We start from the raw sequence: 55,745 nt of genomic DNA, 5'->3' as shown, positions 1-55,745 counted from the left end.
GGTTGACCGAGGTTTCAGGCTTGAGCTTGCCAACGCCGGCGTTGTACGCGGCCTGGGTTTGCGAGAACGGGCCGTTGACGCCCGGCTGGAAGGCGCGCATGTTTTTCGAGGCCGAGCCGAACACTTCGTCGTCGCTGCTGAGGGCGTAGTTGAAGCCGGCCTGCGGCAGGAATTTCTTCTCGGCGTCGAGGTCGCCGGCAGCGCGGGTGCCGATGATGTTGGTGGCCTTGATGTCCACGTCCATGGCCTTGAAGCCGGCGTTGATCTTCAGCTTGCCGTCCATGGCGCTCAGGGTATCGGCCACGTAGTACTGCGAGGTGGTGGTGACGAAGTTCTGCTTGAAGTCGGTGCGGAACGGATTAGCCAGGAAGAACATGGTGTCGGCAGGACCGGTCACCTTGTAGTAGTTGCGGGTGGCGTTGTGGTTGCTGCGCTCGCCCCACAGGCCGGCGGTGATGGTGTGGTTGCCCACTTCCCAGGTCAGGTCGCTGGTGACGCCGTCGCGGCCGATCGAGTACTCGGTGGTGCGCAGCGAGATCGGGTTGGCGGCATCGGTCGCCACGTACGGCGTGTACCAGTGGCCCTGGCCGTCGTTGTCGTGGTGGTAGATGGTGGTCTTCAGCGCCAGGTTGTTGGTGAAGTTCAGGTTCAGCGTCAGGCCGCCGATGGTGTCCTTGCGCAGGCCGCCGGCCGAGTAGTAGGCATCGTCCAGGCTGTTGACGGCGCCGCTGAATTTGTTCCTGGCGGCGTCCACTGCGCGCTGCCAGTCAGGCTGGTAGTTGTCCCAGCCGTAGCCCAGGCGACGCACCATTTCCAGCGACACGTCCTGGTAGTCGACTTCGCGGCGGTCGGAATAGTTGAGGAAACCGGTCAGGCTGTTTTCGCCGAAGTTGAACACGAACTGCGAGTTCAGCTGATCCTGGTCCTGGCCGCCGCCGCCCTTGGTCTTGTCGGTGCGCTGGCGGGTGCCGCTGATGTAAGCCTTGACGACGTTGTTAATCAGGCCGGTATCGACGCGGGCGAAGGTGCGCGAGGTCGAATCGCTGCCGAAGGTTTGCGCGAAGGTCAGGCCGCGCTGCTCGCTCGGGGCCAGCGTGAAGAATTGCACGGTGCCGCCCAGGTTGCTGGTCGACGCGGTGCCGACGGCGCCGGCGCCTTGCGACACGGTGACGTTGCCGACGTTTTCCGACGAGATGGCGCGGCTGATGTGCAGGCCGTTGTTGTTACCATAGCTCATGTCGCCCAGCGGCACGCCGTCCAGCGTGAAGCCCAGCTGGTTCTGGTTGAAGCCGCGCACGCTGAAGCGGGCCGACCACTCATAGGCGCCGAACGGATCGGCGGACTGGAAGTTCACGCCTGGCAGTTTTTCCAGAACTTTCAGCGGGCTGGTGCCCGGCAGCGCTTCGGCCAGGTCGGCCTTGTTGATGTTCTGCACCTGGCGCGACTGACCGCGACCGGTGATTTCCACCGTTTGTACCGGACCGACGATGGAGCCGGCCACCGAGCTGTCGGCGGCGGCATCGACCGCGTCAGCGGCGGCGTAGGCGTGGCAAGCCAGGGCTTGCAGGACCACCAGGCACAATGGTTTCAAAGGGAAGCGCTGTTGCATAATTGTTCTTCTTTCTTGCGAGTTAGTGGAAACTGGACTGGAATCAAAACTGGCAAGATTGTAGGAACTGCATATGACGCGGCGATGACGGGAATGTGACAACTTAGTGACATAGCAACATTTCTTCACCCAGGATAAGTACGCGAGCGTACGGACTGCGGGACGGCGTCGGCCCTAGCATGGTCATCGACAGGGAGACGCCATGGACATGACTACACCGCCGCAAACCGGCAACAAACCAGGCTGGCTGGGCAAGCTGGGCCCCGGCCTGATCACCGGCGCCGCCGACGACGACCCGAGCGGCATCGCCACCTATTCGCAGGCCGGCGCACAGTTCGGCTACGGCATGCTGTGGACCATGCTGCTGACCTATCCGCTGATGGTGGGCATCCAGGCGATCAGCGCGCGCATCGGCCGCGTCAGCGGACATGGGCTGGCCACCAATATCCGCCGCCATTTCCCGGCGCCGCTGCTGTATCTGCTGGTCGGCCTGCTGCTGGTGGCCAACACCATCAACATCGCCGCCGACATCGCCGCCATGGGCCAGGCCGTGACGCTGCTGGCCGGCGGCCCGGCGCACTGGTATGCGGCCGGGGCCGGCCTGCTGTCGCTGGTGCTGCAGGTGACGCTGCCGTACAGCCGCTACGTCAAGGTGCTGAAGTGGCTGACGCTGGCCTTGCTCGCCTATGTCGCCACGGCGCTGACGCTCAAGCTGCCGTGGCTGAAGCTGCTGCATGAGGCGCTGCTGCCCAAGCTGTCGTGGAACGCCGCCTACATCACGACGGTGGTGGCGATCTTCGGCACCACCATCAGTCCCTACCTGTTCTTCTGGCAAGCCTCGCAGGAGGTGGAAGACTTGCGCGCCGATCCCGAAGCCAGGGCGCTCAAGCACGCGCAGGCGCAGGCGCCGCAGAATCTGCAGCGCATCAAGATCGACACCGTGGTCGGCATGGGATTTTCCAATCTGGTGGCGGTGTTCATCATGCTGACCACGGCCGCCACGCTGGGCGCGCACGGCATCACGCAGATCGCGTCGTCGGCGCAGGCGGCTTCGGCGCTGCGGCCTATCGCCGGCGACTTCGCGTTCGCGCTGTTCAGCATGGGCATCATCGGCACCGGCCTGCTGGCGGTGCCGGTACTGGCCGGCTCGGCCGCCTACGCCATCGCCGGCGCCATGCGCTGGAAGAACAGCCTGGAGCTGCAGTATTCCGGTGCGCCCAGGTTCTACGCCATCATCATCGGTTCGACCGCCATCGGCACCGCGCTGTGCTTTACCAACATCGATCCCATCCGCGCGCTGTACTGGAGCGCGGTAGTCAATGGCGTGATCTCGGTGCCCATCATGGTGGTGGTGATGCTGCTGGCGGCGCGGCCGGCGGTGATGGGCAAGCTGGTGATCTCGCGCCGGCTCGGCGTGCTGGGCTGGCTGTGCACCGGCGTGATGGCCGCCGCCGTGCTGGCGATGTTCGCCACGATGGGAAAATAATCGGGTAAGCTGAAGCCTCGTCACTTGGGGAGCTGCGTATGCTGCGATTCTTTGCACTGCTGATGGCCGGCCTGCTGTCGCTGTCGGCGCTGGCGTTCGAGCGGCCGTTCCCGGCGCATGCGCTGCGCGGCAAGATGACGCCCGGCTACTTCCCCGAGGTCAGTATCGACGGCAAGCCGCGCCAGCTGTCACCGGCCGCGCGCATCTTCAACCAGGACAATATGATCGAAATGCCGGCCGCGCTGCGCGGCAGCGATATCGTGGTCAACTACACGGTGGACATGAACGGCAATATCGACCGCATCTGGATACTGACGCCCGAGGAGGCGGCGCAAAAGCTGCCGACCTCAGCGGCTAAATAGCGAAATTATCTACGTGCGGCCTGTCGAGCAGGCCGTCCGCAAAAACCAGCAGTTCCTCCGCCGGTATCGGCCGCGAAATATGGTAGCCCTGCAGGTAGTGGCAACCCATCTTTTCCAGGATGGCCGCCTGGCCGGCGGTCTCCACGCCCTCCGCCACCAGTTGCAGGCCCAGGCTGTGGCCCATGGCGATGATGGCGTGCACCAGGTTGTTGCTGCGCTCGCTGTGCTCGATATCCATGACGAAGGCGCGGTCTATCTTCAGCGTGTTCAGGTGGAACTGGGTCAGGTAGCTGAGCGAGGAGTAGCCGGTGCCGAAGTCGTCCAGCGAAATGCTGACGCCCAGCGCGCGCAACTGCGCCAGCACCGCCTGCACCTGGCCGCCGTCGTCGATCAGCACCCTTTCGGTCAATTCCAGCTCCAGCTGGCGCGGCGCCAGGCCGTTGGCGGCCAGCGCCTGCCGCACCAGTTCGACGAAGCGCGGATCGGCCAGCTGCCAGGCCGAGACGTTGATGCTGATGGTGATCTCGCCCAGCGCGCCGGCCTTCCACTGCCCCACCTGGCGGCACGCTTCGTTCAGCACCCAGGTGCCAAGTTCGACGATCATGCCGCTATCTTCTGCCACCGGTATGAAACGGTCCGGCTGCACCGCGCCCAGCAAAGCGCTGTTCCAGCGCAGCAGCGCCTCCACCTTGGTCAATTTTCCGGTGTGGGCGTCGGTGATGGCCTGGTAGACCAGATGGAATTCGCCGGCCTCGATGGCGCCGCGCAAGGCGCCGTCGATCACCAGCGCATCCTTGGCGGCGGCGTTCATGGCGTCGTTGAAGAAGCGCATCTCGCCGCGCCCGGCCTTCTTGGCTTCGTACATGGCGATATCGGCGTTGCGGATTAGCGTATCGCTATCGCTGCCGTGCGATGGATAGCAGGCGATGCCTACGCTGGCCGATACGCCGATCGCGTGATGGGACAGGCTGAAACTGTCGGCCATGGTGGCGATGATGCCGGTGGCGCAGTCGCTGGCGGTCTGTTCGCTGGTGCCGATGGGCAAGCCGGGCAGGATGACGATGAACTCGTCGCCGCCGAAGCGGGCCAGCACGTCCTGCGGGCGCAGCACGCCGTGCAGGCGGCGCGCGCACTGGCGCAACAACTCGTCGCCGGCCGCGTGGCCGAAGGAATCGTTGACGCGCTTGAACTTGTCCAGGTCGATGAACAGCACGGCGCATTCGCAGACGCTGGAGGCGGCTTTCGCGACCTCCTCTTCCAGCCGCTTGGACAGCGCGTGGCGGTTGAAATAGCCGGTGACGGGATCGATGCGGGCGGCCTGGTAGAGCTGGTCGTCCTTCTTTTTGCGTTCGCTGATATCCAGCAACTGGACCAGGCAGTACAGGCGGCCGCGCGCTTCGTACGGCGAGCCCAGCATCTCGACGGGCAGTTTATTGCCGTTATGCAAGGTCAGGATGGTGGTGTCGACGATGGGGAACTGGACGCCTTCGGTCAGGAAATGGCTGAAGTACTGGTCGGCCATCTGGCGCGTGAGGCCGGGAAGCAACTCGGAAACGTGGCGGCCGATCAGGTCGGCGGGAGCGTTGAAGCCCAGCAATCTTGCGCAGCGTTCGTTCGCCACCATCACGTAACCGCGACGGTCGCGGATCAGGAAGCCGTTGCTCAGGCTATCGATGGTGCGCGCATAGCGCTGTTGAATCTCGTCCTGCACCGCGTAAATCAAACCAAGCATGCTGAGGGTTTTTAATATCGTGGTGCCGATAAACCAGATCAGATATAACTCCGGCCCCAGCGTGACAGAGGTCAGGACATTAAACCCGCCTCGCAATATCAACGTTATGCCGAGCAAGCGATAACGGTTTTTATTATTAATCAGGCGCTGACCGCACCACAACATCATCAAGCCTAAAATCAGGGCACTGCCTGGCGCCAGCAAATCGGGATATTCCACCCAAACCACACTGCTTATGATGGATATTAATAATCCGGCTGGCAATATCAAACGGATTTGATAACGGTGTAATTCACCCAGGAAGAATTTCGTTCCGCTCCAATATCCGATCATGCCGGCGGAGAGCAAGGTGGCGCAAAGCGGAATACGTACGGCTTCAGACAAGATGCGGTCGCCGATAAACCAGATAACTATTCCGCTCATTACCGACAACTGCCCCAGCCCCCAGAATAAGGCATGCTTTTCCTTGCGCTGCATTAGCCAGAGGAAAATAAGTAAGGTACTCAGAATAGCGTCTGCTGAAAAGGCAGCCGCTACTGCGGAGAGGTGGGCGTAATTGCTGAGGTCCGTGCTCATAGATATCGGCCGGCGTCTGGCCCAAGAACTGTATTGGAGTAACTTCCCTCATTGTATGCTGAACGGCTGCGCCAGCGGTATTCCGGGCCGAGCGGAGTGTTGCCGATTGGCACAATGCGGCTCTCCGACTGAAAAAGAGCGGGCAACCATGCTTTTTATGCCAAAAATTAGCATGTTCCCGCCAGTTTTCAGCTTGACCCAAAGCACCTGCGCGCAACGCCCCCGGCGCAGTTGCCTGGATTGTGTTTAGAGGAATAAGGAGATAGCCAACGCCCACATTACCAGCGCAATCACGCCATCCAATATCTGCCAGGCTCGTGGTTTGGCAAATACCGGCGTTAAGTAGCGAGCCCCCAATCCCAGGCTGCCAAACCATAACAACGACGCGAGCATTGCGCCCAGCGCGAAATACCAGCGGCCATTCCCGGTCTGCTGTCCACCTATTGAACCCAGCAATACAACCGTATCCAGATAAACATGGGGATTTAAAAGGCTGAATGCCAGCATGGCGGCAATAACTGTTCGTCGATCTCCTGCTGCGGAGTTTTCATTGGTTTCCATAACTCCGGGATTGAAGGCCGTACGCGCCGCCCGCAATCCGTACCAGAATAAGAAACCGGCACCGGCGATCTTAATCCAGAATAAAAGCGTGGGCGCTTCCACAATCAATTGGCCCATGCCGGCCACGCCGGCGCCGATCAATACAACGTCGCAGACGACGCAAATGGCGATGCAAGTTAATACAAATTCCTGTTTCAGCGCCTGCCGCAATAAATAAGCGTTTTGCGAGCCGATAGCGACGATGAGGCTGCCGCCGAGACCGATTCCTTTAAAAAAAGCCGTGGCTTCCATATTTTTCTCCTTGAACAATGCCGACAGCTTAGATCTCCCGCAAAGATAAGTATAATTAATAATACTGACCAAATATTAGAGACGCTAATGAAGCAGGTAGACTATCGCGGCCTGGCCGCGCTCGACGCCGTCATCGATTACGGCAGCTTCGACAAGGCCGCCGTGGCCTTGTCGATCACCCAGTCGGCCGTCTCGCAGCGGATACGCATGCTGGAAAACAACGCTGGCGAGTTGCTGATCGTCCGCAGCCAGCCGCCCTCCCCCACCGAAGCGGGACAGCGCCTGATCGCCCACTATCGTCAAGTGAGGCTGTTGGAGGCGGCGCTGCTGCACCGCCCGGATGCCGGCGAGGCGCGGCCGGAGATCGCCATCGCCGTCAACGCCGACAGCGCCGCCACCTGGGTGCCGGAAGCCGTCACCCCGCTGATGAGCAGCGGCGCCTGCCTGCTGCACATCCGCCTGGATGACCAGGATCACACGCTGACGATGTTGCGGGAGGGCCGGGTATTCGGCTGCGTCACCAGCGAAGCGGCGCAAGTGGCGGGCACCACTTCGACTCCGCTGGGCATCATGCGCTACCACTGCGTCGCCAGCCCGGCATTTGCCCGGCAATGGTTCCCGCAAGGCATGACGGCCGAGGCCGTGCAGCAGGCGCCGGCGCTGAATTTCGACCGCAAGGATGCGCTGCAGGAACGCTACATCGCCCGCCGCACCGGCTACACCGGCCACTATCCCCACCATTCCTTCGCCAGTTCGGAGGGTTTTGTACGGTTTATCGAAGCGGGTTTCGGCTACGGCATGGTGCCGGCGCTGCAATGCGCGACTCAGCTGAGCACAGGAACGCTGGTGGAAATAACGCCGGGAGACTACTTGGACGTGCCGCTGATCTGGCATATGTGGGATATCCAGACGGCATTTACGCGCACATTGTCTGACAATATGATCGCTACTGCGCGCAAATACCTGCTTTAAGCCGCGCCATCGAGCGCCGCCAGGTCTTGCCGAACGCGTTCTTCCCAGGCATCCAGATCGGGTTCATAGGCGGCTTGCGCGGCGGCCGGCGCCAGTGACTCCAGCGGGCCGATACGCTGGTACAGCATCACGCTGGTCCAAGCCACGGTGCCGGCAGGGAAATAGTGCAGCAGCCTGAATGCCGGATGCTTGAGCGCATAAGTCGTGGAGCTGACCAGCGCGCCTTCCTGCATCTCGCGCGCCAGCTTGTCGCCCAGCGCATCCATCAGCGGGCCGAAGCAGGTGCTGTACATGAACACCAGGCTGGCGCCACGCACGTCGACCTTGAACATGTCCGCCTCGATGAAGGCGATGCGCGAGGCGAGATCCAGCAGATGGCTGCCGCTTGCCGTGCCGCCGAACGGCAGCTGCAGCGGCGTGTCGGGCGTCAGCGGCGACGGCAGCGACGCCAGCCCCTGCCCGGCCAGCGCCAGCAGCGCATGCAGACGCTGGACCGCCATCGCGTGCCGGTAGCCCATCAGCTCGACGCCGATGCAGCGCTGGAAAGGAAACGCCAGCGCCGCCGACATCACCACCTTGCCCAGCCCGCTGCCCAGGTCGACCATGACGCCGCCGGGAGGAAGGAACGGAGCGAGCGCCTCGAAATAATTGTCCAGCTCGTAGCGCTGGAATTCGCCGTAAATCAGGCTGCAGTCTTCGGCCAGCCAGGCATGCACTTCGGCGTCGCTGATCTGCTCCAGCGGGCGGAAACCGGGAGGCGGCGCGGTGCGCGGCAGCATCCCGTGCGGCAGCAGGCTGGCCGGCAGGGTGCCGATGATGGCGCTCACATGCGGACGCAGGCGCTGGATCAGGTAATCGCGGCGCGAGCGGTCTTCCAGGCAGGCGCGCAGCGCGTAGCCGACTTCGATAAATTGGAGGAAAGGCGTATCCGGCGTCAGCGAAATCGGCGGCCGCACATGCTTTTCGCCGCCCTGGATGCTCAGGAACAGCGCCTCGAACACATCGTCCGGATGCTGGAAGCTGGTGATGGGCCGGGCCGGCCTATCCTCCTTGCGCATATCAGGCCCGCAGCGCGGCCAGCATTTGATCGACGCTGTCGTGCGCGGCTTGCCAGCCGGAGCTGGCCAGTGCCGGCGCGCAGACCGGGCATGCCTCGAAGGGATTGCAGTCGTGCGGCAGCTCCTGGTAGAACTTGCCCACCACCGATTTGCCCACATACGAATCGACCGACAGCGGCTTGGCCTTCGGCGCGACGGCCGCCTTGGCCGGCACGAAATCGGCGCCGCCGGGCGCCAGCCAGCGTTCGAAGGGCTCGGTCGGCTTGCCGTCGGGGACGTACCACGACTTGCGCTCGCCATTCCAGCGCGCGCCCAGGGCCTTGGCTTCGTCCTTTTCCGCAAACGGAACTTTTAAAAACATCATCGTCGCTACTCCGCTAAAGGAAGCCGCCATTTTACATGCACATGGTTGACTGTACCGCACATCGCCGATATAGTTGCCAAAAGCAAGCATCTGGAGGATTCCATGCATCAGGACATGCAACAGCAAGCCGAAATCGTCAGACAGTTCAACCGCTACTACACCGTGCACCTGGGGCTGTTGCGCGGTCGCTACCTGGACACCGACTATTCGCTCAGCGAAGGCCGCGTCATGTACGAACTGTCGATGCAGCCCGGCTGCACCGCCAACCACCTGCGCAACAAGCTGGACCTGGATGGCGGGTATATGAGCCGCCTGGTGCGCTCGCTCGGCGAGCGCGGCCTGGTGCACGGCGTGCGCTCCGAGCAGGACAAGCGCGCCACCCTGCTGAGCCTGACCGAAGCGGGCCAGGCCGTCATCGCCGACATCAACCATCGCGCCTCGGCGGAAACCGTACGCATGCTGGGCCAGCTGGGCGAAGCGCAACGCATGGAATTGCTGGAGGCGATGGGCAAGGTGCAGCACATCCTGTCGACGCCGGCCACGCGCGTGATCCGCGCCACCGCCGCCCAGCTCGACGATGCGCGCCATCTGCTGTACGAATATTTCGACGTCATCAACGTCGTGCTGCGCGATGACGACGAGGCCATCCGCGCCTTCCTCAACGACGCCAGCTCGGCCATGTGGATCGCTTACGTCGATGGCGTCGCGGCCGCCTGCGTGGCCATGCGTCCGCTGGCGGAAGTGGCCGGCGCGACCGAGTGCAAGCGGCTGTATGTCGCCGACCGTTTCCGCCGGCGCGGCCTGGCCGAGGCGCTGATGCAGGCGCTGGAAAGCCACGCGGCCGAGGCCGGCTATGACGCGGTGTATCTCGACACCAAGGATGACCTGCACGCGGCGATCAAGCTGTACGGACAACTCGGCTACGAGCGCTGCGCGCGCTACAACGACAACCCGCAGGCGACCATCTTCATGCGCAAGCGGATAAAGTGATGGCGCCGTGTCGTCTGTGAGAAAATCCGGGATTGGATTTAACTAGCGACAACCATGCCCATCATCGAACCAATCACCCTGACGCTGGCCGAACTGGCCAGCCGTTGGAACCAGCCCACCCGCCAAGTGCTCGACCAAGGCCTGCCGATGTATTTCTACTTCGACGGGCTGGTGTTCGACTTCAGCGACAAATGGCACCGCGCCCACGGCGACGCCGAAGAGGTGCAGGATCTGGAAGCGCATCAAACGCGGCTGGCCACGGTCGACTTGGATTTGCAACGCCAGTCCCTGCACAAGCGCGGCCTGCTGAAATTGACGCAGTGGGAAGACGCGCTCAGCGACGACGACCTGCACCACCTGCAAGCCGAGTCCGACCGTCTGAACAGCGAAATCACGCGCTTGAGCGCGCGGCTCAAAGAGCGCACCGAAGAGCGCCAGCGCCACGTCCGCAACGGCCTGCTGCGCGCAGCGCCACGCACCCTGCGCGACATCGCGCAGCACGGCCAGACCAAGTTTCCGCAATTCGCCTTCATGCCGGCCTCCCCCGCCGGCAACGAACATATCGCCGGCGGCGCGGTGGTCGCGCTGGAAGATGGCTTCCCGGCGAAAGCGCTGCTGACCGCCGACGATCTGGTGGTGGCGATGCTGGACGTGCGCGCGGCCGAGGCGGCAAACTAACCTTCTTACGTCATCACCCGGCCGCCCGCCACATCGAGCGTAACGCCGGTGATCCATGACGCCGACTCCGACAACAGGAACAGCGCGGCCGACGCCACGTCGTCGGGCTGACCAAGCCGACCCAGCGGAAACACCTGCTGCATGGCTTGCTGCTGCGCGGGCGGCATGCGCAGCGCGGTGCGTTCGGTCAGCACCGCCGATGGCGAAATGCAGTTCACGCGCAAGCCATGCCGCCCCACTTCGTTGGCCGCGTGCTTGGTCAACATGATTACGCCGGCCTTGGCTGCCCCGTAGCCCGCCGGCGCTCCCGAAGCAACCCGCCCTGCCGCCGACGCCATCGTGACGATGCTGCCCGCGCCGCGCGCAATCATCGCCGGCAGGAAGCACTTGAGCGTGAAGAAGGTCGAGGTCAGGTTGTGGTCGATGCTTGAGCGCCAATCCTGTTCGGTGATCTCGGCCAGCGGCACGGGACGTCCGCTGCCGCCGCCGGCAAATGCCAGCAACAACTCGGGCGAGCCGAACTCGGCCTCGATGGCGACGCGCATGCGTTCGACGGCGGCCAAGTCGGCGCAGTCGGCCGCCGCCGCGAACGCCTCGCCGCCCTCGGCGCGGATTGCGGCCACGGTCGTGGCGATGGCATCGCGGTCGCGGCCGTTGACGGCGACCCGGACGCCGCAGCGCGCCAGCGCCAGGCAGGTGGCGGCGCCGATACCGCGCGAGCCGCCGGTGACAAGGGCCACTTTGCCGCGCAGGTCGGCGTAGGTGGGAACAAGGCTGTTTGTTTCGGTCATCGCTAGTCTCCTGTGTATGCTTGACGCCAGATTACAAAGTGACTAGGCTAAAATCAAATCATCAATTATTGGTCTAACCATAAAATAAAAGATGTCTTACCTTTTGCATCTGCGCAGCTTCCTCAGCGTCTACCGGCACAACTCGATCTCGCGTGCCGCGCTCGACCTGCAACTGACCCAGCCTGCCGTCTCGCGCCACATCAAGATACTGGAAGCGCGCTTGCAGTCGCAGCTGTTCACCCGCTTGCCACGCGGCCTGGCGCCGACGCCGGCAGCGATCGAACTCGAACGGCAGGCGGGGCCGCACCTGGATGCGCTCGACGCCCTGATAGGCAGCGGCGCGGGGCAGCGCGATGGCCTTGCCGGAGTGATCCACGTGGGCGCGACCAGCGGCTTCTCGCGGCTGCTGCTGTCCGCGCTGAGCACGCTGCCGCGCTATGCGATCCGGCTCGACCTGCGCGCGATGCCGCCGCCCGCGCTGGTGGCGGCGCTGGCCGCGCGTGAGCTCGACATGGTGGTCACGCTGGCGCGCATCCCGCACAAAGGCATCGACTATGAATTGCTGCATGAGGGCCGCCAGCAACTGGTCTGCGCGCCGGCATTGCGCGAGCGCCTGCCCAAGTCGGCCGCGCCGAAAGGCTTGCCGTTGATCGACTTGCAGGGACCGGTCCCGCCGCTGGCGAGTTTTTGGCGCGAGGTGTTTGGCGGCAGTCCGGAGCTGCCTTCGACCATCGTGCCGGACTATCAAACCGCGCTGGAGGCAGCGGCGGCGGGCAGCGGATTGGCGGTCGTGCCTGAATGCCTGTGCCGGCCGCTGCTGCATGCCGGACAGTTGATCGCGCTGCCGCTGCCGAAACGCGCGCCGCAGTTCGCGCTGTATATCGCCAGCGCGAAAGGAAGCAGCGCCTCCGGCCGCGTCAGCGTTTGCCGTCAGCAGCTGATGGACGCCGCCCGCAACTGGTGACGGGAAGTTCGATCAGGACTTTGCGCCGCGTGCCAGTGGCAGCGTACTCAACCGGTCTTCGATCTCGATACGCACCGCATCCGGCATAGCCAGATCCTGCATGGCCTTGGGCCAGAGATCCCTGGCGCGCGCAACCGTTTGAATGACAGCCGCTTTGGCGATGCGTTCCGATATGCCGGCCTGCCGGGCGATCGAGGTGTAGGTGGCCAGTGTCGCTTGTCGTTGCAGTCTGTCGATGGCGACATTGGCGCCGAAACCGCGAAAGCCGGGCAGTGCCGCCACACAGACGATATCGTAGGCCGGCGACAGTTCGGGACGGATGCCATTGTGGTAAAGCACGCTGAAATTTTTCAGGTGTGCATCCGAATTCCCGATGAGCGCGTTGACGGTCTGCCGGACAAAGAACTGGCGCACATCCTCGATGCCACGCACGCCGAGGCGGTCCAGCACCTGGATCAGCTTGACGAATTCTTTGGCGCCGGAATACTTCTGGCCAGGCATCAGCGTCAGCAATTGGCAGGCGTCTTCCATGTGCACCGCGCCGCCGGGGCCGCGGTCGAATCGGTCGGCCGCCAGGAAGCGCGTGCCTGCCCCCAAGGCGTCTACCAATTCGGGATAGCCGATCAGCGTGCTCATCGGCTCCGGCCTGCATTGCGCGACGTTGACCCCGGCCAGGCCCGCCAGCGTCATGCATGCGTACTCATTCATCACTTGCGAGTCGTCGCCGGCCAGGGGCAGCTTGGCGACGAGGTCGGACGGCTTGCCTTTGACCGGGATGCAGTAGCGTTTGCCATCCTTGGCGCGGGACAGCGCCAGCTTGTCCTGCACGCCCGATAGCGATGCCGCGCCTTCGGCGGCCTGCTCGGGCACGCCAATTTCCAGGTTGTCGGCGCCGCCCGTGACGCCATATGCGCGGGCGGCGGCCGTCAGGTTGTCGAGCTTGGCCGGCACCACGGTGGCCGCGCCGGGCAAGTCTTCGCCAGCGGCGGCCAGGATGCCGAAGTCATCCATGTCGAGCTCGCTCTTGCGCGTGGCGGCCAGCCGGCGGCGGAGCGGCCCCTCCGGCAGCAGGCCCGCGAAGAATGGCGGCAACTCGCCGCGCTCGCGGTACAGCGCCGGGTCGAAGTAGTTTTTCAGCGTTTGCTGCGTCACTTGTTCGGCGCCCGGCACCGTCATGGAAAGCGACAGGGTGGCGCGCCGCGTATCGGCCAGGTATTGCTCGGTAGCGATGAAGCGCGTTACCCGTCCTGCTTCGCACAGCCAGCCGACCTGCTGCCCGTGTAGCCACACTTCCAGATATCGCGGTCTCAACGCGTTGCTCAATTAAGCCCCCTGCAGAAGCCGATCGACCGTTGATGGCACATCGTCCGGCCCGATGGTTTTACCGGACAACAGGCGGGCGACCTCGGGGAGCAGATGCTTGGGGACCAGGACCAGACTGACATCCATGGCGTCCGCCAGCGCCTCGACGGTGCTGAGCCGGGAATCTACTTTCCCGCTCAGTACGTTGCTAACCTGCGGCACGCTCATCGCCGTCAGATCCGAGATGGTCTGCAGCGTCTTCCCCAACTCGCGGCGACGCAGCTGTAATTGCTCGGAGACCTTCATTTTATTCTTTCAGATAAATTCGCTCTAAAATTTTACATCAAAATGTAAATTATTGAGAAAGCAATTTTATGGAAAGACGTAATAACATCCAATCATATTACGTGAAAGAATAAATCCGGCAACCAATGAAAAAAGCACCTGGACGGGAATCCATCCAGGTGCTTTGATTTTCATGTGAAATTTGGTGGGCCTCCCGTGAGTCGAACACGGCACCAACGGATTATGAGTCCGCTGCTCTAACCAAGCATGAGCTAGAGGCCCAGGGTATTGCTTTGCGCTGGGGACAGTCGCCGGCCCCTCCTACGCGCGGTCGTTTTTAAAACGAACTCGCGAGGATAAGGGCTAGCGCCGCCACTAGTCAAGTCTTAGTTGCCTTCCAAGAAGCTTTTCAGCTTGTCCGAACGCGATGGGTGGCGCAGCTTGCGCAGCGCCTTGGCTTCGATCTGACGGATGCGCTCGCGCGTCACGTCGAACTGCTTGCCCACTTCTTCCAGCGTGTGGTCGGTCGACATTTCGATACCGAAACGCATGCGCAGCACCTTGGCTTCGCGCGGGGTCAGCGAGTCCAGCACGTCCTTGACCACGCCGCGCATCGAGGCGTGCAAGGCGGCGTCGGATGGCGCCAGCGTGTTGTTGTCCTCGATGAAGTCGCCCAGGTGCGAATCGTCGTCGTCGCCGATCGGCGTCTCCATCGAAATCGGTTCCTTGGCGATCTTCATGATCTTGCGGATCTTGTCCTCTGGCATCTCCATCTTGATGGCCAGCGTCGCCGGATCCGGCTCGGCGCCGGTTTCCTGCAGAATCTGGCGGGAAATCCGGTTCATCTTGTTGATGGTCTCGATCATGTGCACCGGGATGCGGATGGTGCGCGCCTGGTCGGCGATCGAGCGGGTGATGGCCTGACGGATCCACCACGTCGCATAGGTCGAGAACTTGTAGCCGCGGCGGTATTCGAACTTGTCCACCGCCTTCATCAGGCCGATATTGCCTTCCTGGATCAGGTCGAGGAATTGCAGGCCGCGGTTGGTGTATTTCTTGGCGATCGAAATCACCAGGCGCAAGTTGGCCTCGGTCATTTCGCGCTTGGCCTTGCGCGCCTTCATTTCACCGGCCGCCATCTGGCGGTTGATGTTGCGCAGGTCCGGCAGCGGCAGCACGACGCGCGCCTGCAGATCGATCAGACGCTGCTGCAGTTCCTTGATGGTCGGGATGTTGCGGCCCAGGATGGCGCTGTACGCGTGCCCTGCTGCCACTTCGCCGTCCACCCATTCCAGATTGGTTTCATTGCCCGGGAAGACTTTGATGAAGTGGGCGCGCGGCATGCCGCACTTGTTCACGGCCACGTCCAGAATCTGCTTCTCGATGTGGCGCACTTCGTCGACCTGGCCGCGCAGCGTGTCGCACAGCTTCTCGACCACCTTGGCGGTGAAGCGGATGCCCAGCAGCTCGAACGAGATCGCTTCCTGCGCCTTGACGTAGGCCTTGGAGTTGTAGCCCTCCTTCTCGAAGGCGCGGCGCATCTTGTCGAATTGCAGGGAGATGACGTCGAATTTTTCCAGCGCGGCGTTTTTCAACGCTTCCAGCTGTTCGGCCGAGAAACCGGCGGCGCCGGAGGCGCTCGCTTCTTCCTCTTCCTCTTCTTCCTCCTCTTCCTCTTCCTCTTCGTCTTCTTCCTCTTCGGCCGGCGCGGCCGCTACCGGCGCGGCGACTTCCTCGCTCTCGTCGACCAGGCCGTCGACGATTTCATCGATCTTGATTTCATCGGCGCGGATGCGGTCGGAGGCGGCGATGATCTCGGCGATCGTCACCGGGCAGGCGGAAATCGCCTGGATCATGTCTTTCAGGCCGTCTTCGATGCGCTTGGCGATCTCGATCTCGCCTTCGCGGGTCAGCAGCTCGACCGAGCCCATTTCGCGCATATACATGCGGACCGGGTCGGTGGTGCGGCCGAAATCGGAATCGACGGTCGACAGCGCCGCTTCGGCGGCCGCTTCGGCTTCGTCGTCGCTGGTGACGGTGGCGACGTTGTCGGACAGCAGCAGGGTCTCGGCATCGGGCGCGTGCTCGTAGACGGCGATGCCCATGTCGTTGAAGGTGCCGATAATGCCCTCGATCGCTTCCGGATCGACGATATTCTCAGGCAAATGGTCATTGATCTCGGCGTACGTGAGGAAACCGCGTTCCTTGCCGAACTTGATCAGGGTCTTGAGTTTCTGGCGGCGGCGTTCGAGCTCTTCCTCGGTCGCTTCCGTGTCCGACGAGAAAGCGTCCTTCAGCAGCGCCTTTTCCTTGGCCTTGCGGTCCTTTGCCTTGGCCTTGTCGACCGCCTTCAGCTCGGCGCGTTCGACCGCGTTCAGCGCGGCGACTTCGTCGTTTTCCGGCTGGAATTCCTTCGGCTTGCGCCCGCGCCTGCCCGGCACTTTGACCGACGGCAGCACATAGCCCGACGTATCAATCGCAGCCAGCGTCGCCGCATCGGTGGTCTGGCTGACCGCTGGCGGGTTGCTGGCGACACGCGTTTCCGATTTGTCCGCCGTTTTAGCGGATTTTGCGGTCACTTTGCTCGGCTTTGCAGCCGCTTTGGATTCAGGTTTCTTGATTGGCACAGGCGCTTTCGATTACACAACGACTTGCTTATTTAGGATAAAGTTTCTTGCGGCCCTCGCGGGCCTACGTCTTCGAACTTGCCGACTGCACAAGTGCGACAATACTACGACTTACTTACACCTGGTCGGGCCGATCGACCTCAACAGAACCCCACCCTCTCTTGGCGGAAATTCTACTGCATCAGACACGTGCGTGGGGGCAAGAAACCATGACTAGGTTAGAAAGCAAACAGAACGTTTGCGATACAGCGCCGCCGTAGCGCGCTGCCGTAACCAAAGCTGGCCCTGGCCGCCGACACCCGTTCTTCCATGTCGATCAAGAGCCTAACTTACTGAAAACAAACACACTCTGAACTGAAAAACGATGCCAAAACATACAACACTTAGCGTTTTATTATAGCACGTCACTTTTCAATTTCCAGAGGGCAGAACCCCACTTCTCCCCTCTGCAATCATGACAGAAACATTACTATACAAAACGCCTTACAACATTATCGGTTAGCCAACTCCGCCTCCGCTTCGCGCAGCAGCTGATTTTGCTGCGCCGTCAGTTCGCGGTAGCGCACGCCGATCTCGTCGGACGACAATCCGGCCGCGAACAGCTGGCTCAGCTCCTGCTTCAGCGCCTCGGTCTTCACCTGCCGCACAATCCCGCGCAACTCCATCCTTACCGCATCGATGTCCGCCTCCGGCTCCTTGGCGATCTCGCCGATGAGCGCGTCGTACTCGTCGCCCTGCGACTTCAGATGCTGGGCGAAGGCCGCGAAACCGCCGTTCGGTCCCAGCGCCTGGGCCGACGCCACCAGCTGGACCAGGCGCTCGGCCGGCGCCGCGCCAAAGTAATTGAATGCCGCCAGCGCCGCCGCATCGATATTCAGCGCCAGCGGCGGATGCGCCACCAGCATGCGTACGATCTGCAATTCCAGCCCGACCGGCACCGGACGCCCGGTACGGGGCGGCGCCTGGCGCGCGACGGCGACCGGCTTGGCCAGCTCGAACAACACCTCGATCTCCGACGGCGTGCTCTGCGTCAACTGCGCGAGGCCGCGCACGATCTGCAGGCGCAGCGAGGTCGGCGTCATCGCCTGCAGCATCGGCTTGGCGTCGAACTGGGCGCGGGCCCGGCCTTCCGGGCTCTGCAAATCATGCTCGCCGACCGCTTCCTTGACCAGGAACTGCGACAGCGGCATGGCTTCGTGTATTTCCTGCTCAAACGCCTCGTTACCGTAGGTACGGACGTAGCTGTCCGGGTCGTGCTCGGTCGGCAGGAACAGGAATTTGATGGTCTTGTTATCCGTCACGTGCGGCAGACAGGCTTCCAGCGCGCGCCGTGCGGCGCGGCGGCCGGCCTTGTCGCCGTCGAAGCTGAAAATCACCGTGTCGGTTTGACGCAACAATTTCTGTACGTGGTTGGTGGTGCAGGCGGTGCCCAGAGTCGCCACGGCTTGCGGGAAGCCCATCTGCGCCAGCGCCACCACATCCATATAGCCTTCCGTCACCAGCACATAACCCGCATCGCGGATCGCCTGGCGCGCTTCGAACAAGCCATACAACTCGAATCCCTTTGAAAATAAAGGCGTTTCGGGAGAATTCAAGTACTTCGGTTCACCGTGGTCCAGCACCCGGCCGCCAAAGGCGATGACCTGGCCTTTGGTGTTTTTAATCGGAAACATCACGCGCTCGCGGAAGCGGTCGTAGCGTTTGCGGTTGCCGCCGTCCTCGTCCACCTTGTCGATCACCAGGCCGGCCTCGGCCAGCGCCACCGCCTCGTACTCGGGGAAGATGGAGCGCAGATTGTCCCAGCCGGGCGGCGCGTAGCCGAGGCCGAAACGGGCGGCGATCTCGCCGGTCAGGCCGCGATTCTTCAGGTAGGCGATGGCGTCGGTGGCGCCGCGCAGCTGCGAGCGGTAAAACTCGCTGGCGCGCGTCATCGCCTCGGTCAGGGCCAGGCTTTGCGCGGCCATTTGCGCGCGCTGGGCCGGCGGAATCTTGTCGTCCTGCTCGGGCACGACCATGCCGACGTTTTGCGCCAGGTCTTTGACGGCGTCGACAAAGCCCATGCCGGAATATTCGATCAGGAAGCCGATCGAAGTGCCGTGGGCGCCGCAGCCGAAGCAATGGTAGAACTGCTTGGTCGGGCTGACCGTGAAACTGGGCGATTTTTCGCTGTGAAACGGGCACAGGCCCATGAAATTCGCGCCGCCTTTTTTCAGCTGCACATAACGTCCGACCACGTCGACGATGTCGACCCGGTTCAGCAAATCAGAAATAAAGGATTGTGGGATCACAGGCTAGACGGTCTTGTTATGGATCAGACTATACCGCCGCGCCGACCCGGTGTTGAGGCGGATCAAGCTGCGGCAGAGGGAATTACAGCGGCATTATGCCGGGGTCAGCGCTTTCTTAACCAGAGCGGACACGACAGTCATGTCGGCGCGGCCAGCCAACTTGGGCTTGACGATGGCCATGACCTTGCCCATGTCCTGCGGACCGGCGGCGCCCGAGGCGGCCACGGCGGAGGCGACTTCGGCGGCGATTTCCTCGTCCGACAGGCCGGCAGGCATGTAGGCGGTCAGCACCACCAGTTCGGCCTTTTCGATATCGGCCAGATCGGCGCGGCCGCCGGCTTCGAACTGGGTGATCGAATCCTTGCGCTGCTTGATCATTTTTTCCACGATGGCCACGGTCTGGTCGTCGTTGACTTCGATACGCTCGTCGACTTCCTTGCGCTTGATTTCAGCCAGGATCAGGCGGATGGTCGCCAGGCGACCGGCTTCCTTGGCGCGCATGGCGTTTTTCATGTCTTCGGTGATTTGTTCTCTCAGGCCCATGGCGTTTCTTTCAGAAAATTAACGGAGTAAAAATGCGAAAACCCGCTGCGGCGAACCGGAGCGGGTATCTTCCAGATGCAACGAGATACAACCCGAGGCGTAAGCGCCATACTACCGGGTTGAATCTGCAAGAGCAGTCTTAGAACAGTTTTTTCGGCAGTTGCTGGCTGCGGATGCGTTTGTAGTGACGCTTCACTGCAGCTGCCAGCTTGCGCTTACGCTCAGCCGTTGGCTTTTCGTAGAACTCGCGTGCGCGCAGTTCGGTCAGCAGACCGGTTTTTTCGATGGTGCGTTTGAAGCGACGCATTGCGACTTCGAACGGCTCGTTTTCTTTAAGGCGAATAGTGGTCATGTAAAAATTCAAACCGTTTGAGGTTATAGGGAGAAAGAGACTATAGCAGCTTTTGCGGAAAAATGGAAGACGCCTGGCCATCTGAACGGCCAGCCATCAGGCTTTCACTGCAAAAACAACGCGGCGTATGGTGCAATCTTTCAACAACTTCAACGATTGCGTGACGCCACTAACTTCCACAGACCGCCAGTATATCAGACCGCTTGTCCCGCCGCCACACCCGAAGCCCAGGCCCACTGGAAGTTGTAGCCGCCCAGCCACCCGGTCACGTCCACCGCTTCACCGATGAAGTACAGGCCCGGCACCTTGTTGGCCATCATGCTCTGCTGCGACAGCTCGCGGGTGTCGACGCCGCCGCGCGTGACTTCGGCCTTCTTGTAGCCTTCGGAGCCGTTCGGCGTGATCGTCCACTGGTTGATGGCCGCGCCCAGCTTGCGCAGCTGCGCATCGGGCAAGTCGGCCAGGCGCGCATCCAGCGCGAAGCCGTGGGCCAGCAGCAAGCCTTCCGCCAGGCGCGCCGGCAGCCACTGCGACAGCACATTGCCCAGCTGCTTCTTGATCGTGCCCTTGCCTTCGATCAGCGTGGCCGCCAGGTCCAGCTCGGGAATCAGGTTGATGACGATGGGCGTGCCCGGCGTCCAGTATGAGGAAATCTGCAGGATCGCCGGGCCGGACAGGCCACGGTGGGTGAACAGCAAGTCTTCGCGGAAGCGGCCGCCGGTCGGGTTGCGGCCCTTGAAGGAGCCGGTTTCCACATCGACTTCCAGCGCGATGCCGGACATCTCCACGAACGGCGCCCACTGCTGCGGGTCGAAGGTCAGCGGCACCAGCGCCGGGCGCGGCTCGACCATGCGCAGCTCGAACTGCTCGGCGATGCGGTAGCCGAAATCGGTGGCGCCGATCTTGGCGATCGACAGGCCGCCGGTGGCGATGACCACGCTGTCGGCCTCGATGTCGCCAGTGTCGGTGTGCAGCAGGAAGCCACCGCCATCCGCCTGCGCCAGGCTGCCGACCTTGCACGGCATGCGCCAGTGCACGTCGCCGGCGGCGCATTCGTCTTTCAGCATGTCGATGATCTGTTCGGCCGAGTCGTCGCAGAACAGCTGGCCGCGATGCTTCTCGTGGTAGCCGATGCGGTGCTTCTTGACCAGCGCGACGAAGTCGGCGGCGGTGTAGCGCGACAAGGCGCTCTTGCAGAAGTGCGGATTCTCGGACAGGAAGTTGGCCGGACCCGCGTTGATGTTGGTGAAGTTGCAGCGGCCGCCGCCGGAGATGCGGATTTTTTCCGCCAGCTTGGTGGCGTGGTCAATCAGCACCACGCGCTTGCCGCGCTGGGCCGCCGTCGCCGCACACATCATGCCGGCCGCGCCCGCGCCGATTACCGCTACATCAAACTTTGCCATATCAAATCCAATCGTCCAAAGGCGTATTGTACTTGAAGGGCCTGCCTGCTTACTCGATCGGCTCGCTCACCCGCTGGCGCGACTGCAAGGTGCGCGACACCAGCAGGCACTGCGCCACCTGCTCGGCGATCGACGGCGGCACCGGCACGTCGCCATCCAGCACCGAGCGTATCCAGGCCGCCGTGGTGGCCGCGTCCTTGTCCTCCGGCAGCAGCGGCAATTCGCCCACCAGCGTCTGCTTGGGCACCAGCGTGGTGCGCAGGCCGCCGTGGAACCAGTCGATCTGCTGCGCCTTGTTGGCGTTGGCCACCGTCTCGCCCTCGGTGCCGCGCATCAGGAAGGCGTCGCCGCGCTCCGGCAAGGCCGCCGTGGTGAAGTATTCGCCCAGCATTTCCAGATACTCCGGGTGCGTGTACGACACCAGCCGCAGCGCCGGCCCGGCGAACGGCTGCATGATCTTGACCAGCGTATGCGTCGAATTGCGCACGCCCAGCCGGCGCCGCAGCGACAACATATAGGCCAGCTTGGGCGCCAGCGTGTCGATGGTAATGAACGCCGGATGCCCTTGCGACATGGCCTCCTCCGCCTCGGCGCGGTGGCGCGCGGCCGGCACGCCCAGCGCCTCGAACACTTCGGCCGTGGCGACGCGGCCGGCGTCGTGCGCCACGCCGTGCACCAGCACCGGCACGCCTTCGCGCGCCAGCAGCATGGCCAGCAGCGGCGTCAGGTTGGCCATCTTGCGGGCGCCGTTGTAGCTCGGGATGCAGACCGGGGCGAACTGCCCCGGCGGCGCACTGAGCGGCTCGAAGGCGGCCTCGGCAGCGTCAAGGAAACCGGCGATCTCCTCCACCGATTCGCCCTTGATCCGCATGGACAGCAAGATGCCGCCCAGCTCCAGGTCGGAAACGCGGCCGTCCAGCATGGCTTGGTACAAATCGTGGGCGTCGTCCCGGGTCATGCTGCGAGCGCCGTTTTTGCCGCGGCCTATTTCTTTGATGAAACGTGCGGCCAGGAAGGGTTCGGTGGATTGTGTCGTCATGGCGTCAGCTTAAACCAGACCGCCGCATTTCGGCTACACTATCCCTCCCCCGCAATAAATATACGTAGAGAATCATGATTTCCCCAGACATCGAAAACATCAACGTCACCTCGTTCGCGCCGATGCCGTCGCCGGAAGCCTTGCACAGCAAGCTGCCGCTGACCGACACCGCCTCGGACACCGTGATGAAGGGCCGCGAAGCCCTGCGCAACATCATCGATCGCCAGGACAAGCGCCTGTTCGTGGTCGTCGGTCCATGCTCGATCCACGATCCCGTGGCCGGCCTGGATTACGCCCGCCGCCTGAAAGCCCTGCAAGCTGAAGTGGCCGACACCATGCTGCTGGTGATGCGCGTGTATTTCGAAAAGCCGCGCACCACCACCGGCTGGAAGGGTTATATCAACGATCCGGACATGGACGATTCCTTCCGCGTCAACGTCGGCATGGAAAAGGCGCGCCAGTTCCTGCTGGACGTCTGCGAACTGGGCCTGCCGACCGCCACCGAAGCGCTCGATCCGATCTCGCCGCAATACCTGGGCGACCTGATCGCCTGGACCGCCATCGGCGCCCGCACCACCGAATCGCAGACCCACCGCGAGATGTCGTCCGGCCTGTCGACCCCGGTGGGCTTCAAGAACGGCACCGACGGCGACATCAGCATCGCCATCAACGCCATTCTGTCGTCGGCCCATCCGCACTCCTTCCTGGGCATCAACGCGCAGGGCAATGTGGCGATCGTGCGTACGCGCGGCAACGCCTACGGCCATGTGGTGCTGCGCGGCGGCGACGGCCGTCCGAACTACGATTCGGTATCGATCGCGATTGCGGAACAGGCGCTGGCCAAGGCCAAGCTGCCGGCCAACCTGGTGGTCGACTGCTCGCACGCCAACAGCTACAAGAAGCCGGAACTGCAACCGCTGGTGATGGCCGACGTCATCCACCAGATCGTGCAAGGCAACCAGTCGCTGGTGGGCGTGATGATCGAATCGAACATCGTTGGCGGCAACCAGAAGATCCCGGCCGACTTGAGCGAGCTGAAGTACGGCTGCTCCGTGACCGACGGCTGCATCGACTGGGAAACCACCGAGAAGATGCTGCTCGACGCGCACAAGCAGCTGAAAAACCGTCCTTAAGTACAGGGCGTCAGACGAAGGCCATCACCCTGGTGGCCACGCCGAAAGACCCCGCCAGCGCCGCCTCGGCCTTGCTGGCCGGGGCGCTCAGTTCATCGAGATCCAGATAGACCTTGCAGTCCTCCACCTTGACCGTATAGCGGCGCGCATCACTGTCGCGCGGCTCGGCATCGCCGCATTCCAACACCGCATGCACCTGTTCTTCGCCCACGCGAAACAGCGCCACGCCCGGCAACTCCTGCCAGGCCAAGCCACGCGGCACCAGGCGCGCGCCGCTCATGGGCACATCCTTGAGTTTGCAAATCAGCTTCCATTGTCCAGACATCGCTCGCCTCCGTGATCGACTTTTTCCATTGATGTAAGCAAAAGCGGTGCCACGGAAAACGCCCGGCCAGCCCGGGCAAACAGCGAAATGGCGCACTTCGCCAGTGCGGCGCGGACCTGCCGTGGTGCATGCTGGCACCCACTTTCCATTACAATGGCGGATTCCTCTTTTCATTTGTGCTCTTTTCATGATCGTTCTCGGCGTTGAATCCTCCTGTGACGAAACCGGCCTTGCGCTGTACGACACGCAACACGGCCTGCTGTCGCACGCCCTGTATTCGCAAGTGGCGATGCATGAAGAGTACGGCGGCGTCGTGCCCGAGCTGGCCTCGCGCGACCACATCCGCCGCGCCATCCCGCTGCTGACGCAGACGCTGGAAGGCGCCGGCAAGTCGCTGGCCGACATCGACGCCATCGCCTACACGCAGGGCCCCGGCCTGGCCGGCGCGCTGCTGGTCGGCTCGTCCGTGGCATGCAGCCTGGGCCTGGCGCTGGACAAGCCGGTGCTGGGCGTACACCACCTGGAAGGCCATCTGCTGTCGCCGCTGCTGGCGTCGCAGCCGCCGGAGTTTCCGTTCATCGCGCTGCTCGTTTCGGGCGGCCACACGCAGCTGATGCGCGTGGACGGCGTCGGCCAGTACACGCTGCTGGGCGAAACGCTGGACGACGCCGCAGGCGAAGCCTTCGACAAATCGGCCAAGCTGCTGGGCCTGGGCTATCCGGGCGGTCCGGCGATTTCGCGCCTGGCCGAATTCGGCGATCCGGCGGCCTACAAGCTGCCGCGTCCTATGCTGCATACCAAGGATTTCAATTTCAGCTTTTCCGGCCTGAAGACGGCGGTGCTGACGGTGGTGAAGAACCACGAGGAAAAAGTCATCGCCAATATCTGCGAGCAGGACAAGGCCAACATCGCGCGCGGTTTCGTCGACGCGATAGTCGATGTGCTGACCGCCAAGTGCGTGTCCGCGCTCAAGCATACCGGCCTGAAGCGGCTGGTGATCGCGGGCGGCGTGGGCGCCAACTCGCAGCTGAGGGCGTCGCTGAACGCGGCGGCAGCCAAGAAGAAGTTCAAGGTCTACTACCCTGAACTGGAATTCTGCACGGATAACGGCGCGATGATCGCCTTCGCCGGGGCCATGCGCTTGATGATCAACCCGGACGCGGCAAAGAAAGACTACTCGTTCAATGTGCGGCCACGCTGGCCGCTGGACGAGATCAAAGTCGTTTAACCCTGCGCGAAGGCCACCGAGGCCAGCACGGCCAGGCCGGCCAGCGCCAGCAGGTACTTGACCTTGCCCTTGCCCAGGCGTACGCCGCGCGCAGCGATGCGCTCGCTGCGCAGACGGTGCTCGTCGGACGACGATTCGTGAACCACGGTATTCGTTGTTTTTTGTTCCGTTGCGGTATTCATAACAGCCTCCATATTTGTCGATCATCTTCCTTTCTGGAGGGCAATGCAATTGTCGTGCCAACCAACTAGATCAAAATTTGTCCATATGGTCAGATTTTAGGCCCTTTTGTGGTGAACACGCGACACGATACGGCCGGGCAAGCACCAAATCCGTGCGATCTCAGGCGGCCGGCAGCAGGCCATGCTGGGCCGCCAGCCGCAGCGGCGCCCGCTCCGCGACAAAATCGATGAAGTGCCGCACCCGCAGCGGCATCTGGGTGCGCTGCTGGTAGTACATGAACACGCCGCTGTTGCTGCTCGCCGTATGCGGCAGCAGCGGCACCAGCGCGCCGCTGGCCAGCTCGGCCTCGATCATGAAGACCGGCAGCTGGCCGATGCCCACCCCGCTCAGCACCGCCACCAACTCCCCTTCCACCGTATTGAAGCTGGCCACCGCCGGCACTTCCTGGTAGACCGTGGCGCCGTCCACCTGCAACTCCCACGGCATCATGCGACCGGTGTTCGGGCGGCGGAAGCCGGTGCAGCGGTGCTGCTGCAAATCCGACACCGTCTGCGGCGTGCCGTGCAGCGCCAGATACGCGGGCGTGGCGCAGGGCAGCAGCACGATGTCGCCCAGCTTGCGGGAAATCAGGTTGCGCTCGGGCGGACTGCCGGCGCGGAAGCCGACGTCGATCTTGCTTTCCACCAGGTCGGTGAAATGGTCGTCCAGCTGCAGATCGAAATGCGCGCCCGGGTAGCGCCGCTGGAACTCCGGCAGCAGCGGAATGATGACGGCGTTGCCGATCGACATGGGCGCGGCCACGCGGATCAGGCCGTCGGCTTCGAGGCGGCTGTTGCGCACCTGGTCCAGCGCCTCGTCCAGCAGGCGCAGGCCGGGGTTGGACAGCTCGAACAGGCGCAAGCCCTCCTCCGTCAGGCTCAGGCTGCGCGTGGTGCGGTGGAACAGGCGCACGCCCAGATGCTCCTCCAGCTGCCGCACCGCCTTGCTGACGGCTTGCGGCGTCAGGCCGGCCTCCACCGCCGCCTGGCTGAAACTCCTGGCGCGCACCACGCCGATGAACAGACTGATGACCCGGGCTTTATCCATATTTACAACCAAAAGGTGATAATCAAACAGCTTTCCCATGGCTAGTGTAGCAGGCGGGCCGTGACTACACTGGCCTGCATCAACTCACCACAAAGGAAACGATCATGACCGGCACGGCACAAAAAGTATGGTTCATCACCGGCGCATCGCGCGGCTTCGGCTTGCTGACCGCGCAACAGGCGCTGGCGCGCGGCGACTACGTGGTCGCCACCGCCCGCGATCCGCACAGCATCACCGCCGCCCTCGGCGAGCATGCACATCTGCTGGCGCTGCGGCTGGACGTCAAGCTGGAAGCGCAGGCGATTACCGCCGCCCAGCAGGCGGTGGCGCGCTTCGGCCGCATCGACGTGCTGGTCAACAACGCCGGTTACGGCCTGCTGGGCGCGGTGGAGGAAGCCAACGCCGAGGAAGTGCGCGCGCTGTACGAGACCAACGTCTTCGGCCTGCTCAACGTCACCCGCGCCGTGCTGCCGGTGATGCGCCGCCAGGGCGGCGGCCACGTCATCAACATTTCGTCGGTCGGCGGGTATTCGGCCTATGCCGGCTGGGGCGTGTACGCCTCCACCAAGTTCGCGGTCGAAGGCTTGAGCGAAGCGCTGGCGATGGAACTGGCGCCGCTGGGCATCAATGTGACGGTGGTGGAGCCGGGCTTCTTCCGCACCGACTTCCTCGATGCCTCGTCGCTGATCAGCACCCGCGACCGCATCGAAGACTACGCCGCCACGGTGGGCGCGATGCGCGAGTTCGCGGCGGGCGTCAATCACCAGCAACCTGGCGATCCGGCCAAGCTGGCGGTCGCCCTGCTGCAACTGGCCGACAGCGCCAAGCCGCCGGTGCGCCTGCAACTGGGTTCGGACACGGTGGAACGCGTGCGCGCCAAGAACCTGTTCGTCGAAACGGAGATGGCGCAGTGGCTGGAGCTGGCGGTATCGACCGACTTCGCCCCGCAGCAGAAAGCCGCTTAGAGCTTGCCCGGCGGATGGAGCGACAACAGATCCTCACGCGGATAGCTCCATCCCGGCACGCCCTCGGGACACGGCGCCGCTTCACCGAAATGCAGCGTCGTGAAATTCCCGCGCGGCGTGGTGGCGAAGCGGTAGTCGGCCAGGTCGCTGGTCGGCAGCATCAGCGCCGGCAGACGGGCGAAGCGCAGCCAGGCATCGACCTGGCAGTTCTTGTCCTTCAATATGCGCAGCGCCGGCAGGCTGGCCAACACGGTGCCGAATTGCTGCACGGCGGGCGACAGGGCCTGCGTCGTCTGCACGCCCACCAGTCCCGCAGGACAAGCCAACGGCGCCAGCCACTGCGGCGCCAGACTGGCCACGCCACGCCGCAGACGGTAGTAACCCTGCTTCTCGTTGGCTTCCACGCTGGCATACGCCCAGCACAAAGGCTGCGACGGAAACGCCGTCATCGCCACATCCATCACGCGCACCGACGGATCGTCCTTCAGCAAGGCAGCGGTGATCTGCTCGCGGCCCGCACGCGAAGCCACGCCCTGCACCGCGATGAAGCCGGCGCTGACGGCCAGCGCCAGCAACAAGCCCGCGCGGCCACGCGCACCGGCGCGCACCTGCGCCATGCCGCAAGCCGACGCAATCAACAGCAGCGCCGCAAACGAAGTCCACGCCAGATAGCCTTTGGCGGCAAACACCACCAACGCCGCGAACATACAGGCCAGGCCGAGCATGCGCAGCCAGCGCCAGCGCATGATGAGCGCCATCGGCACGCCGATCGCCACCCAGAACAAGGGCTCGACGATGAACACCATGTCGCCGTAGAACCAGCGCCCGTCGAATGGATACCAGGGATGGATGCCGTAGGAATTGGTAAAGTCCATCAGCAGATGCAGCGCGAAACCCAGGCCCACGCTCAGGGCCAGGCCCAGACGCGCCGTGCGGCTGGCCTTCAACAGCGCGCGCGCCGACGGCCAGCACAGCCACAGCAAGGCCGCCAGCAGCAGCGCCTGCGGCAACGCCAGCAAGGCCGTATGCGTATGACCGCGATGATGCAGCAGATAGCCCAGCGGATTGGGCAGCAGCTTGGTCAGGAACAGATCGAGGTCGGGAAAATTACTGGCCAGCGCGCAGGCCACCAGCAACAAGCGGTGCCGCACCTGCTGCGACGGCGCATCCGCCTCGTCGGGCAGACTGCGGTGCACCACTTCGCCAACGCCGAAACCGATAATGCTGTGGGTGATATTGTCCATGGACCTATTCGGGTTTGAGCAGCTGTTCCAAACGCCGCGGATAGTGGTTAAGGAAATCGCGCGTGATGGCGTAATGCTCGGTATCTTCGTAAGCGACTTCGGTGATGCCGGTGCCGTCGAACAGCAGTATCTTCGCGTTCGGGTAGGCCAGCAATATCGGCGAATGGGTGGCGATAATGAATTGCGACTCGTCTTCCACCAGCTGATGGATCGCCGTCAGCGCCGCCAGCTGGCGGTTGGGCGACAGCGCGGCTTCCGGTTCATCGAGCAGGTACAGGCCCTTGCCCTGGAATTTATTCAGCAGCACGGCCATGAACGCCTCGCCGTGCGAGCGCGAGTGCAGCGAGCGGTCGCCATAACCATGCAGATAGTCCACCTCATCCATGTAGGTGGCGACGTTGTGGAAACTCTCAGCGCGGAAGAAGTAGCCGTCGCGCGGCGTGCGAAAACTTTGGGACAGTCTCAGCGCCTCGAACAGCGGCGCGTCTTCGCGCGCCGTATTCAGGCGCACGTTCCTGGTGCCGCCCTCCATGCTGAAGCCCAGCGCCAGCGCGATCGATTCCAGCAGCGTCGATTTGCCGGCGCCGTTCTCGCCAATGAAGAAAGTCACATCCGGGTGAAAGCCGATCGACTCCAGGTTGCGCACCGCCGGCACTGTGTACGGGTGCCGGTCCCAGTCAACGTGATCGCCGAACAGCGCCGTAATCCGTTGCAGATACGGCTTGGCCTGCAAACCCATGCTAGCGCTGCACCTCGACGCCGCGCCAGAACGCCACGTGGTCCTTGATCTGCGCGGCCTTCTCGGACGGCTCCGGGTAGTACCAGGCGGCGTTCTCGTTGACCTTGCCGTTGACGTTCAGGCTGTAGTAGCTGGCCAGTCCCTTCCACGGGCAGCGCGACGTGTGCGCGCTGGCTTGCAGGTACTCGGTCTTCACGCTCGATGGCGGGAAGTACACATTGTTCTCGACGATTTCAACCTCGTCGTCCCGCGCCTGCGCGATGACGACGCCGTTCCAGCTGGCGGTAGGCATAGAGAGACTTCCTTTCAGTGTCAGTTGGGACCGCACTCCACGCGGTTGCGGCCGGCGTGCTTGGCGCGGTACAGCGAGGCGTCGGCCTGGCGCAGCAGGCTTTCCGCATCGGCGATTTCCATGTGGTCGAACGAGGCCACGCCCAGGCTGGCCGTCACCGGCAGCAGGCGCGGGCCGGCGTAGTGGACTTGCGCTTCGATCTTGGCGCGCAGGCTCTCGGCGAACTTGCAGGCGCCTTCGACCGGCGTGTTCGGCAGGATCACGCACAGCTCTTCGCCGCCGTAGCGGCCCGGCACGTCGATCACGCGCACGCTCTCGCGCAGCAGGCGGCCGACGCTGGCCAGCACCTGATCGCCGACCGCGTGGCCGTATTCGTCGTTGATGCGCTTGAAGTGGTCGAGGTCTATCATCACCGCCGACAGCGGCGAGCGGAAACGCTTGGCGCGCGCCGTCTCGAATTTCAAACGGTGCAGCAGCGAGCGGCGGTTATGCAGCCCGGTCAGCTCGTCGGTGGTGGCCAGCTGTTCCAGCTCGCGCACCGTGGCCTCCAGCGCCTTCTCGCTGGCGCGCAGTTCGATCAGCGCCATCACCTGGCGGGCCAGCTTGACCAGCGTGGTGCGCTGTTCGGGATTCAGGCCGCCCGGCTTGGTGTCCATCACGCACAGCGTGCCGATGGCGAAGCCGTCGGACGAGGTCAGCGCCACGCTGCTGTACATGCGCATGAACGGCGCGTTGACCGTCAGCGCCATGCCGGCGGTGCGGAAGTCCTGCGTCAGGTCGGGGATCTCGGTGGCGGCCTCGCCCAGCACCGCCAGCGAACAATAGCTTTCGCCGCGCGGCAGCTCGCCCATCTGCATGCCGGTGCAGGACTTGATCCAGACACGCTCGGCATCGACCAGCGAGATGAAGGCGTAAGGCACCTCGCACACCCTGGCGGCCAGCTCGGTGAGGAAGCTGAAGTCTTCGCAGGCGGGGGTGTCGAGGATGTGGTAGCGGTGCAGTGCGGCCAGCCGGAACTGGTCGGCCTGCGGACGGGCGATGGAGAGTGTATGTACTTTTTCTGCGGCCAGCATAGGCCTCCCTGTAGCGACGTCAATCTCTTTTGGGCACCCGCATGCAGCGGGACCGAACTATGGTGCTACCCGATCAGTTTATCGCAAAACAGGGACGGCGGGAGTACTTGCCCCCGCCGCTGGCGGCATTTTTTAAGCCGCTTGCGCCATGATCTCGCGCAGCGCCTTTTCAAACACGGCGGCCGGCTGGCCGCCCGAGATCAGGTGGCGCTCGTTGATGATGACGGCCGGCACCGAGTTGATGCCGTGGCGCTGGAAGAACTGCTCGCGCTCGCGCACCTCGTCGGCATAGCGGTTAGCCTGCAGCACTTCGGTGGCGACATCGACATCCAGCCCCACTTCGCCAACCACGCGCAGCAGCACCTCGTGCGAGCTCGGATCGTCGCCCTTGGTGAAGTAGGCGCCGAACAGCGCTTCCTTCAGCTCCTTCTGCTTGCCTTCCAGCTCGGCCCAATGCAGCAGGCGATGGGCGTCGAAAGTGTTGTAGATGCGGCTGCGCTTGCCCATGGCGAAATCGAAGCCGACTTCGGCGCCGCGGGCGCGTATCATCTCGCGCGCCTGTTCCTGCTGCGACGGCGTCGATCCGTATTTCTCGCTCAGGTGCTCGCCGATGTCCTGGCCTTCGGGGCCCATATTGGGATTGAGTTCGAAGGGCTGGAAGTGCATGCTGACGGCGGCTTCGTCGCCGATATTGGCCAGCGCCTGGTCCAGCGACTTGAGGCCGATGGCGCACCATGGGCAGGAAACGTCGGAGACGAAATCGATCTTGAGGGTAGTAGTCATGCTGTGCCTTTGCTAAAACGGTATTTCAGCATATGGCGACGCCCGGCGCAAAATCAAGCGCCGGGACGGGGGATGGCCTTACTTTTTGCGGGGTTTAACCGCTTCCTTGCTCTTGCTGCCGATACGGCTTTCCTTGCCGGCCAGCAAATTCGAAATGTTCTTGCTGTGACGGAAAGCCAACAGTGCGCTCATGGCGAACACCGCGAACAGCTGCGGTTCGACGCCGAACAGCAGGCCGTAGTAGAACGGCGCGAACAGCGCCGCCACCAGCGCCGCCAGCGACGAGTAGCGGAAGGCGTAGGCCACCGCCAGCCACGTCACCAAGGTGGCCAGGCCCAGCCAAGGATTCAGGCCCAGCAGCACGCCCAGCGCGGTCGCCACGCCCTTGCCGCCGACGAAGCGGAAGAACACCGGCCACAGGTGGCCCAGGAACACCGCGATCGCCACCAGCGCGATGGTGGCGTCGCCGATCTGCAACTGGTCCTGGTAGCGGATCGCCAGCCATACCGCCAGCCAGCCCTTGGCGCCGTCGCCGATCAGGGTCATGATGGCAGCGCCTTTATTTCCGCTGCGCAACACGTTGGTGGCGCCCGGGTTTTTCGAGCCATAGGTGCGGGGATCGGCGATGCCGAACAACTTGCTCATGACGACGGCAAACGAGATCGAACCGATCAGGTAGGCGGCGACGGTCATCCAAACTGTATTCATTGTTTCCTCAAAAGTAGTCATGCGCCCGTTGGGGGCCGCTGAATATACACTGTCAGCCCCCAATCAGCCAACTAATCGGCCAGCGCGCAGTGCACCGGCCTGGCCTGCAGCAGCTCGACCAGCACCTGCGGCGCGATGCCGACCAGATAGCCCCTCCTGCCGCCATTGATATAAATCGTTTCCAGCGCAAGAATGCTATCCTCGACATACACCGGCAGCACCTTGCGCGTGCCGAACGGCGAGGTGCCGCCGATCTGGTAGCCGCTGTGGCGCGTGGCCACCTCGGGCTTGCACGGTTCGACCGATTTGCAGCCGATGCCGCGCGCCAGGTTCTTGGTCGAGACCTTGCAATCGCCGTGCATCAGCACAATTAATGGTTTAGCGGCCTCGTCCTGCATGACCAGGGTCTTGACCACCGCGTGCTCGTCCACGCCCAGCTCGCGCGCGGACACCGTGGTGCCGCCGTGCTCTTCGTAGTCGTACGGGTGCTCGCTGAAGACCACCTTATGTTTGCGCAGCATTTGCGTTGCCGGGGTCTCGGAGATGTGCTCTTTTTTCGCCATGCGTGATACGCTGCTTGTGAAGTAGTGTTCGATCGGGAGTTTCTCATTATGCAGCAGGAAATTCGCTTTGCCACTTTCAATGTTTGCAATCTTTCCCAGCCTGGGGCGAAATTGTACGACAATCTGCCGCCGTTGACGCCGGCGGAGTACCAAGCGAAAGTCCTGTGGACCGCGCAGCAGCTGGACCAGCTCGACGCCGACGTGGTCGGCCTGCAGGAAATCTTCTCGCTGGCGGCGCTGCGCGACGTGCTGACCCACAGCACCCGCTACCGCGAAGCCACGCTGGCCGGCTTCGATCCCGCGCCCGATCCGCACACCGGCGCCGCGCGCCTGCTGCCGCAGGTGGCGCTGATCTCGCGCCTGCCGCTGGCGCAACCGCCCGCCGAGTACCGCGCCTTCCCCGACGGCGTGGCGCTGCCGGCCGGCAGCCGCGACGCCGACCGCTTCGCCCGCGCGCCGCTGCATGCGCAGGTGCTGCTGCCGGACCAGCGCATCGTCGATGTCGTCGTGGTCCACCTCAAGTCCAAGCGCCCCGACTATTGCAGCGGCGACGACTACGCCGACCCGATGCAATATGCACAAGCCAACCTGCGCTCGCTGATACGGCGCGGCACCGAGGCGGTGGCGCTGCGCGCCCTGCTCAGCCAGCTCGAAAGCCGCGCGCGCCGGCCGCGCGTGGTGCTGGGCGACTTCAACGACACGGCCGACGCCGTCACCACCGCCATCGTCATGGGCTCCGGCGCGGCCGGCCTGCCGGGCGAGGAGCTGAGTGGCCGCCTGTTCGACTGCAACCAGATCCAGCTGGGCCGCGACACCCTGCGCCACATCGGCTACACCAACATCCACGAGGGCCACTATATGACCATCGACCACGTGCTGGTGTCCGAGGAATTCAACCCGGCCTCGCGCTACGCGGTGGGCGAGGTGCTGGACGTGACCTATCTGAACGACCACCTGCTGCAGCACAAGCCGGAAGCGTCCGACCACGGCCAGGTGCTGGTGCGGCTGCGCCTGTTCGGCGCGCGCGAGCACGCCCAAGCCATGTAGCGTCATTCCCGCGCACGCGGGAATCCATACTGAGCTGACTGGCCTGCGTTCTATGGGTTCCCGCCTGCGCGGGAACGACATACTCACGCGGCGCCGTCCAGCAGGCCGCTCAGGCTATCGAGCCAGCCGTTCTGCCGCATATAGTAGCCCTGCGCCTGGTGGCAGCCGTGCTGCGCCAGAAAGCGCAGCTGCGCCTCGGTCTCCACGCCCTCCGCCAGCACCGTCAAGTCCAGGCTGCGCGCCATCGCGATGATGGCCGTCACCACCGTCGGCGGCGCCGCGCCGTCTGCCGTGCCGTCGATGTCGCCGATGAAGGTGCGGTCTATCTTCAGCTTGTTGAAGGGATACTCGCGCAGGTGGCCGATGCGCGTGTAGCCGGTGCCGAAATCGTCGATCGCCAGCCGTACGCCCAGCTGCCGCAACGCCCCCAGCGTGGCCGGCGCGGCGGCGCCATGCTGCATGATGACGGCCTCGGTCAGCTCCAGCTCCAGCAACTCCGGCGCCAGGCCGGCCGCCGCCAGCGCCGCGCCCACGCTGTCGGCCAGGTCTTTCTGCAGGAACTGCGTCGGCGACAGATTGACCGCCACCGCCAGCGCATGGCCGGCCTGCTGCCAGCGGCGCGCTGCGCGGCATGCCTGCTCCAGCACCCACTGGCCGATCGGCACCATCAGGCCGCAAGCCTCGGCCACCGCGATGAAGCGCTCCGGCCGCAGCAGGCCCAGCGTCGGATGGCGCCAGCGCAGCAGCGCTTCCGCCGCCAGCGGCAGGCCGCTGGCCAGATCGACCTGGGCCTCGTACTCCAGCACGAACTGGCGTTCGCGCAGCGCGCGCTGCAAATCGTTTTCCAGCGTCGCCCGCTCGACGATCTGCGCATTCATTTCCGCGCTGAAGAACTGGAAGCCGTTGCCGCCGTTTTCCTTGGCGTGGTACATGGCCAGGTCGGCGTGGCGCACCAGGGTGTCGAGGTCGGCGCCGTCGTCGGGAAAGATGCTGATGCCGATCGACGCGCCCACGTTCAGCCGGTAAGGCTCCAGCACGAATTCATGGCCCAGCGTGTTCAGCACCGCCGCCGCCACGTGCGCGACCTGGTCGATGCCGCCGATCTCGGGCAGGATGATGACGAACTCGTCGCCACCCTGGCGGCTGACGGTGTCGACGCTGCGCACGCAGCCGCGCAACCGCACCGCCACCTCCTGCAACAGCCGGTCGCCGACGTGGTGGCCCAGCGTGTCGTTGATGTTCTTGAAACGGTCGAGATCGAGGAACAGCAGGGCCAGCCGGCTGCGCCGGCGCCGCGCCGTCGCCAGCGCCAGCGTCAGGCGGTCCAGCAGCAGCACGCGGTTCGGCAGGTCGGTGAGGAAATCGTGCTCGGCCAGGTGGCGGGTCTGCTCCGTCGGGCGGCGGTCGGCGATATCGGTCAGCAGCGCCAGATACAAGGCCAGTTGCTCCTGCTTGCGGGCCGAGATGTCGCGGATCGCCGCACACAGGCGCTGGGGGCCGACAGCCGTCAGCACCACGTCGGCCCAGAACTGGCGGCCGCCGCAACCGACCCAGCACCATTCGAAGCGGCGGTTGCCGTCGCGCAGCGCCTCGGCCTGCAAATCGGCCAGCGCGCGCGCCGACAGCACGCCCTCGGTCTGCTGCAATGGTGACAAATCGGCCAGACTGCGGCCCGGCAGCCGCTGCGCTCCGTTGCATTCGAACAGCGCCAGCGCCGCCGGATTGCAGTCGGCGATGCGGCCATCCTGCAACACCAGCAAGGCATCGCTGGTGTGCTGGTACAGCGCGCGGTAGTCCGCGCTCGGATTGTCGTCTGCTTGTGCCACGTGGCCCTCTCCGGCGTCGCGCCTTCTCAGGCCTTGCTCATTCTTGCCCGTGGCGGGGATAACTCCTTGACTTCCCTCAAACGCGCTCGATCCCGCGTTTTCGCAGTTCATCCGTATTTTTGCGCCGCCCATCGCATTTCTCTGGAAGTTCGCCTTGCAAATACCTACAGTGACACCATGCGCAAATCTGCATAGTCCTGCACCGTGGCGAACTTTTAATAGAAGAACGATATGAAACTTGAAACCTTGCCCGTCTCTCCACAGCCCACCGTCAGCAGCAAGCGCTGGCGCAAACCCCTCGCAGTGCTGATCGTCATCGGCCTGGCCGGCGGCGGCTGGACCGTCATGCACGGCAAGAAAGAAGCGCCGCCGGCGACCGCGCAGGCAGGCAAGGACGACAAGAAGAAACAGGAAGTCTTCGAACTGGCCAGCGGCGATATCGCGGCCATCGATGCCAGATCATTGGCGGTCAGCTTGCCCTTATCCGGCTCGCTGGCGCCCCTGAGTTCGGCCACCATCAAGTCCAAGGTCTCGGGCGTGGTGGAGGCCACCACGGTGCAGGAAGGCATGGCGGTGTCGGCCGGCCAGGTGCTGGCCCGCATCGACCAGTCCGACCTGCGCGCGCGCCTGCAACAGCAGCAGGCCATGCTCGACGAAGCCCAGGCCAAGCTGTCGCTGGCGACCAAGAACGAGTCCAACAGCGGCGCCCTGCTCAAGCAGAAATACATTTCGCAAAACGCCTACGATTCGACGCAGAACAGCGTCGACCTGGCGCGCGCCAACGTCAAGTCGGCCGCCGCGATGGTGGAGATCGCCCGCATCGCGCTCAACGACGGCGTCATCAAGGCGCCCATCAGCGGCGTGGTCAGCAAGCGCCACGTGCAGGCCGGCGAGAAGCTGGCGCCGGACATGCCGGTCTACAGCATCGTCAACCTGGCCGAGCTGACCCTGGAGGCGCAGGTGCCGGCCTCGGAAATCCCGCGCGTGAAAGTGGGCCAGGACGTCAAGTTCAAGGTCGACGGCTTCCAGGGCCGCGCCTTCGCCGGCAAGGTGGCGCGCATCAACCCCGCCACCGAGGCCGGCTCGCGCGCCATGCTGGTCTACATCTCGGTCAAGAACGAGGATAGCGCGCTGCGCGCCGGCATGTTCGCCAAGGGCAGCATCGTCACCGACCGTTCCGCCGTCATGCCCATCGTGCCGCTGCCGGCGCTGCGCACCGACAAGGGCCAGCAGGTGGTGTACAAGATCGAACAGGGCAAGGTCATCGCGCAGCCGGTCAAGCTGGGCCTGCGCAACGAGGACGAGGGCTACGCCGAAGTGCTGGACGGCCTGCAGCCGGGCGCCAGCGTCATCGTCTCCAAACTCGACAGCGTCAAGCCGGGCAGCCAGGTCAAGCTGCCGGTGAATGTCGCCACGCCGGCGCAGCCGCCGAAGTCCGCCATGCTGGCGCAGAAGGACTAAATCATGTGGATCACTAAAACCAGTATCCAGAACCCGGTCTTCGCCACCATGGTGATGGTGGCGCTGGTCGTGCTGGGCCTGTTCTCCTACCGGGGACTGGGCCTGGAGGCCATGCCCAACGTCGACATCCCCGGCGCGCTGATCGAGGTCAACTATCCGGGCGCGTCGCCGGAGGCGGTGGAGAACGACATCACGCGGCCGATGGAAGACGTGGTCAACACCGTCAGCGGCATCAAGACGCTGCGCGCCAATTCGTGGGAAGGCCGCGCCGGCCTGTACATCGATTTCGAACTGTCCACCAATATGGACAAGGCGATGCAGGACTTGCGCGACAAGGTGGCGCAAGTGCGCCCGCGCTTCCCGAAAGAAGCCAAGGATCCGTTCATCGTCCGCTTCGAAGGCGAGAACAGCCGCCCTATCGCACAGATCGGCCTGACCGCCACCGACCACACGCTGCGCGAACTGTCGACCATGGCGGACCAGCTGATCGGCAAGCGCTTCCAGGGCGTGGCCGGCGTCGGCCAGGTGCGCCTGAACGGCACGGCTTCGCGCCAGATCCTGATCAGCCTGCGTCCCAACGACCTGACCGCGCAAGCGATCGGCGTCGATGAAGTGATCGCCGCGATCCAGGCCACCAACACCAACCTGCCGGCCGGCTCGATCAGCTACGGCGCCACCGAACAGCTGGTGCGCATCGAAGGCAAGATGAAGGATGCGCGCGACTTCAACAAGATCATCGTCGCGCGCCGCGCCAACGGCCCGGTGTTCCTGGAGCAGGTCGCCACGGTGATCGACGGCGCGCAGGAAGAGCTGTCGGTCTCGCGCCTGAGCGGCCAGCGCGCCGTCACCATCGACATCACCAAGGTGCAGGACGCCAACGTGGTCGAGGTGGGCCGCCGCATCCAGAAAGTCGCCGCCGATTTGCAGAAGACGCTGCCGGCCGACATCACGCTGACCGTGCTCAACGATGAATCGCTGAAGGTGCAGAGCCAGCTCGACAACGTGAAGGAAACCATCATCGAAGGCGCGGTGCTGACGATGATTATCGTGTTCCTGTTCCTGCACTCGTGGCGCTCGACCATCATCACCGGCCTGACCTTGCCGATCTCGGTGATGGCCAGCTTCATCGCGATGAAATTCTTCGGCTTCACGCTGAACTTCCTGACCTTGATGGCGCTGTCCCTGTGCATCGGCCTGCTGATCGACGACGCCATCGTGGTGCGCGAAAACATCGTGCGCCACCTCGGCATGGGCAAGAACCACCGCCGCGCGTCGGAAGACGGCACCAACGAAATCGGCCTGGCCGTGATGGCCACCACCTTCGCCATCGTCGCCGTGTTCATCCCGGTGGCCTTCATGCAGGGCATCATCGGCCGCTTCTTCCTGCAGTTCGGCGTCACCGTCGCGGTGGCCGTGCTGGTGTCGCTGTTCGTCAGCTTCACGCTGGACCCGATGCTGTCGTCGGTGTGGCCGGACCCGGTCAAGGACCGCTTCAAATACGTGCCGTGGCTGGGCCGCTTCATGCACTGGCTGGAAGGCGGCGTCGAGGCGCTGCACGTGGTGTACGGCAAGGTGCTGGCCATCGCGCTGCGCTGGCGCAAGCTGACGCTGGCCTTCGCCGCCGCGCTGTTCGTGTCCAGCCTGATGCTGGTGCCGATGATAGGCGGCGAGATGTTCCCCGACCAGGACAACGGCTGGATCAACCTGCGCATGAAAACCCCGGTCGGCTCCAGCCTGGAGTACACCGACAACAAGGTGCAGCAGGTGGAAGAGGCGCTGAAGGCCTTCCCTGAAATCGCCAATGTGATCTCGGTGGTCGGCACCCAGGACGGCCGCAACACCGCGCAGATCGACATGAAGCTGCAGGACCGCAAGACCTACAAGCGGCGCACGCAGAAGGAGCTGGAAGGCGCAGTACGCGCACGCCTGAGCAAGATCGCCGGCATCACCCTGTCGGTGGGCTGGAAGCCGATCTTCATCGCCATCCTCGGCACCGACGAAGGCAAGCTGGACGCCGTGGCCCACCGCCTGATGGACAAGATGCGCAAGATTAAGGGCGTGGCCGACCTGGAGTACAGCCAGGAAGGCGCCAATCCATCGACCACGGTGAAGATCAACAACGAGCTGGCCAGCGACCTGGGCCTGACGGTGCAGCAGATCGGCACCGCGCTGCGGCCGTTCGTGGCGGGCGACACCACCAGCCACTTCCTGGCCGACGATGGCCAGAACTACGACGTCAACGTGCAGCTGCCGAAGTCCGGCCGCCAGAAGATCGCCGACCTGGCCGACCTGTCGCTGGCCTCCAGCAAGCTGGGCCCCGATGGCCGTCCGGTGATGGTGCCGCTGCGCCAGGTGGTGGACTTCGTGCCGTCGTTCAGCCCGCAGGTGTTGAAGCGCCAGGCGCTGCAACGCCGGGTGGCGGTGTACGCCGCGGTCGAAGGCCGTCCGAGCGGCGACGTCGACAGCGAAGTCAAAAAGGCCATGAAGGAAATCGACCTGCCGGCCGGCGTGCGCTTCGATGTCGGCGGCAATGCGCAGGACATGGAAGAGAGCATGTCGTCGGCCATGATCGCGCTGGGCATCGCGGTGATCTTCATCTACCTGGTGCTGGCGTCGCAGTTCGGCAGCTTCCTGCAGCCGGTGGCGATCATGATGTCCTTGCCGCTGTCGCTGATCGGCGTGCTGGTGGCGCTCTTGATTACCGGCAGCACGCTGAACATCTTCTCGGTGATCGGCTTCATCATGCTGATGGGCCTGGTAACGAAGAATGCGATTCTGCTGGTGGACTTCACCAACCACGCGCAGCGCGGCGGCATGGGCCAGTACGAGGCCATCATGTCGGCCGGCCAGGTGCGGCTGCGTCCGATTGTGATGACGACCTTGGCGATGGTGTTCGGCATGCTGCCGATGGCGATCGGCATGGGCGACGGCGGCGAGACGCAGGCGCCGATGGGCCGCGCGGTGATTGGCGGGGTAATCACCTCTACCCTGCTGACACTGGTGGTGGTGCCGGTGGCCTACACCTACCTGGACAGCCTGGGCAAGCGTTGCGCCCGCTTCTTCAAGGGCAAGGCGCACGAGGAAGAAGCCGCGATGCAGGACGCCATCGAACCGCTGCACGACATCAAGGCCCGCAACGAAGTCGCGTAATCGGGACGTACAACGCAAAACCGGGCTGCATGCCCGGTTTTTTTTCGTGCTTACTCAGCGGCGGTATCGCCGTCGGCGGCGTCGTCGCCATCGGCTTCATCGAGCTCGCCTTCCTGGGCCAGCCCGGGATTCTGCTTCAGCTCGGCCTTGCGGCGGGCTTTTTCATCCGCTTTCTTTTTCTTTTCCAGCTCACGCTGCCGCTTTTCATACGCGAAATTTGTCTTTGCCATTTGCCACCTCTTCTTTATACGGTTCGATTACCTGCCCACATTATGACGCACTTACGGCCGACGCAAGTTTTTCAGCCGCGAGGATGATGTTGCGCATGCAAATGCTTGAGCCGCTCACGGGCGACGTGGGTGTAGATTTGTGTCGTCGAAATATCCGAATGGCCCAACAACAACTGTACCACCCGCAGGTCGGCGCCGTGGTTCAGCAGATGGGTGGCGAAGGCGTGGCGCAAGGTGTGCGGCGACAGCGGCGCCGTAATGCCGGCCTTCAAGGCATGCTTTTTAATCAAGACCCAGAACATCTGCCGCGTCATCGGCCCGCCGCGCCCGGTGACGAACAGCGCGTCGTCGACCTGGCCGTTGAGGATGATGCCGCGCGCCTCCTTGACGTAGCGCTCGATCCACACCCGCGCCTGCTGCCCGAACGGCACCAGCCGCGTCTTCGCGCCCTTGCCGGTGATGCGCAGCACGCCGTCGTTCAGGCTCAGCTCCAGCAGCTTGAGCGTGACCAGCTCGGACACCCGCAAGCCGCTGGCGTACATCAGCTCCAGCATGGTGCGTTCGCGCAGGCCCAGCGGCGTGGCGACGTCGGGCGCGGCCAGCAAGGCCTCCACTTGAATTTCGCTCAAGGTGTGGACGAAGCGCGCCGGCTGCTTGGCCGATACCAGTTTGAGCGTCGGATCGTCGGCGATGCGGCGCTGGCGCAGCAGCAACTGGTAAAAACGCCGCAGCACCGACAGCCGCCGGTTGGACGAGGTGGCCTTGCCGCTGTCCTGGTGGCGGGCCGCGATATAGCCCTCGATATCGTGGGCGGCGACGGCCGCCAGCCCGGCCACGTCCGGCCGCTTCTTCTCCAGCCAGGTGGCGAACAGGCGCATGTCGCGCCGGTAGGCTTCCAGCGTGTTCTTCGACAGGCCGTCCTCCAGCCACAGGCTGTCGCAGAACTCGTCGATCAGAGCAGTGTTGTCTGTTGCCATGCGTATTCGCTCGACCCTTCGTGCGCCAGCAGCCAGCGCTTGATGCCCAGCAGGTAGCCGTTGGGGTCGTCGCTGTTGGCGAAGCCGCCCAGGCCGGAAGAAGATGTCACGCGGTGGCAAGGGATCACCACCGGGAACCAGTTGGCGCCGCAAGCCTGGCCCACCGCGCGCGGCGCCGAGCCGATGTGCCTGGCCAGCTCGCCGTAGGTACGCACGCTGCCGCGCGGAATCGAACAGATGGCGTCCCAGACCTTGTGCTGGAACTCGGTGCCGGCGCGCTTCAACGGCAGGTCGAAAACGAAATCGGCATCCTCGCAATACTTGCCCAGCTGCACCGCCGCCACTTCGGCGGCCGCGTCCTGCGGCGCTTTTGCATCAAAATGGGGCGGCAGGTAACAGAGTTCGGTTATCAGACCACTCGCCGTGCGCACGCCCAATTTTCCAAGCGGCAAGTCCAAGATGGCGGCGAACAATTCATGCTGCTGTTGTATTTTCATCACACCCTACGCACCAAAAAGACCGGCTGAAGTTGTCGAAATGCACCATTTTGTTGCATTCGAACTACATTAAAAAAACCACATAATTGCATTGTAAGTCCGCGCCCGGACAGGCAGCGATACGACAGGCGAAAAAAAACGCACCTTGCGGTGCGTTTCCAAATCCTGCTTCACGTTCCCGGTCGTTTGCCTGTCCCCGTAGCGCGCTTGTGGCGGCCTTCAGCGACTATAACAACGACATTCTGTAAAACGTGCGTCTCCTCGATCTATTGCCGGTATTCAGTACCGTTTCTCTACACACTCCCCACCTACAATTCTGGGCTCTTGCTACCGGGTCGCATATCGATATGCACTTCTCCCTGAGAGCGACGCAATCATAACGTATCTATTTGGCTTTTTCTCTTTTTTTTTCGGCCATCCGGCCCCCTTACTTTAAACGTGAAACAAATTTGACGCATATCAAGAGAGTTGTGGTATTGCGCATGTTGTTGGCAAAAGACCTAGTAGTACCCCTCATTGCTAGCCACCCCACAAAACGATAATTTAAGCGAAAATGCCGGATTTCCTGGCATCAATAAACCCTAGAGACAAACCATGTTCACAAAACTACTGGATCATCTGGAGGAGTGGATCATCACCTTCCTGATGGCAGGGGCCACCCTGATCATTTTCCTGTCCGTAGCGCACCGCTACGGCACCGGCCTGCCGATCCCCGGCGTCCAGGATTACCTGCTGTCGCTGCACTTCGAGTGGGCGCAGGAACTGGCCATCATCATGTTCGTGTGGATGGCCAAGTTCGGCGCCGCCTACGGCGTGCGCATGGGCGTGCACGTCGGCGTCGATGTGCTGGTCAGCCGCCTGCCGGACGCCTGGCGCCGCCGCGCCACCTACGTCGCGCTGGCTTGCGGCATGCTGTTCACCGGCATCATCGGCACGCTGGGCCTGACCTTCGTGTGGGAAAACGGCCTGCACTACGCCCTGTTCAACAAGCTGGGCATGGATATCAGCGCGCTGACCGAAGGTCCGACCACGCCTGACCTCGAATGGCCGACCTGGTTCATCTACTCGGTGGTGCCGATGGGCTCCTACCTGATGTGCTTCCGCTTCATCCAGGTGTCGCTGGTCTACTGGCGCACCGGCGAGATGCCGCACCAGGACGAATCGCACGTCGAAGGCCTGGACGATGCCGAAGATGATGACATGTTTGCCGTCGCCCACCCAGCCCCAGCCCACGGAGGTGCCAAATGAGCGGCGCAGCGATCAATCAAGTCAATGTGATGTCCAAGAAACGCGCCGCCACCTGGCTGCTCGGCATCGCCGCCATCCTGCTGGCCGTGTGCGTGGTCGGCGGCAAGGTCGGCATCGTGTTCGCGCTGCTGCTGGCGCTGATGTTGACCGGCATCCCGGTCTCCATCGCCCTCGGCCTGACGGTGCTGATGTTTATGTACCTGCTGACCCACGTGCCGGTCGAAGCGGTGGCGCTCAAGCTGTTCAGCGGCATCGAGAAATTCGAGATCATGGCCATCCCGCTGTTCATCCTGGCCGGTAACTTCCTGACCCATGGCGGCGTGGCCAAGCGCATGATCAAGTTCGCCACCAGCCTGATCGGCCACTGGCACGGCGGCCTGGCGCTGGCCGGCATCATCGCCTGCGCCATGTTCGCGCTGGTGTGCGGCTCGTCGGTGGCGACGGTGGTGGCGATCGGTTCCATCATCCTGCCGGCCATGGTCAAGCAAGGGTATCCGAAGCGCTTCGGTGCCGGCGTCATCATCACCGCCGGTTCGCTGGGCATTTTGATGCTGCCGTCGATCCCGAAAGTGATCTACGCGATTTCCACCAACACCTCGATCGGCGCGCTGTTCCTGGCCGGCCTGTTCCCGGGTATCCTGCTGACCGTGATGCTGTGCACCACCACCTGGGTACTGGCCAAGAAGAACGGTTACCCGCGCATGCGCAAAGCCACCTGGGGCGAACGCGCCAAGGCCTTCAAGGACAGCGTGTGGGGCCTGATGCTGGTTGTGATCATCATCGGCGGTATCACCAAGGGCATCTTCACACCGACCGAAGCGGCGGCGATGAGCGCGGTGTACGCCTTCCTCATCTCGGTGTTCGTCTACAAGGACATGCCGCTGAAGAAAACGCCGGAAGTGCTGAAGAAATCGGCCAGCCTGAGCGCGATGCTGCTGTACATCATCACCAATGCCGTGCTGTTCTCCTTCCTGATGGCGCACGAGAACATCCCGCAAGCGATGGCGGACTGGATTCTGGCCAAGGACCTGGGCCAGGCCGGCTTCCTGTTCTTCACCAACATCCTGCTGCTGTTGGCCGGTAACGTGATGGAACCGTCGTCGATCATCCTGGTGATGGCGCCGATCCTGCACCCAGCCGCGATCCGCCTGGGCATCGACGCCGTCCACTTCGGCATCATGATCGACGCGAACATGGAAGTGGGCCTGTGCCATCCTCCGGTCGGCCTGAACCTGTACGTAGCCAGCGGCATTTCAAAGATGAGCATCTCGGAGCTGACCGTAGCCGTGATGCCGTGGCTGCTGACGATGCTGGTGTTCCTGGTGATCGTGACCTACTGGCCGGGATTGTCGCTGTGGTTACCTAAAGCGATGGGCTTGATGTAATAAAAAAGGGAGGCCGGTTCAGAACCGGCCTCCCTCGTCATTTGAAACGAGCTAAATTATTTAGCTGCTTCCTTGTTGATCGCCGAGATCAGATCCTTGCCGATACGGCCTTCCATATCCTTCTGCACCGGCAGCAGCGCCTTGCGCCAGTCGGCCTGCTCTTTCACGCTAGGCGTGTAGATCTCAGTCTTGCCGGCCTTCTTGATGGCTTCCAGCGCCAGATCGTTGTCGCGCTGGGCGATGGCTTTTTCAAACGTGGTCGCATCCTTCATCGCCTTGTCCAGCGCGGTGCGGATGTCGGCTGGCAGACCGTCCCAGAACTTCTTGTTGACGATAACTGCATAACCCAGATAGCCGTGGTTGGACACGGTCACATACTTCTGCACTTCGTGCATCTTCTGGGTGTACATATTCGATGGCGGGTTCTCGGTGCCGTCCACCACGCCGGTTTGCAGCGCCTGGTACACCTCGGAGAAAGCCAGCACCTGCGGGTTCGCGCCCAGCGCGCGCATCTGCGCGTCCAGCACCTTCGACGACTGGATGCGCATCTTCAGGCCCTTGAAATCGGCCACGTTGTGCAGCGGCTTGTTGGCCGACATGACCTTGAAGCCATTGTCCCAGAACGCCAGGCCGGTGATGCCCTTAGGTTCCAGCTTCTTCATCAGGCTCTTGCCGATTTCGCCTTCGGTGACGTTATACAGCGCGGTCTTCGACGGGAAGATGTACGGCAGGTCGAACGCCTCGAATTCCTTCACGCCCAGCGGACCGAATTTGGCCAGCGACGGCGCCAGCATCTGCACGGCGCCCAGTTGCAGCGCTTCCAGTTCTTCCTTGTCCTTGTACAGCTGGCTGTTCGGATAGACTTCGACCTTCACGCGGCCGTTGGTGGCCTTCTCGGCCAGCTGCTTGAAGCGCTCCGCGGCCTGGCCTTTCGGCGTATCCGTCGCGACCACGTGGCTGAATTTGATGACGATAGGGGCCTGGGCGTAGGCGTTGATACTCAGCGCCGCAGTAACGGCCAACAGGGCGATTTTCAGTTTCATGGAGTCTCCAGAAGGGATTTAAAATACACTATTGTTCTAGTTTGACCGATTCTCACTAAAAGTAGCAAGTCCGGCTACTGTGGAAAACCACAATGGTGCGGCCCCTGCAAGGCTTTAACCTGAACCCCCATGACCGTCACGCCTTCCCCGCCCACCGCCGCGCGCCGCACGCCTTACAGCTCTCCGCTGCGCTGGCTGCTGCCCATCATGCTGGTGCTGTTCTTCCTGGCGATCCTGATCTGGCTTCCCTGGCAGGCCCGCCAGATGGAGAGCAACGAGCGCCAGGAACAGCTGATCGCCGACACGCTGTGGGTCGAGCAGACCATCCGCTTCCAGCTGGGCCGCGACGAGGAAAGCCTGCGCGGCCTGGGCGCCGACATCGCCGCCGGCCGCCTGCCGCCGGGGCAGGCCCACGAACGGCTGGCGCGCCTGCTGAAGAACGGCCATGAGCTGCTGCGCGTGATCTGGCTGCGGCCGGACGGCAAGCTGGCTGCCAGCAGCGATCCGCAGGCGGCGCCGGTGGAGCTGTCGGCCGCCTCCCAAGCCACGATGGAGCTGACCCGCAGGACCCGCCATCCGATGTACACGCAACCGGAGGCGCAGACGCCCAACCTGTCGGCCGCTCCCGCTGCGGTGCTGATGGACTACCACGTGCCGCTGTTCCGCGGCGACGAATACCTTGGCGATCTGGTCGCCACCTATCAAACCAGCTCACTGCTGGAGGAGATGGTGCCGTGGTGGTTCGCGCAGGACAACCAGGTCTCGCTGATCGACCGCGACGACAAGGTGCTGGCGCGCCGCGCCGCCGCCGGCCCTGGCCACGGCGTCTACACCCACAAGCGCGCGCTGGACCTGCCGGGCGCCTCGATCACGCTGGTGACGGACAGCGTCAAGAGCGAACCGCAGCTGCTGCCCAACCTGCTGGTCGGCTCGGTGATCGTGCTGTCGCTGGGATTGTTATGGAGCTTGCTGGCCTTATGGGGCCACATCTCGCGGCGGCTGGAGGCCGAAGGCGCCTTGCGCCAGCAGATGTCGTTCCGCACCGCGATGGAGAACTCGCTGGTGACGGGCCTGCGCGCGCGCGACCTCGAAGGCCGCATCACCTACGTCAACCCGGCGTTCTGCCAGATCGTCGGCTATCCGGCCGAGGAGCTGGTCGGCATGCTGCCGCCCATGCCCTACTGGGCGGCCGAAGCGATGTCGGAATACCAGAGCCGCTTCGCCTCGGTCCTGGCGGGCAAGGTCACGCCGCAGTTCGAAACCATCTTCCAGCGCCCCGACGGCGAGCGGGTGCCGGTGCTGATCTTCGAAGCGCCGCTGGTCGACAAGGACGGCAAGCAGACCGGCTGGATGGGCTCCATCCTCGACATCTCCGACCGCAAGCGCATCGAAGAACTGAACCGCCAGCAGCACGAAAAACTGCAAACCAGCGCGCGCCTGGCGACCATGGGCGAAATCTCGTCGATGCTGGCGCATGAACTGAACCAGCCGCTGGCCGCGATCTCCAGCTACACCACCGGCGCGCTCAACGTGCTGGCGCGTGCCGAGAGCAGCGGCGCGGCGGTCGATTGCGGCATCCTCAAGCCGGCGCTGGAACAGGCCAGCGCGCAGGCGCAGCGGGCCGGCCAGATCATCCGCAGCGTGCACGAATTCGTCAAGAAGAGCGAGCCGCAGCGGCAGGAGATCGCGATCGCCTCGCTGCTCGACGGCATCCGCGCGCTGATCGAACTGCAGGCGCGGCAAGCCTACGTCTCCTTCAACGCCAGCATTCCCGCCGACCTGCCGCCGGTGCGCGCCGACCGAGTGATGATCGAGCAGGTGCTGCTCAACCTGACGCGCAACGCCATCGAAGCGATGGCGCACATACCGCCGCAGCGGCGCATGCTCAACGTGGTGGCGGCGTATGATGCGGCCAACGCGCAGGTCAGCGTGGCGGTGATCGACCAGGGGCACGGCATCCAGGAGGATGTGGCGCAGCGCTTGTTCTCGCCGTTCTTCTCGACCAAGGCGGAAGGCATGGGCATGGGGCTCAACATCTGCCGCACCGCGATAGAATTCCACGGCGGCTCGCTGACCTACAGCGCCAACCCGCAAGGTGGCACCATATTTACGTTCGTGCTGCCGGCGGTGCTGGCGGTCGCGGAACAGGAGACTTGAACCATGCTGCATATCGTCGATGATGAAGCGGTCGTACGCGACTCGCTGACCTGGCTCGCCACTTCGCGCGGCATCCCCTCGCGCGCCTACGAATCGGCGCTGCAACTGCTGGCCTACACCGACGCCGGCCAGTTCGACGCCGACGGCGACTGCGTGCTGCTCGACGTGCGCATGCCGGACATGAACGGCGTGGCAGTCTTCGACCAGCTGTCCGCGCGCGGCCTGACGCAGCGCATGCCGGTGATCTTCCTGACCGGCCACGGCGACGTGCCGATGGCGGTGGACGCGCTCAAGCGCGGCGCTTTCGATTTCTGCGAGAAGCCGTTCAACGACAACCAGTTGATGGACCGTGTGCAGGAAGCGCTGGTCAATTCGCGACAGGCCGGCGCGATGGCGGCGGTGCACGCGCGCCTGGCCACGCTGTCGGCGCGCGAGCGCGAGGTGCTGGACCTGATCCTGGCGGGGAAGATGAACAAGGTGGTGGCGGATCAACTGGGCATCAGCATGCGCACAGTGGAAGTCCACCGCGCCCACATCTTCGACAAGATGCAGGTCAAGACCGCCGTTGAACTCGCCGGCCTGCTGAAATAAGGAGCGGATTCAGGCGGCGAGCGGGAAGCCCCGGAACATCTGGGCCGTGCGTTCGGCGCCGTTTTCGGCAATGCAGATATCCAGGCCCTGCGCCGATTGCCGCGCCGCCTGTTCGGCGCGGATGAACATCTCGCGCTCGTAGCCGGCGATGGCGGCGTCGGCATCGCTTTCGCGGACCAGCGCCAGCGCCAGTTCCACGCCGTCCTGCATCGCCATATTGGCGCCGGCTCCCGCGAAGGGCGACATCAGGTGGGCGGCGTCGCCCAGCAAGGTCAGGCCGGGCCTTGACGGCCAGCGCAATCCCACCGGCAGCGCATCCAATGGACGCACATGGTGGCCGTCGTCGCTGGCCATGATCAGCGCGATCAGTTCCGGCGCCCAGCCGGCGAACTGCTGGGCGATGGCCTGGCGCGCGGCGCTGGGGCTGACGCCATCCAGATGCAAGCCGCGCCCAGACAAGCCGCCCAGCGGCACGCGGAAAGCGGCATAGATGCGGATGCAGCCATCGCCGCCGTGCTTGGCCAGTATGCCCATGTTGTCATCCAGCGCGAACAGGCTGCCGCTGCCGACCAGCGCCGCGCACGCGGGATGCCGCCGCGCCGCATCGGCGATGCCGATCTCCACGAAACTCACGCCGGTGTAGGCAGGCCGCGCGTCCGTCAGCAGAGGGCGCACGCCGGAATTGGCGCCGTCCGCACCCACCACCACATCCGCGGAAAACGCCGTGCCGTCGGCAAAGCGCAGCAGATGGCCGCCTTGCGGGATGGCTCCCGGTTCGATGCCGGTGAGGCGGCTGTCCCAGCGTATCGTGTCCGGCTTCAGGGCATCGATCAGCAGATCGCGCAAGGCTTGCCGCTCCACCTCGGGCCGGTGCATGGCGGCGGGGTCGCTGATCTCGTCCCACAGCAGGCTGCCATGCTTGTTCATGACGCGCGTGTCCTCGCCCTGCGGCACGATCAGCTTGCGGAATTCGTCCCGCAGGCCAGCCGTCGCCAGCGCCCATTGGCCGGACTCCTGGTGCATGTCCAGCAGGCCGCCCTGCTTGCGCGCGCCGCGCGACGCATCACGCTCGAACACCACCACCTCGCGGCCGTGCTGCTGCAGCGTACGCGCCAACACCAGCCCGCCCAGGCCTGCCCCGACAACCGCGATCGTTTGCATATCCATCCACCTTAAAAGTGATAACATAGGTGACTATACACATACATAGGCACCTATGCAATATACATTGGAGCAGCACTTCGCCCAGCCCGGGCATTTGATCAACCGTCTGGCGCGGCTGATGGCGCGGCTGGGCGAGCCGCGCGTGCGGGAGTTGGGTTTCGGTGTCGGCCAGATGCCGGTGCTGGCGACCTTGAAAGACGGCGCCGCCTATACGCAGACGCAGCTGGCGGCCATCGCCAAGATCGAGCAACCGTCGATGGCGCAAATGCTGACGCGGATGGAGCGGGATGGCCTGGTGCAGCGCGCACCGGACCCGAAGGACAAGCGCAGCGTGCTGTTCTCGCTGACGCCCGAAGCCAAGCGCCGCCTGCCGAAACTGTGGAAGCTGTTGGGTGAAGCGAACAAGGAAGCGCTGGCGCCATTCACGCCCGAAGAAATCGCCACCCTGTGCTCACTGCTGAGCCGCATGGTGCAGCACCTTGAAGCGACCGAGAACGGCGCAGCCTAGCCAGCTTGATTCTGGCAACTGGCTCATCTCGCCCCCGTCAAACCAGGTGAAGGGCAGTAGAAGATGAGTTCCGGATCGCCTTCATCAAGATTGTCGATATGCCCGCTCGGGTGAAAACCCAATTTGGCAAACATCATCTGCATGGCTTCATTGGAGGCATTGGTGGAGCTGAATATCTTCGATGCAGGGATAGCGGATTGAACATGCCTGATCAGTTCTGCCCCCAATCCCTGACGACGGAACGCCTCACCAACCATCACCATCTCGATAAACGGATACCCAAAGAACTGGCTAGTCAGCACGCAATAGGCGGCAACCCTGCCATTTGCCTCGGCAAGATAACAACGGGCGGACGTGAGCCAGTCACGAATTTGATCTTTCCGCTCAGGGCTCTCTTTAGCAACGGTGTCTATGGCACAAAGGGCCTCGCAGTCATCGATGGTCGCCGGTCGAATGTTCATATCCTTCCTTACTAAGCCGCCTTCTGCGCCGCGATCCACTCATCCACCACCTGCTCCAGCACCGGCAGCGGCACGTTGCCGGTCTCCAGCACGACGTTGTGGAAGGCCTTGATCGAGAACTTGTCGCCCAGCGCTTTCTGCGCCTTGGCGCGCAGGTCCAGGATGCGCATCATGCCGATCTTGTACGCGCAGGCCTGCCCTGGCATGGCGACATACCGCTCCACTTCCGACGCCGCGATGCCGTAGTCGATGCCCTGCTGGCGCGTCCACTTCATCGCGTGCAGACCCGTGTCCACCACCAGCCTGCGCGCGCGGAACAGCTCCGCATCCAGCTGCCCCAGATGGCCGACCACGTCGCCGTCATACCAGTTGTTTTCCGCCGCCAGCTGCTCCGCATACAAGGCCCAGCCCTCGCCATACGCCGAGCCCGCCGAGAACACGCGGTCCCTGCGATAGCGCGGCAGCTTGTCGTTCTCCTGTTGCAGCGCGACCTGGAAGTGGTGGCCCGGCACGCCCTCGTGATACACCAGCGTGCGCATGCCAACGATGCGGAACTCCGGGCCCGGCATCGGCGCCCAGAAAATGCCAGGCCGCGTGCCATCCTTGGCCGGCCCGGTGTAATGGGCCGCCGCCGTCTTCTCGGTGAACGACGGCTCGCGCTTGACCACCACCGGCGCCTTCGGCGTCACATCGAACAACTCCTTCGCGCGCGCCTCTGCATCGCGCAGCACGCTGTCGTAGCGCGCCAGCAGCGCCGGGCGCGGATCGGCTTCCTTAGGCTGCGAGTCCTTCTCCAGCTGCGCCATGCGCTCCTTGATCGTGCCCGCGCTGTAGCCCAGCGACGCCAGCAAACCATCCATCGCCTTCTCGATGCGCGCCACTTCCTGCAAGCCGATGTTGTGGATCTGCTCCGGCGTGTAATCGGTGGACGTCATCTGCTTGAGCAGCAGCGCGTAGGCCTTGTCGCCATTGGGCAGACGCCACAGGCCGGCGTCGTTGGTGGTGCGCGGCAGCTGCTCCTGCAGCATCGCGCGGGCGCGCTGGAATACCGGAATGATGGATTGGCCGACGATGACCTCGGCCGCCGTAGCAAACTTCGCCTGCTGTTCAGGCGACACGTCTTGCAAACTGCCCATGCGCTGCTTCAGCGTGGCGACGAACACATTGCTCTCCGGCGTGCCATCAAGGAAGCGGTCCAGCTGACCGATAGAGGACTGCGTCAAAAAAGTCGGCATCAAAATGCCCCGGGCTGCGGCGCCGCGCGCCTGCACGATGCCAGTGTCCATCTTGCCGGCCACCAGCTTCAAGCGCACCAGATAGTTCTCGATGTCGCGCCGGTTGCGGATCGGGTGCGCCTGCGTCAGGAAGTTCACCAGTTGCACATGCAAGCCGCCGAACTGGTTGAAGACGAAGTTGTAGTCCATGTAGGGCCACGCATCCACCGTCCCCTGCAAGTTCCAGCCTATGCTGGCGGCGCTGGCGCGCTGCTGCGGCGTCAACGCCTGCTGATCGATCTTGGCCAGCTGCGCCAATGCGGTCTTGGCGGCCGCCACTTCGCCGGCGCGATGGACGATGGTGTTGGGCGTGAGCTTGCGGTCCAGTTGGTCCTGCTCCTTGCCGCTGAAGTACAGCTTCTGCGTGGCCTGCTCAGGATCGTTGCGCACCTTGGCGTTGGCGACCTTGTCGGCCCAGCTGTCGAAGCTGACGCCATGCGCAGCAAGGGTGAACGACGCGCCGGCAAGCAGCGAAATGAATCTGGTTGAAGTATGCATGGACGTGGGCCTCGTGGAAGAACCGCACGAGTGTAGCGCAGTTCAAGCGTGGCAGGCCAGCGCCCATTCGACGTGCTCGCGCACCAGCTCCGACGGATGCTCGCGCCGCGCCATCAGCGCCGCCATGATCGTCGCATCACCCTTGGCGCCGGCCGCCGCCGCGTTGCCCAGACCGACCGCGATATTGCGCAGCCATCGCTCGTGGCCGATGCGGCGTATCGGGCTGCCTTCCATCTTGCGGTTGAATTCTTCCTCGGTCCAGGCAAACAGTTCGACCATCGAAGCGCTGCCCAGGCCATGACGTTCGTCGAAGTCCGGCAGCACCGCGCGCTGCGCGAACTTGTTCCAGGGGCAGGCGGTCTGGCAATCGTCGCAGCCGTAGACGCGGTTGCCGATCAGCGGCCGCATCTCCAGCGGAATCGCGCTTTTCAGTTCGATCGTCAGGTAAGACACGCAACGCCGCGCATCCAGCTTGCCCGGACCGAGGATGGCCTGGGTCGGGCAGATGTCGATGCACGCCGAGCACTGGCCGCAATGGCGGCCGGTCGGCTCATCCACCGGCAACGGCAGATCGACCAGGAATTCGCCCATGAAGAACATCGAGCCGGCGGTACGCGACAGCAGCAAGGTGTGCTTGCCGCGCCATCCCAGGCCGGCCTTCTCCGCCAGCGGCAGCTCCATCACCGGCGCCGAGTCGGTGAAGACGCGGTAGCCGAAGTCGCCGATCTCCGCCTTGACCTTGTCGGCCAGCTGCTGCAGGCGCGCGCGCAGCACCTTGTGATAGTCCCTGCCCCGCGCATAGACCGAGATGACGGCCGCGCCGGGATCGGCCAGCCGCGCCGCCTCGCGCGCGCGCCAGTCTTTGTCGCCGCTCGTTTCCGTGTCCCTCGGCAGATAGTTCATGCGGGCGCTGACCACGCGGATGGTGCCCGGCACCAGCTCTGCAGGACGGGCGCGCATCATGCCGTGGGTGGCCATATAGTCCATTTCACCGTGCATGCCGGCGTCCAGCCACGCCTGCAGGCCGGCCTCGGCGTGACTGAGGTCGATGTCGGTAATGCGGATTTCGGCGAAGCCCAGCTCCACACCCCAGCGCTTGATGCTGAGGGCAAGTTCGGCTAAATTGGTTTCTGACAGGGACATCGGTAGCAGGTGGCGGTTACAATGGCTGGCGATCCAACCAACACGACATTCTAATTGATGCAGCACTTCCAAGCCCATCTCCACGACGAAGCCGGCACCGCCGCCCTGGGCGCGGCCCTGGCGCGCGCCATCTCGCCCGGCCTGGTGATCTACCTGCACGGCGACCTGGGGGCCGGCAAGACCGCCCTCACCCGCGCCCTGCTGCACGCCGCCGGCCATGTGGGCACGGTCAAAAGCCCGACCTACACCTTGTCCGAACCGTATGCGATCCAGCTCGACGGCCGCAGCGTCAGCGTGATCCATTTCGACTTGTACCGCATGGGCAGCCCGGAGGAATTCCTCGACGCCGGCTTCCGTGAGGACTTCAACGGCGACAACATCTGCATCGTCGAATGGCCCGAAAAGGCCGACCGCGTGCTGCCTGCCGCCGATATCAACCTGTTCCTGACCGTGGCCGGCAACGGCCGTGATGTAGAATTGCAGGCGTCCACCGCCCTGGGTAACTCATGTCTTCAACGCCTCAAATTCGCTCCCAACATGTGAACAAGGGCGCTGTCTCGCGCCGCACCGTCCTCAAGGCCGGCGCCACACTGCTGCTCTCCGTGCTGGCCCCGGTGCGCGCCTATGCCGCGCAAATCCTGGCGGTACGGGTCTGGCCGGCGGAAGACTACACCCGCGTCACGCTGGAAAACGACGCCGCGCTCAAGGCCACGCACTTCATCGTCAAGGACCCGGAACGCATGGTGGTCGACATCGAAGGCCTGGAGCTGAACCCCACGCTCAAAAGCCTGGTCGCCAAGATCCAGTCCAACGACCCGTACATCAAGCAGGTGCGCGTGGGCCAGAACCGGCCCAACGTGGTGCGCCTGGTGTTCGACCTGAAGGAAGAAATCAAGCCGCAGGTGTTCACGCTGGCCCCGGCCGGCAACTACAAGCACCGTTTGATCTTCGACCTGTATCCGGTCAAGGCGGCCGACCCGATCGCGGCGATGATCGAGAAAGGCGACTGGTCGGGCGACGGCAAGACGCCGCCGTCCAGCGCGGCCGCCGCCGGCAGCGCGCCGAAGGGCGATATGCCGCCGCTCAAACCGGGCGAAGCGCAGGCGGCGGCACAAGCCCCGCAAACCCCGCAGGCGCAGCTTGAAGCGCTCAAGCCGGACACCAAGGCCGATCCGCGCGCGGAACTGAAGAACGAGCTGAAAACGGCCGAGGCCCAGACCCGCGCCGCCGAAAAGACCGACAAGAACGGCAAGCTGGTACGCATGCTGACCGTGGTGCTGGACCCCGGCCACGGCGGCGAAGACCCCGGCGCATCGGGCAAGAACGGCAGCCGCGAGAAGGACATCGTGCTGTCGATCGCCAAGCGCCTGAAGGCCAGGATCGAGGAATTCCCCAATATGCGCGTGATGCTCACGCGCGACGGCGACTACTTCGTACCGCTCGGCACCCGCGTGGAAAAAGCCCGCAAGGTGCAGGCCGACCTGTTCGTCTCCATCCACGCCGACGCCTTCGTGCAGCCCACCGCGCGCGGCTCGTCGGTGTTCGTGCTGTCGGAAAAAGGCGCCAGCTCGACGGCGGCGCGCTGGCTGGCGGACAAGGAAAACCTGGCCGACACCATCGGCGGCGTCAACGTCAAGACCCAGGACCGGCAACTGGCCAGCGTGCTGCTGGACCTGTCGACCACCGCGCAGATCAACGACTCCATGAGACTGGGCAAGTCGGTGCTGGGCGAGATCGGCGGCATCAACCGCCTGCACAAAGGCTCGGTCGAGCAGGCCGGCTTCGCGGTGCTGAAGGCGCCGGACATTCCGTCGATCCTGATCGAAACCGCCTTCATCTCCAACCCGGAAGAAGAAGCCAAGCTGCTCGACGACGGCTACCAGAACCAATTGGCCGATGCCATCGTCAAGGGCATCCGGCGTTATTTCGCGAAAAACCCACCGCTGGCAAAGAACCGGCTGACTTAAACAAACGAGAGAGACATGGCTGTAGTAACGACGACGGAATACGGCGCACTGCCGGCAATTCAAATCACGGCGGCCGACGGCAGCCAGGCGACGGTATCGCTGTTCGGCGCCCACCTGCTATCGTGGAAGACCGGCGACGGCAAGGAGCGCATGTTCGTCAGCGCGCAAACACCGCTGGACGGCAGCAAGGCCATACGCGGCGGCGTGCCGGTGATCTTCCCGCAGTTTAATGTGCGCGGCACCGGCCTGCGCCACGGCTTCGCCCGCGTCAGCACCTGGCGCCTGAGCGCCAGCGACGGCGACGGCGGCCAGTCCTTCCTCGAATTCAGCCTGAATCAAGACGACCTGGCGCCGGACCACGCGCAAGCCTGGCCGCACGCCTTCGAACTGACGCTGCGCTTCACGCTGCACGGCGACTCGCTCGACGCGCGCTTCACCGTGCATAACACCGGTGCGCAAGCCTTCCCGTTCGGCGTGGCGCTGCACACCTACTACGATGTGGGCAACCTGGCGGCGACCAGCA

General features: G+C 63.7%; 53 protein-coding genes and 1 tRNA gene (2 of these 54 cut by a window edge). 20 read left to right on the top strand and 34 right to left on the bottom strand.

Translation table 11 applies throughout. The features are described 5' to 3' along the window. Positions 1-1,609, bottom strand: partial view of a TonB-dependent receptor gene (locus GEV02_RS17015; RefSeq protein ID WP_152839104.1) — the 5' portion only. Its footprint begins 638 nt before the window's first position; the window shows 1,609 of its 2,247 coding nt (coding positions 1-1,609); it begins with the start codon at positions 1,607-1,609; its stop codon lies beyond the left edge, outside the window. 202 nt (positions 1,610-1,811) lie between these two features. Between GEV02_RS17015 and GEV02_RS17010 the strand changes: the two genes are divergently transcribed. Together GEV02_RS17010 and GEV02_RS17005 are read left to right on the top strand one after the other, a co-directional pair. Further along, positions 1,812-3,095, top strand: coding sequence for an NRAMP family divalent metal transporter (locus GEV02_RS17010; RefSeq protein ID WP_152839103.1), 1,284 nt, complete (start codon positions 1,812-1,814; stop codon positions 3,093-3,095). Between the two features lie 38 nt (positions 3,096-3,133). Next, on the top strand, positions 3,134-3,457 hold the full coding sequence (locus tag GEV02_RS17005) for a hypothetical protein (RefSeq protein ID WP_152839102.1): 324 nt from the start codon (positions 3,134-3,136) through the stop codon (positions 3,455-3,457). On the opposite strand, the gene GEV02_RS17000 is transcribed toward GEV02_RS17005, so the two are convergent. Next, positions 3,450-5,189, bottom strand: a complete 1,740-nt coding sequence (locus tag GEV02_RS17000; protein ID WP_235922807.1) for a putative bifunctional diguanylate cyclase/phosphodiesterase — start codon at positions 5,187-5,189, stop codon at positions 3,450-3,452. The genes GEV02_RS17005 and GEV02_RS17000 overlap by 8 nt on opposite strands. An 822-nt stretch (positions 5,190-6,011) precedes the next feature. Continuing rightward, positions 6,012-6,617, bottom strand: a complete 606-nt coding sequence (locus GEV02_RS16995) for a LysE/ArgO family amino acid transporter (protein WP_152839100.1) — start codon at positions 6,615-6,617, stop codon at positions 6,012-6,014. Positions 6,618-6,704: 87 nt separating this feature from the next. Between GEV02_RS16995 and GEV02_RS16990 the strand changes: the two genes are divergently transcribed. Then, positions 6,705-7,589 carry a LysR family transcriptional regulator ArgP gene (locus tag GEV02_RS16990; RefSeq protein ID WP_152839099.1) on the top strand — a complete coding sequence of 295 codons (885 nt, stop codon included), beginning with the start codon at positions 6,705-6,707 and terminating at the stop codon, positions 7,587-7,589. Here the strand turns inward: GEV02_RS16990 and GEV02_RS16985 are convergent. Together GEV02_RS16985 and GEV02_RS16980 are read right to left on the bottom strand one after the other, a co-directional pair. After that, complete coding sequence (locus GEV02_RS16985) at positions 7,586-8,647, bottom strand: histone methylation protein DOT1-like protein (RefSeq protein WP_152839098.1); 1,062 nt, start codon at positions 8,645-8,647, stop codon at positions 7,586-7,588. The two genes, GEV02_RS16990 and GEV02_RS16985, sit on opposite strands and share 4 nt — an antisense overlap. 1 nt (position 8,648) lies before the next feature. Then, complete coding sequence (locus GEV02_RS16980; RefSeq protein ID WP_008451864.1) at positions 8,649-9,011, bottom strand: DUF5710 domain-containing protein; 363 nt, start codon at positions 9,009-9,011, stop codon at positions 8,649-8,651. Positions 9,012-9,113: 102 nt separating this feature from the next. Between GEV02_RS16980 and GEV02_RS16975 the strand changes: the two genes are divergently transcribed. After that, the gene (locus GEV02_RS16975) at positions 9,114-10,001 is read left to right on the top strand and encodes a bifunctional helix-turn-helix transcriptional regulator/GNAT family N-acetyltransferase (RefSeq protein WP_152839097.1); all 888 of its coding nucleotides are present in this window, start codon (positions 9,114-9,116) and stop codon (positions 9,999-10,001) included. Positions 10,002-10,055: 54 nt separating this feature from the next. Then, positions 10,056-10,679: a hypothetical protein gene (locus GEV02_RS16970; protein ID WP_152839096.1), complete on the top strand. Its 624-nt coding sequence runs from the start codon at positions 10,056-10,058 to the stop codon at positions 10,677-10,679. Positions 10,680-10,684: 5 nt separating this feature from the next. Here the strand turns inward: GEV02_RS16970 and GEV02_RS16965 are convergent, their stop codons facing one another. Next, positions 10,685-11,470 carry an SDR family NAD(P)-dependent oxidoreductase gene (locus tag GEV02_RS16965; RefSeq protein ID WP_152839095.1) on the bottom strand — a complete coding sequence of 262 codons (786 nt, stop codon included), beginning with the start codon at positions 11,468-11,470 and terminating at the stop codon, positions 10,685-10,687. A 91-nt stretch (positions 11,471-11,561) separates the two neighbouring features. Here GEV02_RS16965 and GEV02_RS16960 point away from each other — a divergent pair, with 91 nt between their 5' ends. Further along, the gene (locus GEV02_RS16960; protein WP_152839094.1) at positions 11,562-12,434 is read left to right on the top strand and encodes a LysR family transcriptional regulator; all 873 of its coding nucleotides are present in this window, start codon (positions 11,562-11,564) and stop codon (positions 12,432-12,434) included. A gap of 12 nt (positions 12,435-12,446) precedes the next feature. Here GEV02_RS16960 and GEV02_RS16955 read toward each other — a convergent pair whose 3' ends face one another. The 9 genes from GEV02_RS16955 to ybiB form a co-directional block, all read right to left on the bottom strand. Next, positions 12,447-13,757 (bottom strand): type II toxin-antitoxin system HipA family toxin, encoded by a 1,311-nt coding sequence (locus GEV02_RS16955; protein ID WP_152839093.1) that lies wholly within the window; start codon positions 13,755-13,757, stop codon positions 12,447-12,449. Further along, positions 13,758-14,042 (bottom strand): helix-turn-helix domain-containing protein, encoded by a 285-nt coding sequence (locus tag GEV02_RS16950; protein ID WP_152839092.1) that lies wholly within the window; start codon positions 14,040-14,042, stop codon positions 13,758-13,760. Between the two features lie 182 nt (positions 14,043-14,224). Beyond that, positions 14,225-14,303, bottom strand: a tRNA-Ile gene (locus GEV02_RS16945). Positions 14,304-14,407: 104 nt separating this feature from the next. Then, positions 14,408-16,648: an RNA polymerase sigma factor RpoD gene (gene rpoD, locus GEV02_RS16940; RefSeq protein ID WP_408014830.1), complete on the bottom strand. Its 2,241-nt coding sequence runs from the start codon at positions 16,646-16,648 to the stop codon at positions 14,408-14,410. Positions 16,649-17,139: 491 nt separating this feature from the next. Further along, on the bottom strand, positions 17,140-18,936 hold the full coding sequence (gene dnaG / locus GEV02_RS16935; protein WP_328595836.1) for a DNA primase: 1,797 nt from the start codon (positions 18,934-18,936) through the stop codon (positions 17,140-17,142). Positions 18,937-19,029: 93 nt separating this feature from the next. Continuing rightward, on the bottom strand, positions 19,030-19,479 hold the full coding sequence (locus GEV02_RS16930; RefSeq protein WP_152839091.1) for a GatB/YqeY domain-containing protein: 450 nt from the start codon (positions 19,477-19,479) through the stop codon (positions 19,030-19,032). Positions 19,480-19,618: 139 nt separating this feature from the next. Beyond that, positions 19,619-19,831, bottom strand: coding sequence for a 30S ribosomal protein S21 (gene rpsU, locus GEV02_RS16925; RefSeq protein ID WP_008451879.1), 213 nt, complete (start codon positions 19,829-19,831; stop codon positions 19,619-19,621). Positions 19,832-20,025: 194 nt separating this feature from the next. Next, entirely contained in the window at positions 20,026-21,234 is a 1,209-nt protein-coding gene (locus GEV02_RS16920; RefSeq protein WP_152839090.1) for a BaiN/RdsA family NAD(P)/FAD-dependent oxidoreductase, read from the bottom strand. 49 nt (positions 21,235-21,283) lie between these two features. Continuing rightward, a complete protein-coding gene (gene ybiB, locus GEV02_RS16915; protein WP_008451881.1) occupies positions 21,284-22,273 on the bottom strand; it encodes a DNA-binding protein YbiB in 990 nt (329 codons plus the stop codon). A 74-nt stretch (positions 22,274-22,347) separates the two neighbouring features. Here ybiB and GEV02_RS16910 point away from each other — a divergent pair, with 74 nt between their 5' ends. Further along, entirely contained in the window at positions 22,348-23,406 is a 1,059-nt protein-coding gene (locus tag GEV02_RS16910) for a 3-deoxy-7-phosphoheptulonate synthase (RefSeq protein WP_152839089.1), read from the top strand. A 10-nt stretch (positions 23,407-23,416) separates the two neighbouring features. On the opposite strand, the gene GEV02_RS16905 is transcribed toward GEV02_RS16910, so the two are convergent. Further along, positions 23,417-23,731, bottom strand: a complete 315-nt coding sequence (locus GEV02_RS16905; RefSeq protein WP_152839088.1) for a Rieske (2Fe-2S) protein — start codon at positions 23,729-23,731, stop codon at positions 23,417-23,419. A gap of 187 nt (positions 23,732-23,918) precedes the next feature. On the opposite strand from GEV02_RS16905, the gene tsaD reads away from it, so the two are divergent. After that, entirely contained in the window at positions 23,919-24,959 is a 1,041-nt protein-coding gene (gene tsaD / locus GEV02_RS16900; protein ID WP_152839087.1) for a tRNA (adenosine(37)-N6)-threonylcarbamoyltransferase complex transferase subunit TsaD, read from the top strand. Here tsaD and GEV02_RS16895 read toward each other — a convergent pair. Both GEV02_RS16895 and GEV02_RS16890 read right to left on the bottom strand, forming a co-directional pair. Further along, positions 24,956-25,141 carry a hypothetical protein gene (locus GEV02_RS16895; protein ID WP_152839086.1) on the bottom strand — a complete coding sequence of 62 codons (186 nt, stop codon included), beginning with the start codon at positions 25,139-25,141 and terminating at the stop codon, positions 24,956-24,958. The genes tsaD and GEV02_RS16895 overlap by 4 nt on opposite strands. Before the next feature lie 160 nt (positions 25,142-25,301). Then, the gene (locus GEV02_RS16890; RefSeq protein WP_152839085.1) at positions 25,302-26,228 is read right to left on the bottom strand and encodes a LysR family transcriptional regulator; all 927 of its coding nucleotides are present in this window, start codon (positions 26,226-26,228) and stop codon (positions 25,302-25,304) included. A gap of 104 nt (positions 26,229-26,332) precedes the next feature. On the opposite strand from GEV02_RS16890, the gene GEV02_RS16885 reads away from it, so the two are divergent. Beyond that, entirely contained in the window at positions 26,333-27,193 is an 861-nt protein-coding gene (locus GEV02_RS16885; protein ID WP_152839084.1) for an oxidoreductase, read from the top strand. On the opposite strand, the gene GEV02_RS16880 is transcribed toward GEV02_RS16885, so the two are convergent. The 7 genes from GEV02_RS16880 to ybaK all read right to left on the bottom strand — a co-directional run bounded on the left by GEV02_RS16880 (position 27,190) and on the right by ybaK (position 32,595). Next, on the bottom strand, positions 27,190-28,437 hold the full coding sequence (locus GEV02_RS16880) for a metal-dependent hydrolase (protein WP_152839083.1): 1,248 nt from the start codon (positions 28,435-28,437) through the stop codon (positions 27,190-27,192). The two genes, GEV02_RS16885 and GEV02_RS16880, sit on opposite strands and share 4 nt — an antisense overlap. A gap of 4 nt (positions 28,438-28,441) precedes the next feature. Next, positions 28,442-29,176 carry an AAA family ATPase gene (locus GEV02_RS16875; RefSeq protein WP_152839082.1) on the bottom strand — a complete coding sequence of 245 codons (735 nt, stop codon included), beginning with the start codon at positions 29,174-29,176 and terminating at the stop codon, positions 28,442-28,444. Between the two features lies 1 nt (position 29,177). Continuing rightward, complete coding sequence (locus GEV02_RS16870; protein ID WP_152839081.1) at positions 29,178-29,468, bottom strand: DUF427 domain-containing protein; 291 nt, start codon at positions 29,466-29,468, stop codon at positions 29,178-29,180. A gap of 20 nt (positions 29,469-29,488) precedes the next feature. After that, positions 29,489-30,541, bottom strand: coding sequence for a GGDEF domain-containing protein (locus GEV02_RS16865; RefSeq protein ID WP_152839080.1), 1,053 nt, complete (start codon positions 30,539-30,541; stop codon positions 29,489-29,491). Between the two features lie 132 nt (positions 30,542-30,673). Beyond that, complete coding sequence (locus tag GEV02_RS16860; protein ID WP_152839079.1) at positions 30,674-31,324, bottom strand: DsbA family oxidoreductase; 651 nt, start codon at positions 31,322-31,324, stop codon at positions 30,674-30,676. A 78-nt stretch (positions 31,325-31,402) separates the two neighbouring features. Continuing rightward, positions 31,403-32,032, bottom strand: a complete 630-nt coding sequence (gene plsY, locus GEV02_RS16855) for a glycerol-3-phosphate 1-O-acyltransferase PlsY (RefSeq protein WP_070270700.1) — start codon at positions 32,030-32,032, stop codon at positions 31,403-31,405. 71 nt (positions 32,033-32,103) lie between these two features. After that, positions 32,104-32,595, bottom strand: a complete 492-nt coding sequence (ybaK, locus tag GEV02_RS16850; RefSeq protein ID WP_174999142.1) for a Cys-tRNA(Pro) deacylase — start codon at positions 32,593-32,595, stop codon at positions 32,104-32,106. A gap of 48 nt (positions 32,596-32,643) precedes the next feature. On the opposite strand from ybaK, the gene GEV02_RS16845 reads away from it, so the two are divergent. Continuing rightward, entirely contained in the window at positions 32,644-33,642 is a 999-nt protein-coding gene (locus GEV02_RS16845) for an endonuclease/exonuclease/phosphatase family protein (protein WP_152839077.1), read from the top strand. An 83-nt stretch (positions 33,643-33,725) separates the two neighbouring features. Here GEV02_RS16845 and GEV02_RS16840 read toward each other — a convergent pair whose 3' ends face one another. After that, the gene (locus GEV02_RS16840) at positions 33,726-35,468 is read right to left on the bottom strand and encodes a putative bifunctional diguanylate cyclase/phosphodiesterase (protein WP_328595835.1); all 1,743 of its coding nucleotides are present in this window, start codon (positions 35,466-35,468) and stop codon (positions 33,726-33,728) included. A 231-nt stretch (positions 35,469-35,699) separates the two neighbouring features. Between GEV02_RS16840 and GEV02_RS16835 the strand changes: the two genes are divergently transcribed. Both GEV02_RS16835 and GEV02_RS16830 read left to right on the top strand, forming a co-directional pair. Continuing rightward, entirely contained in the window at positions 35,700-36,929 is a 1,230-nt protein-coding gene (locus GEV02_RS16835) for an efflux RND transporter periplasmic adaptor subunit (protein WP_152839076.1), read from the top strand. 3 nt (positions 36,930-36,932) lie between these two features. Further along, a complete protein-coding gene (locus GEV02_RS16830; RefSeq protein WP_152839075.1) occupies positions 36,933-40,079 on the top strand; it encodes an efflux RND transporter permease subunit in 3,147 nt (1,048 codons plus the stop codon). A gap of 50 nt (positions 40,080-40,129) precedes the next feature. Here the strand turns inward: GEV02_RS16830 and GEV02_RS16825 are convergent, their stop codons facing one another. The 3 genes from GEV02_RS16825 to GEV02_RS16815 form a co-directional block, all read right to left on the bottom strand. After that, positions 40,130-40,309 carry a hypothetical protein gene (locus GEV02_RS16825; protein WP_152806628.1) on the bottom strand — a complete coding sequence of 60 codons (180 nt, stop codon included), beginning with the start codon at positions 40,307-40,309 and terminating at the stop codon, positions 40,130-40,132. A gap of 71 nt (positions 40,310-40,380) precedes the next feature. Continuing rightward, positions 40,381-41,286 (bottom strand): site-specific tyrosine recombinase XerD, encoded by a 906-nt coding sequence (xerD, locus tag GEV02_RS16820; protein ID WP_152839074.1) that lies wholly within the window; start codon positions 41,284-41,286, stop codon positions 40,381-40,383. Beyond that, on the bottom strand, positions 41,262-41,783 hold the full coding sequence (locus tag GEV02_RS16815; protein ID WP_152839073.1) for a methylated-DNA--[protein]-cysteine S-methyltransferase: 522 nt from the start codon (positions 41,781-41,783) through the stop codon (positions 41,262-41,264). The genes xerD and GEV02_RS16815 overlap by 25 nt, the downstream gene beginning before the upstream one ends. A 594-nt stretch (positions 41,784-42,377) precedes the next feature. On the opposite strand from GEV02_RS16815, the gene GEV02_RS16810 reads away from it, so the two are divergent. After that, entirely contained in the window at positions 42,378-43,031 is a 654-nt protein-coding gene (locus GEV02_RS16810) for a TRAP transporter small permease (protein ID WP_152806632.1), read from the top strand. Further along, complete coding sequence (locus GEV02_RS16805) at positions 43,028-44,416, top strand: TRAP transporter large permease (protein ID WP_152839072.1); 1,389 nt, start codon at positions 43,028-43,030, stop codon at positions 44,414-44,416. The genes GEV02_RS16810 and GEV02_RS16805 overlap by 4 nt, the downstream gene beginning before the upstream one ends. Before the next feature lie 56 nt (positions 44,417-44,472). Here the strand turns inward: GEV02_RS16805 and GEV02_RS16800 are convergent, their stop codons facing one another. Then, positions 44,473-45,459: a TRAP transporter substrate-binding protein gene (locus GEV02_RS16800; RefSeq protein WP_152839071.1), complete on the bottom strand. Its 987-nt coding sequence runs from the start codon at positions 45,457-45,459 to the stop codon at positions 44,473-44,475. A 129-nt stretch (positions 45,460-45,588) separates the two neighbouring features. Between GEV02_RS16800 and GEV02_RS16795 the strand changes: the two genes are divergently transcribed. Then, complete coding sequence (locus GEV02_RS16795) at positions 45,589-47,616, top strand: PAS domain S-box protein (RefSeq protein WP_152839070.1); 2,028 nt, start codon at positions 45,589-45,591, stop codon at positions 47,614-47,616. A gap of 3 nt (positions 47,617-47,619) precedes the next feature. Next, positions 47,620-48,207 carry a response regulator transcription factor gene (locus GEV02_RS16790; protein WP_152839069.1) on the top strand — a complete coding sequence of 196 codons (588 nt, stop codon included), beginning with the start codon at positions 47,620-47,622 and terminating at the stop codon, positions 48,205-48,207. A gap of 9 nt (positions 48,208-48,216) precedes the next feature. On the opposite strand, the gene GEV02_RS16785 is transcribed toward GEV02_RS16790, so the two are convergent. Beyond that, the gene (locus GEV02_RS16785; protein ID WP_152839068.1) at positions 48,217-49,368 is read right to left on the bottom strand and encodes an FAD-dependent oxidoreductase; all 1,152 of its coding nucleotides are present in this window, start codon (positions 49,366-49,368) and stop codon (positions 48,217-48,219) included. A 55-nt stretch (positions 49,369-49,423) separates the two neighbouring features. Between GEV02_RS16785 and GEV02_RS16780 the strand changes: the two genes are divergently transcribed. Then, entirely contained in the window at positions 49,424-49,879 is a 456-nt protein-coding gene (locus tag GEV02_RS16780; protein ID WP_070270719.1) for a MarR family winged helix-turn-helix transcriptional regulator, read from the top strand. Positions 49,880-49,902: 23 nt separating this feature from the next. On the opposite strand, the gene GEV02_RS16775 is transcribed toward GEV02_RS16780, so the two are convergent. Genes GEV02_RS16775 through queG form a run of 3 tightly spaced genes read right to left on the bottom strand, consistent with a single transcriptional unit; the run spans position 49,903 to position 53,255 of the window. Further along, the gene (locus tag GEV02_RS16775) at positions 49,903-50,340 is read right to left on the bottom strand and encodes a GNAT family N-acetyltransferase (RefSeq protein WP_152839067.1); all 438 of its coding nucleotides are present in this window, start codon (positions 50,338-50,340) and stop codon (positions 49,903-49,905) included. Positions 50,341-50,351: 11 nt separating this feature from the next. Beyond that, a complete protein-coding gene (locus GEV02_RS16770) occupies positions 50,352-52,112 on the bottom strand; it encodes a DUF885 domain-containing protein (protein WP_152839066.1) in 1,761 nt (586 codons plus the stop codon). A gap of 42 nt (positions 52,113-52,154) precedes the next feature. Further along, on the bottom strand, positions 52,155-53,255 hold the full coding sequence (gene queG / locus GEV02_RS16765) for a tRNA epoxyqueuosine(34) reductase QueG (protein WP_152839065.1): 1,101 nt from the start codon (positions 53,253-53,255) through the stop codon (positions 52,155-52,157). A gap of 57 nt (positions 53,256-53,312) precedes the next feature. Between queG and tsaE the strand changes: the two genes are divergently transcribed. The 3 genes in view from tsaE to GEV02_RS16750 are tightly spaced (at most 15 nt apart) and all read left to right on the top strand, a layout consistent with a single transcriptional unit that may run on beyond the window. Continuing rightward, positions 53,313-53,798, top strand: a complete 486-nt coding sequence (gene tsaE / locus GEV02_RS16760) for a tRNA (adenosine(37)-N6)-threonylcarbamoyltransferase complex ATPase subunit type 1 TsaE (protein WP_008451921.1) — start codon at positions 53,313-53,315, stop codon at positions 53,796-53,798. Then, positions 53,762-55,222, top strand: a complete 1,461-nt coding sequence (locus GEV02_RS16755; RefSeq protein ID WP_152839064.1) for an N-acetylmuramoyl-L-alanine amidase — start codon at positions 53,762-53,764, stop codon at positions 55,220-55,222. Before tsaE ends, GEV02_RS16755 begins: the two co-directional genes overlap by 37 nt. Positions 55,223-55,237: 15 nt before the next feature. Continuing rightward, on the top strand, positions 55,238-55,745 hold the 5' portion of the coding sequence (locus tag GEV02_RS16750) for a D-hexose-6-phosphate mutarotase (RefSeq protein WP_152839063.1). The gene runs 335 nt beyond the window's last position; only the first 508 of its 843 coding nucleotides appear in the window; the start codon lies at positions 55,238-55,240; its stop codon lies off the right edge, out of view.

It is taken from the genome of Rugamonas aquatica (assembly GCF_009380215.1).
Lineage (GTDB): Bacteria > Pseudomonadota > Gammaproteobacteria > Burkholderiales > Burkholderiaceae_D > Rugamonas > Rugamonas aquatica_B.
Note: the sequence above shows the minus strand (reverse complement) of the source record. Positions and strands in the feature narration are given on the sequence as shown.

Excerpts from the sequence above, each read along its gene's own strand:
- GEV02_RS17005 (WP_152839102.1), top strand. The coding sequence starts at position 3,134 with ATGCTGCGATTCTTTGCACTGCTGATGGCCGGCCTGCTGTCGCTGTCG.
- GEV02_RS16885 (WP_152839084.1), top strand. The coding sequence starts at position 26,333 with ATGACCGGCACGGCACAAAAAGTATGGTTCATCACCGGCGCATCGCGC.
- tsaE (WP_008451921.1), top strand. The coding sequence starts at position 53,313 with ATGCAGCACTTCCAAGCCCATCTCCACGACGAAGCCGGCACCGCCGCC.
- GEV02_RS17000 (WP_235922807.1), bottom strand. The coding sequence starts at position 5,189 with ATGCTTGGTTTGATTTACGCGGTGCAGGACGAGATTCAACAGCGCTAT.
- GEV02_RS16795 (WP_152839070.1), top strand. The coding sequence starts at position 45,589 with ATGACCGTCACGCCTTCCCCGCCCACCGCCGCGCGCCGCACGCCTTAC.
- GEV02_RS16905 (WP_152839088.1), bottom strand. The coding sequence starts at position 23,731 with ATGTCTGGACAATGGAAGCTGATTTGCAAACTCAAGGATGTGCCCATG.
- GEV02_RS16875 (WP_152839082.1), bottom strand. The coding sequence starts at position 29,176 with ATGGGTTTGCAGGCCAAGCCGTATCTGCAACGGATTACGGCGCTGTTC.
- GEV02_RS16890 (WP_152839085.1), bottom strand. The coding sequence starts at position 26,228 with ATGGATAAAGCCCGGGTCATCAGTCTGTTCATCGGCGTGGTGCGCGCC.
- GEV02_RS16990 (WP_152839099.1), top strand. The coding sequence starts at position 6,705 with ATGAAGCAGGTAGACTATCGCGGCCTGGCCGCGCTCGACGCCGTCATC.
- GEV02_RS16775 (WP_152839067.1), bottom strand. The coding sequence starts at position 50,340 with ATGAACATTCGACCGGCGACCATCGATGACTGCGAGGCCCTTTGTGCC.
- GEV02_RS16810 (WP_152806632.1), top strand. The coding sequence starts at position 42,378 with ATGTTCACAAAACTACTGGATCATCTGGAGGAGTGGATCATCACCTTC.
- GEV02_RS16910 (WP_152839089.1), top strand. The coding sequence starts at position 22,348 with ATGATTTCCCCAGACATCGAAAACATCAACGTCACCTCGTTCGCGCCG.
- ybiB (WP_008451881.1), bottom strand. The coding sequence starts at position 22,273 with ATGACGACACAATCCACCGAACCCTTCCTGGCCGCACGTTTCATCAAA.
- GEV02_RS16985 (WP_152839098.1), bottom strand. The coding sequence starts at position 8,647 with ATGCGCAAGGAGGATAGGCCGGCCCGGCCCATCACCAGCTTCCAGCAT.
- GEV02_RS16930 (WP_152839091.1), bottom strand. The coding sequence starts at position 19,479 with ATGGGCCTGAGAGAACAAATCACCGAAGACATGAAAAACGCCATGCGC.
- GEV02_RS16770 (WP_152839066.1), bottom strand. The coding sequence starts at position 52,112 with ATGCATACTTCAACCAGATTCATTTCGCTGCTTGCCGGCGCGTCGTTC.
- GEV02_RS16835 (WP_152839076.1), top strand. The coding sequence starts at position 35,700 with ATGAAACTTGAAACCTTGCCCGTCTCTCCACAGCCCACCGTCAGCAGC.
- GEV02_RS16865 (WP_152839080.1), bottom strand. The coding sequence starts at position 30,541 with ATGCTGGCCGCAGAAAAAGTACATACACTCTCCATCGCCCGTCCGCAG.
- tsaD (WP_152839087.1), top strand. The coding sequence starts at position 23,919 with ATGATCGTTCTCGGCGTTGAATCCTCCTGTGACGAAACCGGCCTTGCG.
- GEV02_RS16880 (WP_152839083.1), bottom strand. The coding sequence starts at position 28,437 with ATGGACAATATCACCCACAGCATTATCGGTTTCGGCGTTGGCGAAGTG.
- GEV02_RS16805 (WP_152839072.1), top strand. The coding sequence starts at position 43,028 with ATGAGCGGCGCAGCGATCAATCAAGTCAATGTGATGTCCAAGAAACGC.
- GEV02_RS16895 (WP_152839086.1), bottom strand. The coding sequence starts at position 25,141 with ATGAATACCGCAACGGAACAAAAAACAACGAATACCGTGGTTCACGAA.
- GEV02_RS16845 (WP_152839077.1), top strand. The coding sequence starts at position 32,644 with ATGCAGCAGGAAATTCGCTTTGCCACTTTCAATGTTTGCAATCTTTCC.
- GEV02_RS16920 (WP_152839090.1), bottom strand. The coding sequence starts at position 21,234 with ATGGCAAAGTTTGATGTAGCGGTAATCGGCGCGGGCGCGGCCGGCATG.
- GEV02_RS16830 (WP_152839075.1), top strand. The coding sequence starts at position 36,933 with ATGTGGATCACTAAAACCAGTATCCAGAACCCGGTCTTCGCCACCATG.
- xerD (WP_152839074.1), bottom strand. The coding sequence starts at position 41,286 with ATGGCAACAGACAACACTGCTCTGATCGACGAGTTCTGCGACAGCCTG.
- ybaK (WP_174999142.1), bottom strand. The coding sequence starts at position 32,595 with ATGGCGAAAAAAGAGCACATCTCCGAGACCCCGGCAACGCAAATGCTG.
- GEV02_RS17010 (WP_152839103.1), top strand. The coding sequence starts at position 1,812 with ATGGACATGACTACACCGCCGCAAACCGGCAACAAACCAGGCTGGCTG.
- GEV02_RS16975 (WP_152839097.1), top strand. The coding sequence starts at position 9,114 with ATGCATCAGGACATGCAACAGCAAGCCGAAATCGTCAGACAGTTCAAC.
- GEV02_RS16950 (WP_152839092.1), bottom strand. The coding sequence starts at position 14,042 with ATGAAGGTCTCCGAGCAATTACAGCTGCGTCGCCGCGAGTTGGGGAAG.
- GEV02_RS16825 (WP_152806628.1), bottom strand. The coding sequence starts at position 40,309 with ATGGCAAAGACAAATTTCGCGTATGAAAAGCGGCAGCGTGAGCTGGAA.
- GEV02_RS16970 (WP_152839096.1), top strand. The coding sequence starts at position 10,056 with ATGCCCATCATCGAACCAATCACCCTGACGCTGGCCGAACTGGCCAGC.
- GEV02_RS16980 (WP_008451864.1), bottom strand. The coding sequence starts at position 9,011 with ATGATGTTTTTAAAAGTTCCGTTTGCGGAAAAGGACGAAGCCAAGGCC.
- GEV02_RS16860 (WP_152839079.1), bottom strand. The coding sequence starts at position 31,324 with ATGACTACTACCCTCAAGATCGATTTCGTCTCCGACGTTTCCTGCCCA.
- queG (WP_152839065.1), bottom strand. The coding sequence starts at position 53,255 with ATGTCCCTGTCAGAAACCAATTTAGCCGAACTTGCCCTCAGCATCAAG.
- rpsU (WP_008451879.1), bottom strand. The coding sequence starts at position 19,831 with ATGACCACTATTCGCCTTAAAGAAAACGAGCCGTTCGAAGTCGCAATG.
- GEV02_RS16995 (WP_152839100.1), bottom strand. The coding sequence starts at position 6,617 with ATGGAAGCCACGGCTTTTTTTAAAGGAATCGGTCTCGGCGGCAGCCTC.
- GEV02_RS16965 (WP_152839095.1), bottom strand. The coding sequence starts at position 11,470 with ATGACCGAAACAAACAGCCTTGTTCCCACCTACGCCGACCTGCGCGGC.
- GEV02_RS16785 (WP_152839068.1), bottom strand. The coding sequence starts at position 49,368 with ATGCAAACGATCGCGGTTGTCGGGGCAGGCCTGGGCGGGCTGGTGTTG.
- GEV02_RS16800 (WP_152839071.1), bottom strand. The coding sequence starts at position 45,459 with ATGAAACTGAAAATCGCCCTGTTGGCCGTTACTGCGGCGCTGAGTATC.
- GEV02_RS16780 (WP_070270719.1), top strand. The coding sequence starts at position 49,424 with ATGCAATATACATTGGAGCAGCACTTCGCCCAGCCCGGGCATTTGATC.
- GEV02_RS16870 (WP_152839081.1), bottom strand. The coding sequence starts at position 29,468 with ATGCCTACCGCCAGCTGGAACGGCGTCGTCATCGCGCAGGCGCGGGAC.
- GEV02_RS16755 (WP_152839064.1), top strand. The coding sequence starts at position 53,762 with ATGTCTTCAACGCCTCAAATTCGCTCCCAACATGTGAACAAGGGCGCT.
- plsY (WP_070270700.1), bottom strand. The coding sequence starts at position 32,032 with ATGAATACAGTTTGGATGACCGTCGCCGCCTACCTGATCGGTTCGATC.
- GEV02_RS16960 (WP_152839094.1), top strand. The coding sequence starts at position 11,562 with ATGTCTTACCTTTTGCATCTGCGCAGCTTCCTCAGCGTCTACCGGCAC.
- GEV02_RS16815 (WP_152839073.1), bottom strand. The coding sequence starts at position 41,783 with ATGAAAATACAACAGCAGCATGAATTGTTCGCCGCCATCTTGGACTTG.
- GEV02_RS16790 (WP_152839069.1), top strand. The coding sequence starts at position 47,620 with ATGCTGCATATCGTCGATGATGAAGCGGTCGTACGCGACTCGCTGACC.